The following is a 43,952-nucleotide window of genomic DNA, read 5'->3' on the forward strand; positions in this document are numbered from 1 at the left end:
GTCGAGGAGGCGCACGGCCGACGCTCCCGCGCCGTGCGCGGCCGGTTCGTCGGCGACGTGCCGGCCCCGGGGCGCAGGCGCGGACCCGGCGTCGTGCGCGGACCGCGGTTCCCGCGGCTCCGGCGGCGCGGTCGGCGCTGCTGTCGAGGGCGTGTCCACTCACCGAGCATCGCGTGGGACCCGCGCCCTGTCGCGCCGAGCGGCGCCGGGCCCCGGCGGGAGCGACGCCGAGCCCCGGCGAGAGCCGCCCTCGGTCACGATCGGGTCACGACCGTTGACACCGGTCGACGCACGGGCGCACGGTGTGCGCAATCGATGAGACCGGTCTCAGAACGCTACCGACCGCCGTGCGCGTGCGGATGGGACCGATCCCAGCCGACGCCTCCGCGCTCGTCCCGAGCGTGGCACGTACGGAGCGGCAGAGCAGCCGCTCATGACGACGAAGGAGTCACACGTGCGCACCACCAGGAAGCGGTCACTCACCCTCGGCGCCGGCGTGGCGGGGTTCGCCCTGCTCGCCAGCGCCTGCAGCACCGGCACCGGCACCGACGACGACGCCGGCGGCGACGAGGGCGAGGGCGGTGGTGACTCCGAGGAGATCACCCTCACCGTCGCGACGTTCAACGAGTTCGGGTACGAGGAGCTCGTCGAGGAGTACATGGACCTCAACCCCGGGATCACGGTCGAGCACCGCAAGGCCGCGACAGCCAACGAGGCGCGCGACAACCTCAACACCCGCCTCGCGGCCGGCTCCGGACTCGCGGACATCGAGGCCATCGAGGTCGACTGGCTGACCGAGCTCATGCAGTTCTCGGACAAGTTCGTGGACCTCAGCGACCCGGAGGTCGAGGACCGCTGGATCGACTGGAAGACCGAGGCCGCCACCACCGAGGACGGCATGCTCATGGGCTACGGCACGGACATCGGGCCGCAGGGCATCTGCTACCGCTCGGACCTGTTCGCGGCCGCCGGCCTGCCGACGGACCGCGAGGAGGTCGCGGCGCTGCTCGAGGGCGACTGGGAGAACTACTTCACGGTCGGCGAGCAGTTCGTCGCCAACTCCGACGCCGCCTGGTTCGACTCGGCCGGCGCGACCTACCAGGCGATGGTCAACCAGCTCGAGAACGCCTACGAGGAGGACGACGGCACGCCCATCCCGCTCGAGGGCTCGGAGGTCGAGGACCTCTACACCACCGTCCTGGAGGCGAGCGTCGACCGCGAGCTGTCCGCGCACCTCGCGCAGTGGAGCGACGACTGGAACGCCGCGTTCCAGAACGGCGCCTTCGCCACGATGGCCTGCCCCGGCTGGATGCTCGGCATCATCGAGGGCAACGCGGCGGGCGTGACCGGCTGGGACATCGCCGACGTCTTCCCCGGCGGCGGCGGCAACTGGGGCGGGTCCTACCTCACGGTGCCGACCCAGTCCGAGCACCCGGAGGAGGCCATGGCGCTCGCCAACTGGCTGACCGCTCCCGAGCAGCAGATCAAGGCGTTCAACTCCAAGGGCACGTTCCCGAGCCAGTCCGCGGCGCACGAGTCGGACGACCTCCTCACCTCCACGAACGACTTCTTCAACGACGCCCCGACCGGGCAGATCCTCGTGAACCGCGCCGAGGCGGTCACGGCCACCCCCTACAAGGGCACGAACTACTTCGCGATCCACACCACGGTCGCCGACGGCCTGACCCGCGTCGACGTGGACCAGACCGACGACGCCGCGTCCTCCTGGGAGAAGACGCTCCAGGCGTACGCCGAGCTCGGCCTCTGACCGAGCAGTCCGGACCGCACGGTCCGCGATGAGCGCGGGCCGGGCCGGGGAGCACGCCACCCCGGCCCGGCCCGGCGTTCGCACGGACGACGTCGTCTTCGCCACCTGGAGCTTCCCGTGTCAGTGACCGTCCCCGTCGGGACCGAGCCCGAGCGCCCCGAGCAGGACGAGCGCGCGACCTCGGCCGCCACCGCACCACCGGACGACGCCCGCCAGCGCCTGCGCAACCTGCGCGGCAGGCTCGACGTCCGGCTCTCGCCCTACCTGTACATCTCGCCGTTCTTCGTCGTCTTCGCGATCGTCGGGCTGTTCCCGCTGGTCTACACCGCGTACGTCTCGTTCCACGAGTGGCACCTCATCGGCGGCCAGGGCGAGTTCGTCGGGTGGCAGAACTACACCGACGTCCTGCAGCAGCCCCGGTTCATGACCGCGCTGCGGAACACGTTCAGCATCTTCCTGCTGTCGTCCGTGCCGCAGCTCATCGCGGCCATCGTCATCGCGGCGGTCCTCGACGCCAACCTGCGCGCCAAGACCTTCTGGCGCATGGGCGTCCTGCTGCCCTACGTCGTCGCCCCGGTCGCGGTGGCGCTCATCTTCTCGCGCCTCTTCGCCGACCAGGCGGGCATGGTCAACACGCTCCTGGGGACGGTCGGGATCGAGCCGATCCGCTGGCACGCCGACGCGCTCGCCAGCCACGTCGCGATCGCGACGATGGTCAACTTCCGGTGGATCGGCTACAACACGCTGATCTTCCTCGCGGCGATGCAGGCGATCCCGCGCGACATCTACGAGGCGTCAGTCATCGACGGCGCCAACCGCTTCCGGCAGTTCTTCTCGGTCACCGTCCCGATGCTCCGGCCGACGATGATCTTCGTCATCCTGACCTCGACCATCGGGGGCCTGCAGATCTTCGACGAGCCGCGCATGTACGACCAGCTCGGCACGGGCGGCGCGGACCGGCAGTGGATGACGGTGACGATGTTCCTCTACGAGCTCGGTTGGGGCGCGCAGAAGAGCTTCGGCCGCGCGGCCGCCGTCGCGTGGATCCTCTTCCTCATCATCGTCGTGATCGGCCTCGTCAACTTCGCGCTCACCCGGCGCATCGCGTCCACCGGCCAGGCCGACCCCGGCCGGCGTCAGCGCCGCGCCGCCGCGCGTGCCGCCGCCCGCACCACCGAGAAGGGCGGACGGCGATGAGCTCTGTTCCCATGATCGCCCAGACCGCGGGGGCCGGGGCCGCGCGTGCCGCGGCCCGCAAGCGCGGGCTCGGGGGCGCCGGCGTCAACCGCCGCCCCGGCTGGGTCACGTACGTGATCCTCGGCCTGGTGCTCGCGATCTCCGCGTACCCGATCTACTACGCGTTCCTCCTGGCGTCGTCGGACTCGGCGACGATCGCGCAGAACCCGGTGCCCTCGCTGATCCCGGGGCCGAACCTGCTCGAGAACCTGGGCCGCGTCGTCTCCTCGGACATCAAGTTCTGGCAGGCGGTCACCAACAGCGTGGTCGTCTCCGTCGTCACGTCGGTGTCCGTCGTCTTCTTCGCGACGCTGGCCGGCTTCGCCTTCGCGAAGCTGCGCTTCCGCGGCCGGCGCGGGCTGCTCGTCTTCATCGTCGCGACGATGGCGGTGCCCGTGCAGCTCGGCGTCGTCCCGCTGTTCATCGTGATGTCGAAGCTCGAGTGGACCGGCAAGCTCATCGCCGTCATCGTGCCGAGCATGGTCACGGCGTTCGGCGTCTTCTGGATGACCCAGTACCTCGAGGAGGCGCTGCCGTACGAGCTCATCGAGGCGGCGCGCGTGGACGGCTGCTCGATGATCCGGACGTTCTGGCACGTGGCGCTGCCCGCCGCGCGCCCGGCGGCGGCCATGCTGGCGCTGTTCACGTTCGTCGGCTCGTGGACGGCCTTCTTCTGGCCGTTCATCGTCCTCGGGTCCTCGAACCCGACGCTCCCGGTGGCGCTCCAGCTCCTCCAGGCCTCGTACTTCAAGGACTACGCTCTGATCATGGCAGGCGTCGTCGCAGCAACACTCCCCCTCATCCTCCTGTTCGTGCTCGCCGGCAAGCAGCTGGTGTCCGGCATCATGCAGGGCGCGGTGAAGGGATGAACCACGACCTGAAGCTCCCCCGCGGCTTCGTCTGGGGAGCGGCCACCGCCGCCTTCCAGATCGAGGGCGCCAGCACCGCCGACGGCCGCACCGACTCCATCTGGGACACGTTCTGCCGCGTCCCGGGCGCCGTCGCCAACGGCGACACCGGCGAGGTCGCGTGCGACCACTACCACCGCTGGCCGCAGGACATCGCCCTGATGACCGAGCTCGGCCTCGGGGCGTACCGCTTCTCGACCGCCTGGCCGCGGATCATGCCCGAGCCCGGCCGCGTCGAGCAGCGTGGGATCGACTTCTACTCGCGCCTGGTCGACGGCCTCCTCGAGGCGGGCGTCACGCCGTGGCTGACCCTCTACCACTGGGACATGCCGCAGTGGCTCGAGGACCGGGGCGGCTGGACCTCGCGCGAGGTCGTGGACCACTTCACCGAGTACGCGATGGTGCTCCACTCCGCGCTCGGCGACCGGGTCCGGCAGTGGACGACCCTGAACGAGCCGTGGTGCAGCGCGTTCCTCGGCTACGCCGGCGGGCAGCACGCGCCCGGGCGGCAGGAGCCGCAGGCCGCGGTCTCCACGGCCCACCACCTGCTGCTCGCTCACGGTCACGTGATCCGCGAGATCCGCGCGGTGGACCCGACGGCGTCGCTCGGCATCACGCTGAACTTCACGGTGACCGACCCGGTCGACCCGTCCGACGAGGCCGACGTCCGCGCGGCCGCGCTGGTCGAGACGATGCAGAACCGGCTGTTCGTGGAGCCTGTCGTGCTGGGCGCCTACCCCCAGGACGCGGTCGACGCGTTCGCGGCGGTCGGCACCGAGCTGCCGGTGCGCGACGGCGACCTGGAGGTCATCGCGACGCCGATCGACTTCCTGGGCGTCAACTACTACAACGGCATGGCCATCACGGGCCACCAGCCGGCTCCCGAGACGGTGGTGCCCGCGGGGGCGCCCCCCGAGCGCACGGTCAGCAACCCGTCGGTCGGCGTCGTCGGCGCCTACCCGGTCTCGCGCGGCCTGCCGCGCACGGCCATGGACTGGGAGGTCCAGCCGGACGGGCTCGAGCGCCTGCTCATCGGGCTCCACAAGGACTACACGGGGCCCGCCGGGATCCCGCTGTACGTCACGGAGAACGGCTCGGCGTTCGAGGACGAGGTCGGCCCGGACGGCACGGTGCACGACGTCGAGCGCACCGACTACCTGGTCGAGCACCTCGCGGCGCTCGGCCGCGCGGTGGAGGCGGGCGCGGACGTGCGCGGCTACTTCGCGTGGTCGCTGCTCGACAACTTCGAGTGGGCGTTCGGCTACGACAAGCGGTTCGGCATCGTCCACGTCGACTTCGAGACGCTCGAGCGCACGCCCAAGACCAGCGCCCGGGTCTACGCCTCAGCGATCGCGACCGGCACCGTGCCCCTGGGCGGTACGGTGCGCCCGTGACCCCCAGCCCGCTCGCCCGCCGGGGGGCACCGACGATCCGCCAGGTGGCGGCGGCTGCCGGTGTCTCCCGGGCGACGGCCTCGCGCGTGATCAACGGCGGCAACCTGGTGAGCCCGCAGGCGCGCGCCGCCGTGGAGCGGGCGATCGCGGAGCTGGCGTTCGTGCCGAACCCGGTGGCGCGCAACCTCGCGACCAGGCGCACGGGCTCGGTCGCCCTCGTGGTGCCCGAGCCGAACAACCGGCTGCTGACGGATCCCTTCTTCGGCGGCATCGTCAACGGGCTGAGCCTGGCGCTCGACGACTCGGACCTGCAGATGGTCCTCGTCATCGCGCGCCGGGGCGCGAGCACGGAGCGCGCCTCGCGGTACCTCACGCAGGGCCACGTCGACGGCGCCGTCGTCGCCTCGCACCACCGCGACGACGCGCTCAACCGCGAGCTGGTCGACTCCGGCCTCCCCTGCGTCTTCCTGGGGCGCCCGCTCGACGTGCGCCACCCGTACTACGTCGACGTCGACCACACGGCCGGTGCGCGCATGGCGACGGAGCACCTCATCGCGTCGGGCCGCACCCGCATCGCCACCATCGCCGGCCCGCCGGACATGACCGCGGGCGTCGACCGGCTGGCCGGCTGGCGCGAGGCGATGCGCACGGCGGGCCAGGCTGACGATGCCGTCGAGTTCGGCGACTTCACGGCGCGCGGCGGAGCGGCGGCCATGGCGCGCCTGCTCGAGGCGCACCCGGACCTCGACGCGGTGTTCGTCGCCAACGACCTCATGGCCTCGGCCGCGCTGACGCACCTCGCCCAGCGCGGGCGGCGCGTGCCCGAGGAGATCGCGGTGTTCGGGTTCGACGACATCGGGGTCGCCGAGACCACCGACCCGCCGCTCAGCACGGTCGCCCAGCCGCTCGACCAGATGGTGGCTCGGGCCGCGGTGATGCTGCTCGCGCTCCTCGCCGGCGAGGAGGTCCCGCCGCAGCCGATCCTGTACGAGGCGCGCCTGTCCCTGCGCGAGAGCGCGTAGGCGTCGCCTCCCCACCAGGGGCGGTGGTCAGGCGAGGACGGTCTGACCGAGCGCGTTGCCGATGGCGAAGGTGATCGCCATCGCGAGCACTCCCCCGACGATGAGCCGTACGACGGCGCGGAGCCGCCGCGCGCGGCCGAGCCGGGCGCTGATGGTCCCCGTCAGGGCGAGCGCCACGACGACGGCGGCGGCCGTCACCGCCACGCGCGTGCCGGGCGGCGCGAGCACCACCGCGAGCAGCGGGAGCAGCGCGCCCACGGTGAACGAGACGGCCGAGGCGAAGGCGGCCTGCCACGGGTTCGTCCGCTCGAGGGGGTCCAGGCCCAGCTCGGCCTCGACGTGCGCGCCGACGGCGTCGTGGGCGGTGAGCTCGAGCGCGACCTGACGCGCGGTCTCCGGCGCCAGGCCACGGGCCTCGTAGAGCCCGGTGAGCTCGGCGAGCTCGCCCTCGGGGTCGTCGGCCAGCTCCTGACGCTCGAGCGCGATGAGGGCGCGCTCGGTGTCGCGCTGGCTGCTGACGGACACGTACTCGCCCAGGGCCATCGAGACCGCCCCGGAGGCCAGGCTGGCGACGCCGGCGACGAGGATCGCCTTGCTGTCGTCGGTCGCGGCCGCGACGCCGATCACCAGGCCGGCGGTCGAGATGATCCCGTCGTTCGCGCCCAGCACGCCCGCGCGGAGCCAGTTGAGCCGCGCCTGCAGGCCGGCGGCGTGGGGCTCGGCGCGCGCCGGCAGCGCACCGGGCGACCCGGCCACGGCACCCGCCCCGGCCGCGGGCTCACCCGAGCGCATCCCCGACCCGGGCTCGGCGGCGCCGTCTGCCATACCTCGACGCTAGGCCTGCCCCCGGCCGAGCGCCACCACACCGGGACGGCAGCGCGGCGCCTGCGTCAGGCGGTGGACGCGCGGCCCGCCGCGCCACCCGCGCCACCCGGGCCGGGTGGCGCCTGCGGCTGCCCCGCCTCGCCCCGCACCGCGTCGAGGAGGATCCGCTCGAGCCGCGGGTCCGCGAGCGCGCGGAAGTGCCCGGGCGTCGCCAGCTCGACGTTCGCCGCACCGGGCAGCACGCTGCCGCCGGGGATGTGCGGGTCCCACGGCGCGTAGACCGAGGTGATGCGCGCGTTGACCTCGCGCTCCGTCCCCAGCTCGAGCAGGCCGACGTCGTCGGGCCGGAACACGCGCAGGGACGCGATCGGGAGCCACCGCGCGTACGCCGACCCCGCGAACGGCGTGTTGATGGCGACCATCGAGCGGATGCGCCCATCCGGGTCCTCGCGCAGCATCGCGCGCTTGCCGATGAGCCCGCCCTTGCTGTGCGCGACGACGACGACGTCGCGCAGGTCCTGCTCGCGCAGGTACCTCCCCAGCACCTGCGCGGCCGCCGGGATGGGCCCGACGTTGTAGCCGAGCGCGGGCAGCACGTGCACGCCGTGCCCGTTGCGGTGCAGCAGGTCCGCGACGGGCCGCATGAACGGCCAGCTCTCGTACACCCCCGGCACCAGGACGACGTCGGGCGCGACCCGCCCGTCCCGGTAGGCGTCCGCCCCGCCGCGCCGCAGCAGCCCCTCCGCCTGCCGGACGACGACGTACGCGTAGTCGGTCGTGCGCCACCACGCGTGGCGGGCGTGCCGGGCGACGAACCTCGCGGCGCGTCCGATCACGACGGGCCCGCGACGGGCACCGCTCCGCCGCCGGCCCGCTCCGCCCCGAGCCCAGCAGCAGCACCGGCCAGCCCTCGCACCTCGTCCGCCACCTCGCCGGGCCGGCGCATCATCAGGACGTGCCCGGCCCCCGCCGCCTCGGCGATCCGCGCGTCGAGCGCGCGCCGCGCCAGGCCCTCGAGGTACTGCGGCTGGGCGACGGGGTCCTTCCCACCGCGCATGAGCAGCACGGGCACGACGAGCTCGGCGAGCCGGTCCTCGAGCGGGTAGTCGATCATGTGCGGCAACGTGGCGAGGTACCGCCGCGGTCCCGCCCGGAAGTAGTCGGAGAACACCGTCCAGTTGGCACGCGGCGTCTCGTGCCGCGTGCCGCGCAGCAGCCGCAGGCCCTGGCGCACGGCGGACCGCGCCCCGGGCTCGGTGACCGGTCCGAACAGCGCGACCGCCGACGCCAGCCCCGGTGAGGCGGCCGCCGCCTCCGTGACCACCTGGGTCCCCATCGAGTGCCCCACCAGCACCACGCCGGACCAGCCCTCGCGCGCGACCAGCTCGGTCACCACGCGCGCGTGCTCGGCGATGCCGAGGGTCGCGCCCGTCCACCGGCTCGCGCCGAACCCCGGCAGGTCCGGGACGAGCACGGGCCCGGTTCGCGCCAGCTCGCGCGCGAGCGGCTCGAAGTACCGCCCCGACACGCCGATGCCGTGCACGAGGACCACGGGCGGCATCGCACCGGCACCCCCGCCCGCGGGGCCGAGGCGCACGACGGCGACGTCGTGCCCCGCGGCGCGGACGGTCTCGCGCACCACGGTCAGGCCCTGCGTCGCGTCAGTCATGACCGTCAACGTACGTGGCCGCGCCCGGTCCGGCGCGGCGACGTCGTCGTCCCGCGGCGCGGGACCGGCGCGTCAGGCGGTGCGCTGCACCGGGATGCGCTCGCGCACCAGGCCGGGCACGCGCGTCTCGATCGCGTCGAGCATCGCGGGGATCCGGTCGGCCGACGTCGGCCGCCCCAGCCCGAAGCCCTGGGCCGCGTAGCAACCCATGTCACGCAGGGCGAGGAGCGTCGCGTCGTCCTCGACGCCCTCCGCGACGACCGCCAGGCCCAGGTGGCGGGCGAGCTCGACCGTCGAGCGCACGATCGCCGCGCTCGCGTCGTCGTCGAGCAGGCCGGCGACGAAGGAGCGGTCGATCTTCAGCCGCCGCACCGGGAGCCGGGTGAGGTAGGCGAGCGAGGAGTAACCGGTGCCGTAGTCGTCGACCGAGAGCATGACGCCCAGCTCGTCGAGCGCGCCCAGCACCTCGAGCGAGCGCGCCGGGTCCAGCATCGCCATGGTCTCGGTGACCTCGAGCTCGAGCTGCGTCGCCGGGATCTGGTGCCGCTCCAGCGCGCGCCGGACGTCGTTCACGAAGTGCGGGTCCAGCAGGTTGCGGACCGAGAGGTTCACCGAGACGGGGATCGTCCGCCCGCCCGCGCGCCACAGCGCGGCCTGCGCGAGCGTGCGGTCCAGCACGTGCAGCGTGAGGGCGCGGATGAGACCGGTGCGCTCGGCGGCGGGCACGAACGCCAGCGGCCCGAGCATGCCGTGCTCGGGGTGCTGCCAGCGGACCAGGGCCTCGACGCCGACGACGCGCCCGGTGCTGATCTCGACCTGCGGCTGGAAGTGGACCACGACCTGGTTCTCCGCCATGGCCGACGTCAGCTCGCTCATGAGCTGGGGCGTCAGCGCGCCGCCCGTCTCCATCTGCTGGGCGTAGCGCGCCACGAGGTCGCGCCGCTCGCGCGCCGCGGACAGCGCGACGTCGGCACGCTGCAGCAGCGCCCCGGCGTCGGCGGCGTCGTCGGGCGCCAGGGCGACGCCGATGGCGATATCGACGCTGACGGTGACCTCGCCGAGCCGGAAGGGCTCCGCGAAGAGCTCGCGGATGTCGATGGCACGCTCGACCGCGCGCGTCCCCGACCTCACGCCGGGGAGCAGCACCCCGAATGCCTCGCCACCCAGGCGGGCGACGACGCCGTCGGCGTCTGCCGCGACCACCAGCCGCCCCGCCACGGCGCGCAGCAGCTCGTCACCCGTGCGCAGGCCGAGCGTCTCGTTGATCTCCGCGAAGCGTTCGACGCCGACCAGCAGCAGCGCGGCGCCGCGTGCGGGTGCCCCGGCGTCGGGACCGCCAAGCGCGTCCTCGATGCGCGCCGTGAGGCGACGACCGTTCTCGAGGCCGGTGAGGAAGTCGGTCTCGGCCAGGTGCGCCAGGTCGCGCGCCTGCTGCGACATCCGGTGCACCAGGCCGAGCATCCGCAGCAGCACGAAGCCGATGAGCGGGAGCGCGGCGACCATGACCTCGACGCTGTGCAGGGGGACGCCGAGCACGGCCTCGATGAGCACGAGCGCGGGGAGGACCAGGCTCACTCCGGCCAGGAAGGCCACGCGCCGGACCGTCAGCGGCAGCGCCGTGCCGGACGGCTCGTCGCCGGCTCGCGCCATCGACGGGTGCAGTGCGGCCGCGGCCCAGCAGGCGTACGGCGCGATCCACAGCGGGTCGATCAGGCCCATGTCGGCCGCGAGAACCGGGAGGTAGGCGCCGGCCTGGAACAGCAGGTCGGCGACGAGCACGAGGCCGAACCCGGCACCGAGCAGGACGAGGGCCGGCGTGCGGCGGCGGGCGTTCATGAGACGCACGAGCTGGGTCACGAGCACCACGTCGCCGACCGGGTACGCCACCCCCACGACGCGCTCCAGCAGGGTGCCCTCCGGGTCCGTCCAGGACGGGGCGATGAAGAACACCCACAGCACGAGCCCGAGCGTGGTGGCGACGATCAGCGCGTCGAGCAGCGCGTCGCGGCCGGCGGTCCTGCCCGCGGGTCGCGAGAGGAGCGCCAGTCCCCAGGCGAGCACCGGGTACGCGAGGACGTAGGCGTAGTCGGCGACCGAGGGGAACGCGTCGGACCCCAGCACGTGCTCGACGACCGCCCAGAGCACGTCGCCCAGCGCCCAGCAGCCGACGCCGGCGGCGAGCAGGTACCAGGGCGCGCGACGGACCGGTCGGTGCACGCGGACGCCGACGACGATCGCGACGACCGAGAGCACGCCGACGACGGCGATGAGGAACTCACGCAGAGCGGTCGACTGGAGCGGGACCACCGCGACGGCGGCGAGGAGGCCGACGGCGAGACACCGAGCCGAGGCGGGGCCCATGCGGTCGTCCTCCCTGCTGGACCGTCATGGCCCCGGTCGCGCGGGGCCGTCGCCGGTCAGTGCCGGCGGGCAACCCGCGTGGATCCAGCGGCGTCCTGCCGCCACACAGGTGATCGGCGGGAGGGGACCGGACTTGAGGAGGCGCGACGCGCGAATTCGGGCACGCCGGGTGAATCACACCCCCGCCGAGGGCTCAGGGACCGAGGAAGATCTGGGAGCAGAGCATCTCGTCGCCGTCCTCGACGCACCCGACGCCGAGGTGCGTGAGCTCGGGATCGAGGATGTTGGCCCGGTGCCCGGGCGACTCCATCCAGGCGTCGACGACGTCCTCGGGGGATGCCGCCGCCCGGCTGAGGTTCTCCGCGGCCACGGAGACGCCGCACTCGGCCATGACGTCGTCCAGGGGGGCGTGGTCGAGGTCCGCCGAGTCGCTCAGGCTCGCGAGGCGCTGCGTGGCCGCCGCCGCGGCACACGTCGACAGCTCCACCTCGCCGACGCCGTCCGCCTCGCGACGTTCGTTCGTCCTGTCGAAGAGATCTTCGGCGTAGGCCGCCGGGTCCAGGACGACGGTGGGCGTGGGCGCTCCACCGTTGGACCCACCCGCCGCGCACGCCGTGAGCAGCAGCGACGCGGCGACGAACTGCGCTGCGCGGCGACCGGGTCCTACCCGCGTCCTGCCGTCAGTGCCGCAGGGCATCACGGTTGTCGCGGAACCAGGCGACAGTCGAGCGGATGCCGTCCTCCAGCGAGACCCGCGGCTCCCAGCCGGCGTCCTTGAGCATGGACACGTCGAGGAGCTTGCGAGGTGTGCCGTCGGGCTTCGAGGTGTCCCACTCGATCGCCCCCTCGTAGCCGACGGCGTCGGCAACGACGTGGGCGAGCTCCTTGATGGTGACGTCGGTCCCGGTCCCCACGTTGACCTGACTCGAACCGTCGTAGTGGTCGAGGAGGTGCAGGCACGCCGACGCCATGTCATCGACGTGGAGGAACTCGCGCCTCGGGCTGCCAGAGCCCCAGTTGGTCACGCTGCTGACCCCGTCGAGCCGCGCCTGCTCATACCGACGGATCAGGGCGGGCAGGACGTGGGAGCCGGTCTCGGAGAAGTTGTCCCCCGGGCCGTACAGGTTGGTGGGCATGGCCGAGATCCACGGCAGTCCGTACTGGCGTCGCACCGACTGGACCTGCATGATCCCGGCGATCTTCGCGATCGCATAGGCATCGTTGGTGGGCTCCAGGTGGCCCGTGAGGAGGTACTCCTCCTTGATCGGCTGCGGTGCCAGCTTGGGGTAGATGCACGACGAGCCGAGGAACAGCAGCCGCTCGACGCCATGCTCGAGCGCCGCATCCATCACGTTGACCTGGATCCTCAGGTTCTCCGAGAGGAAGTCGACGGGATACGTGTTGTTCGCCATGATCCCGCCGACCTTGGCGGCCGCGATGACCGCGTACCGGGGCCGCGCGTCAGCGAAGAACGAGAACACCGCCTCCCGGTCCTTGAGGTCGAGCTCGGCCGACGTCCGCCCCACGAGATCGGTGAAGCCGGCGGTCTCCAGCGCACGCCAGACGGCAGAGCCCACGAGCCCGCGATGGCCTGCCACATAGGTCCGAGACGCGCGGTCCAGCGGGCCCGTCCAACCCTCCGCGGTCACCGTGCCGCCGCGAACGTCGGCCAGCCGTCGAGGGCCGGAGTGTCGATCCAAGGGCGCCCGGCGCACTCGAGCGCCGCGATGTCTGCATCGACCATGATCCGCGCAAGCTGCCCGGTGTCGACGACGGCCTTCCAGCCCAGGAGCCGCTCCGCCTTGCTCGCGTCACCGATGAGCGCGTCGACCTCCGTCGGACGCAGGTAGCGCTCATCGAAACGGACGTGCTTCTCCCAGTCCAGACCGGCGTGCTCGAACGCCGCGACGACGAAGTCGCGCACGGAGTAGTTGCCGCCCGTTGCCAGGACGAAGTCGTCGGGCTCATCCGCCTGCAGCATGCGCCACATGCCCTCGACGTACTCGGGCGCGTAACCCCAGTCGCGAATCGCGTCCAGGTTGCCGAGATACACGTGCTCGTCGAGACCGGCCTTGATCCTCGCCACGGCACGCGTGATCTTGCGGGTCACGAACGTCTCACCACGACGGGGCGACTCGTGGTTGAAGAGGATCCCGTTGACCGCGAACATGCCGTAGCCCTCGCGGTAGTTCTTCGTCACCCAGTAGGCGTAGACCTTGGCCGCGCCGTACGGGGACCGCGGGTAGAACGGCGTGTCCTCGTTCTGGGGCGGAGGCGTAGCGCCGAACATCTCGGAGCTCGACGCCTGGTAGTAGCGGCAGTCGAGACCGGTCATCCGCACGGCCTCGAGCAGGCGCATCGCACCGATACCCGTCGTGTCACCCGTGTGCTCCGGCTCATCGAAGCTCACTCGAACGTGCGACTGCGCCGCAAGATTGTAGACCTCATCAGGCTGGATCTCGTTGAGGAGGGTGACCAAACGGGCACCGTCCGAGAGGTCGCCATAGTGCAAGAACAAACGGGCAGAGGGATCGTGCGGGTCGACGTACAGATGGTCGATACGTGACGTATTGAACGTCGACGCACGCCGAATAAGGCCATGGACCTCGTAACCCTTCCCGAGCAGGAGCTCAGCAAGGTATGAACCATCCTGACCAGTGATGCCCGTGATCAGTGCTCGCTTCATCATGTGCCTCTCGACGGTCATCAATTTCGGACTTCGACTCGATCAAGTTTCCGGCAGAAACTCGTAGCGCCTCGCATCGAAGCCCAGCCTACCGTGGTCCGCCTCGGATTCGAAGCGCAGAAGCAGGACTGCCAATAGGTCGAGGCCGGCCCTGCGTGCCAGCGTCCGAGGCGCCCTCAAAGCCGGGACTACCGCGGCACCCAAGCGCCGCCAAGGCACCAAAAGCAAATCCTGCGGAAACCCTTCCACACAAGGCCCTTCTTGCAGCCCCCCCTTCGCTAAAGCCAGACCATTCCATTGCGCACGATCACCCGAGCAGGCAACGGCGCGAGAGAAGAACGGACCAACCCCGAAACCGCTAACCAGCGTCAAAATGACGACGGAGAGACCAGTGCACACCGCTCGCCTCGCTATGCCAGACTACTTCTTCGGAATGTACCACCGCAGACCGATAGAAGTCGTCACCGGCCAAAGCACCATGACAAGACCGGCGAACGCACCAACGTAAACTCCCGCGGCTCCAATCTCCTTCCCAAGGATATACATTGCAGGCACCGACAGGAGCCCGGCCGTGACGATAACGGCCGCCTGCAGCCAAAGACCACGCCGATCGGTCATTAGCATTCCGATGGGCTGGAACGCGCAAAAGGCAGTCAAATAGGCCCCAGCCGCGAGGGCAAGCCCTAGATCCACAACGAGCGCCCCGCCCGAAACGGAACCCGCCAGCCACGGAACGCCTACGACCACTGCGCAACCAGCCGATACACCGTATCCCGCGAAGACTCCGACGTGCCGCGCTAGCGTGCGGCCGCGTAGTTCGCCCGCGGCCAACGCAATTCGATACCCGGGCCAAAGGGACTGGGCGCCGAACGACGCAACGGATACCGCGGGCCCGACGATCTGGGCAACAAAAGCAAAGGCAGCTAGCGAACTAGCGTCGCCGACGTAGGACGCTACAATGCGGTGCGACTGCGAACCCAGGGCGGTACCAATCGTCAAAACAAAGAAGGGCGCCGCTGACCGCCATAGTTCCGGCGCCGGAGCAGAGCGCTCAGTCTCGCCGAACTCGGCGCGGAGAACGCGACGGGCACGCATGCTGGTCAGCAGAGCAACGAGCAGGGCTGCAAAGCCAGGAACGCAAGCTACCACCCACGACTTAACCCCGACGCCCGCCAGCGCGGCTGCGCAGCAGAGCGTCGTAATAGGGCTCGCTAACCCAATCCACGCCGCCTCGCGCGACCTTGACATCGCTTGAAGCAGGCGCATGCCAAGACCCAGCGGGAGCGCGAACCCGATGAAGCAGATAGTAACCAAGAGAGCGATCTCGGCGCCATTCACAATGGCCGCAGCGCCCAATACGGACGTGAAGAACCCCAATCGATACGCGCTCACGCCGAGGATGGAGATAGCCGCACCCGAAAAACTGAGCAGGATCACCGCGCGTCGAACGGACGCCATGGCAGCCGCGGGGCCGATCTTTCCCGCTCTCGCGTCACTCAGCACATTGACGACCCCGGCACCGAGCCCGAGGTCCGCGAAAGGCAGCGCCACGAGCCACGCAGCGCCGAACGCGTAGAGCGCATAAGAATCGACGCCCCACTGCCGCGTCACGACACCGATGACCACCATGTTGCACACGAACGACACAAGTAGAACCGATGCGCGAGCGACCGCTGCACGGACCCCGTCCGAACGTCGAATAGCGCGCAACCTACTTGCGCGCACTAGCAACGGCCCCTGTCCCCGTCCCAAAATCGTCACAGGCAGCTTTGCTCCTTCTGGCCGCCGTCGGCAGCCCTCCCCCGGCTACGCACCGAGCCGGGCAAGCACCCGCCGCTGAGCGCTGATGCCAAAGTTCGCTAACGTCATGAGCCCGTACGTGCCTCTAGACCCGCCCGGATAGGAGAGGACGCACTGCATGCGACGAAGATCGCGGCTATGCGCAAGCAAGCCGCGGGAGGAACCCGCTCCGTCGCGATCAAACTCGCACAGCACCGCAGGTACCAGCGCCACCGGCCCAGCGAGGGCGCACCGAGCCATAAACAACTGATCTGCCGCCAACCCGAAGTCGACCTCGTAACCGCCCAAGTCGTCAAACAGGCGGCGAGTAAATAGGGCCGCTTGATGGGGAAGCACGATCCTTCCAGTGAGCAGAGCCATAAGGGAAAAGGGGAGCGGGCTCCCTATCCCAACGACACTTCCGCCCCGCGTTATCGCCGAGAGTCCCACCGCCCACGCTGATCCGCTCGCGGCGAGCGCTTCCACGCCCGTACGCGCAGCCGAAACGGAGGCGAACGAGTCGCCCGAGTTCATGAACCAAACGAGATCGCCGGCGCCCATACCCACGCCCTTATTCATCCCGTCATAGCGGCCTCGGTCCGGTTCGGAAACCCAACGGACAGCGGCGGGAAGGCGCCGGAGGTACTCCGAAGTGCCGTCAGTGGATGCGGCATCCACGATCACATGCTCGATTTCAACGCCCTGCTGCACTTCAACACTCGCGCGAGTGCGTTTGAGGCCCGCCAGATCGTTGCGCGTGATCGTGACAACGGTCAGCATTCGTGCCCTCGCTCTATGCCGCGACCCGCGCCACGATCTGAATTCTCGACAAGGAAATCAACGAGACTAGAGTCAGCTATCTGCCCTTGCGCAAAAGCGCTGAGCGCGTCAGTGTACAACTTGCGTCGGTGCACCGCGTCTCGCATTTTCTCCAGCATCTCGGAAAGGCTGGTGTGCGAGTCCATCAGCAATAGGGGGCCGCGTTTCGCAAGTTCGACAAAGACCGGCAAGTTCGGCACGATCACGGCTCGGCCACGGCTCCACGCCTCCCAGACGAACATTGGGTTCAGTTCCCACCTACTGAGCAGGAGCGCGACGTGGCAACTGTCCAGCGCCTCAGCCACATCACCGATATGTCCAACAAGTTCAATGGCAACGTTACTGCTAGCCACCGCTTCGAACTGCCGCTGAAGGATGGCCCGATCCGGACCATCGCCAGCGATCTTGAACATCACTGGTAACGAAGGCGCTAGTTCTTCTGCCATGCGCGGCAGGAGATCATAGCCCTTCTGCGCGTCGAGGCGGCCAGCGCTAAAAACAACGAGCTGCTCGCCATCTTGAAGGCCCCCAGGCGCCACCGTCGGGCGGTCGCTCAACGGCAGGAGCACATTCGGATCGGTCACAATCCTCTGAGCGGCGAAAGGATACCTTGCCCGCAGTTGTGCTGCACCCAATTCCGACGGAGTAGTCACGATGGAGGCACCGCGCACCGCGCGGCGCACAAGAATATTCTCGAGCCATGCGTGGCGATCCGCGTCGTCGATTGATGGGAGTTGATGGAAAGACATAGCGAGCGCTGCGGCCGAAATTCGTGGCGGCGCAACGCCCATGACCACGTGCGAGCCGCGCATTAGCGAGAGCACTGTCGAATATCTTCCCTGCGCCCGCCGGACATGGCCTACTGCCCGAATCAACCCAAGGGGATTGCGAGGAAGGTTCGCGAGTATTAGTTTTCGCGCCGCCTGCTCGACCGGTTCATAATTTCGGCTTGGACCAAACAGCACAATCACGTCGACCGGCACTGGAGCTACCCGAGCGATCAGACCGACGAGGGCCCGCTGCCCTCCGCCTCCCTGAAGCCAGGGCGCGATCACACACACCGCGGCTTCACGCACGGAAGACGCAGGCCGACGCTGCAACCGCTTCAACACCTTACGCAGCCGACGGCCCGGGCTTACCAAAACGGCGGCAGCAGCATAGGCGAAGCCCTTGACGTGGCCGCCGTTGGCCCCGGCGTGCTGGGCCGCGATCGAAAGTGCGTCTGAGGCCATCGCGCGACGACCAAGCACCGTTATACGGGTGCCGTACGTCTTCGAATAGGTCTTTCGCAGAACCTCACGATCGCGCACGGCCGCAAATGCGTCGCGAGTAGACCTACCACCGTAGATTCGATACTCAAGTGCGAGCTTCGGGTGGTGCGCGATTCTCCCGATTGCGGCGAGGCGCACTACCAACTCGTAGTCCTCGGCAAATTTCGGTTCGACCAATGGCGGGTTGCTCTGCACCGCACGGACCACGGCAGCACGCCGCGTCACCTGCGCACCTGGCGGCCAGGGCGCAACGCCGGACGCGAGAAGTCCTTCGACCGTCGTAATGGAAGCGGGCGTTCGTCGTTCTGTAACCCGTCCGCCGGGATAACGCAGGGCGACGCCACCACCGGCGGCTATGTATTCAGCGCTTGTCCGGAGAATCTCTAGCGATGCCCCAACGCCTTCGGGAATGAGTGCGTCGTCCGCGTCCAGAAAGCAGACGTAATCGGCGGCGACTTCCTCGAGCCCACGCCGGCGGGCTGCGGCGGCACCGACGCCGCCAGTCTCCACGACCCTGGCACCCAAATTTCGTGCGATCTTCGCCGTGCTGTCGAGACAGCCATCGGCCACAACCACCACCTCGTCGGCGCTACTCGCCCACGCGGATTGAATGGCGCCCGCTATCGTCGATTCTCCGTCCTTAACGGGGATAATGACGGCGAGCATAGGGTTGTCACGCATGATGGGTGGCCCCTCGCGCGCTCGCGATCAACGTTTCCACCAGCTCACCGCGGCGTGACGAGAGGCGTCGCATCGACCCTTGGCACGCCCGGTCATATTGCCTGCGCACTTCGGCGGTACGTAGTGACTGAATCTGCCGAATGACGAGGTCGACGTCAAAACGTCCGACCGGGTGAACATAGTCACCGAGACCGAGGTCAGCGAAAGCCGCGAAACCCTTCCGCTCGTAGGCGAGGTGGATCACGTAGTGTCCCGCCTGGAGCGCCATAATCGCCGCATGCAGCCTGACCGCAATGACCACCCGCGCCGCGCCCGGCCGAAGCAGCTCCTCACGAGTCAACGTTGTCCGCGGCCCAGTTTTGGCCATCGCTGGGCGGTCGTCATTGCGCCCCGCCGTACTCTGGACGTAGCCATCGAATGTTCTGATGCGTTGGGCAAGCTCCTGCACGGGAGCGGGTACCTCACCCCGCACCGCTCTCACCGTGAGAACGGGGAGATCGGCGTCGTCGAACGGCAGCGTCGGGCGGGCGTCTCGTTGCATGAGCGCGCAGTCGGGCCAACGCTCGACGTTCCCAGTCGCGACCTCCGCCATCGACCGGTCATCCCGCACCAATACGCGGTCCAGCCGCCGCAACAGCATGCGCGCCGGCAAACGCAAGGCACCCAGCGGACCTATTGACTGGGGAAGATAGACGACCGGAGCCTGAGTGCGCGCCGCAGCAAAGAGCTGCGGCCCGTGTATGAGGGCGGTCACGATCGCCTCGCGGGGCCGGCCGAAGCGCATGTAACCGCCGCCAACGCCCAGAACAAGATCCGCGCTTGATAGGTCTCGCAGCAATGAGATGAACTCGCGCTTGTAGCCGGTCATTCTGAGACTGGAGTCGACTACGCGGATACCGAGGTGCTCGAATGTTTTCGGATGGTTCGCAACAAGCGTTATCGCGGTGTCGCTGCCGAATGCATCCCTGATCATCTCGAGGGCCTCATCTACAAGGAGGCCATCGCCGAGGTTGTCCGCGCTGTAGCCATGCAGCAGTACGACGTGAAACTGGCGTCTCATCTTGCACCGCCTATTCCGACAGCGGGCCTCACGGCGATTTCATAGATGCTCAAGAGTTGATCTCTCTGCTTGACGGGAGTTGCTGAATCCGCAAGATCGCGACTGATACGTTTGGCACTCGCGTACTCGTCTTCCTCATAAACCAAGCGGCGCAATACTTCGACGGCCTGCGCCGCGGAGCCAACACGCCTGAGTGTTGTACCGTCAAACGCGTCGATTGGTCGCACCACGATTGGGAGGCCTGCCGCGGCCGCATCCAGTACCGCTAACGGAAAACCCTCATAGGATGCCGTGTGCATGTAGACCCAAGATTCGCGGAGGCTGCCTGCGACGCGGGCCGGGTCAAGCCACCCGGTCACTTCCACCTCGGCATCGGAAAGGGCTCGCTCAAGTTCATCCTCTCCAGCTCCGACCCAGCGGAACCGGAGTTCGGGAAGCTCGACCCGAGCCAGCGCCGCTATATCGGCGAAGAACCTGGGATCCTTCTGCTCCGTCACCCTGCCGATCATCGTGACGACGCGCGGCCTAGGCGCCTCGGCCGGGACATCCGTGCCCAAATGGACGGTCGACGGCACGTTAGTAAGCCTGGCAACAACTGAGGCACCCAGCTCTGCCGCGGTCCTCTCCTCGTGCGGCGTCAATGCTACCGTCACACGCGTTCGCCTCGCGAAGCACATTTCCACGGCCCTGATCGCTAGCGCGCGCAGCCTCGATAACGAAGGGTCGGTAAACTTGAAGCAGTGCGGCTGGTAGACCACCGGGCACTGCGCGACGAGCCGCGCGTAAACGCCGGCCAGGCTGGAGTGGGCGTGCACCAGGTCGGGCTCGAGAGCCGCGAGGACCGCCTTCAGGGTTCGCAGTCGTGAGAGATGCCCGTCCGGCAGTGCGTGGAGCGAAGCGAACGTTCCCTCCGCGCGCGCGATCTTCAGTTCGCTCGACGGGGCCACCAACATGTGCGTCACGTCAGGCACGTTGGCTGCATACTGCCGAAGAGCCGCCGGCACACCGCCACCTTCGCACTCTGTCACGTGTAGAACACGGGGCGCGTTAGTAGGCACCACTACCGCCAGCAACAACCCTTACAGTCTTTGCCATAAGGATAAGATCACCAATCAAGGTCCAATTCTCGACGTAAAACACGTCCATCCGAATCGCTTCTTCCGGCTCAAGATCGGATCGTCCCGAAATCTGCCAGAGGCCCGTCAGCCCCGGCTTCACCAGAAGCCTACGTTGCGCGCGCCTGTCATATTGCGCGACTTCTTCCTCGACTTGTGGGCGAGGCCCGACGAGGCTCATCTCGCCGCGCAGCACATTGAGCAATTGTGGAAGTTCGTCCAACGAGTACTTCCGCAGGACGCGACCGACCGTGGTGACTCGAGGGTCATTCTTTGGCTTGTAGAAGAGTCCCACACCGCCGTGCCCTTCCGCTGCCAGAACTTCGCCGAGACGTTCGTGTGCGTTTACCTCCATGCTGCGGAATTTGAGCATTTGAAACCGGCGACCATTGATTCCTACGCGCTCTTGCCTGTACAGCACAGGACCCGCTGAGGTCGCCTTGACCAGGACAGCGATCACGATCAGTAGCGGGGAAAGTGCAACCAGCAGTACTAAGGCTGTTAGCCAGTCAAAGAGCGACTTCATGGCGTATTTGGGCCCGGTAAAGCGGGGTTCGTCCACGTACACTAGAGGTAGACCGCTCACGGGCTGGAGGACAATCCGCGGGCCAGCGATGTCAGTGAGCGCCACCGTCAGTGCGAGGTCAACACCTGTACCCTCAAGATCCCAGCCGAGTCGCCGTACGGCGTCTGCTGTCATGGTGTCGGCTCCCACGACCGCGACCATGTCGACACCGAGCCGCTTTGCGGCGTCACCGGCGCCGTCCATGCTGTGTACGCCGTCCCAACCGGTCACGTGCTCCCCCTCAGGCACGGCCACGCCGACGACCGCGAAGCCAGCCGGACTGTCCGCACGAAGCCGGTCGAGCATTTCTTCGACGCGCCGGGCGTGCCCGACAAGTAGCAGTCGAGATCTTGCCTCACCCTTGCGTCGCTGGCGGCGGAGCCACTGGCGGCAGGCGAATCGTCCTAGGAGGAGGAGAACGACGCCGAGCGGAAAAGCAACTCCGAGGAAGCTTCTGCCGATATCCATTCTGAGCATGTATGCAATCACAGCAACGCCAGCGAAGAGACGCCAACTCACGGCGATCACCCGTTGATATTCAGCGGCGCCAACACCGAGGAGCCTACGGTCCTGGGCCCGGCCGACGACAAGGGCGAATATCCACGCCCACATCAGTACGACCGATACGGCGAGGTAGCTTGGCGAGAAGTCGCCGCTGACCTGCGTCACTCCTTGGGAATTGATCCGAACGAGGTACGCAACCAAGATCGCGATATATACCGCAATGGCGTCGGTCAGCAGGATGCGGCTCGCGTACGCCGCCCACCAAGGTCGCTGAACGGGGGCCAGGTTGGTGTTGGCAGCGGTAACGGAAGCCGGATCCGCCTGGGCGGTCTCATCGCGGCGTAGCACGAGCCGTATACCCCCTTCGGCGCGGTCGGGGTGCCCGCACGTCGGGCACACTATAGTGAATCGCGCTGGCTTCCGTAGAAGTTCTCACCCCACGGAGGATGAGAGCCAGGGGAGCACCGAGGATGTATCCGAGGCACTTCGCGGGCCGAGCTGGGCGACGTCGCACCCACGGAGCACGAGGCCCTCTACGGCCGCGAGATGCCCCCGCCCGCATTGCTGGAGGCCAGAGAACGGCGCCTGCGCCGGCCCGGACGGTTAAATGCCCACGCCAATCCCCTGCGCCAGGCTTGCGCCGCCGCGGCGCAGGAGGGTGGAGGTCTACTCGTGGTGTGTCCGGGTCCGGGTCCGGCTGGTCAACCCAAGCCGGTCCGCCCGATCGGCGCGCTGGCGGCGGCACGTCGTCTGACACATTGGGGACCGCGCTGTGTCGCGACAACCGACCGAGTCCGCCCTGGGTGTCGCACCGGAGTGATGGCTCCAGTGCGCCTGAGGTAGCTTGCGCCGCGCTAGCGCGTGCCCGCGCGAAGCGGCGGCTAAGGCATCCGCGCATCGCATCTCGGCCTTCCAGGCGATGATCGTCCGCGCTGACACCACCTAGGCGCCCTCGCTCCCGTCCGCCTGCGGTGAACTAGCCCTACAGCGATGCGCCGGGGCCATTAGCGCTCACAAGGAGGAATTCTTCCGCGTGGCGCGGCGCGATCCTTTCGGCTCCGCTCACCCAGTCCGGGGGATGTCGCGGACGGCCAAACACAGGCACGCTTGTGGCGCTTGGGCGCGTGACGAACGACACGATCGCCTGTCCCCGCTGCTAGAGTCGGGCCGATCCGAGGGGGTGCCGGTGCCGAAGAGTGGTGCGCGCAACGTTCGTACCGACATCCAAGCGCTGCGCGCCCTCGCCGTGGCGCTGGTCATCTTCGACCATATGAGAGTGCTCCAGCGTTTGCCGGGCGATCCGCAGGGTGGCTTTATCGGCGTCGACGTGTTCTTCGTCATTAGTGGCTTCTTGATCACGGGACACCTCTTGACGGAGACCGCCTCGACCGGGCGCGTCTCCTTCAAGAGGTTCTACCAGCGCCGCGCGCGCCGAATCCTGCCTTTGGCGGTGCTCGTGGCCGGCACGACCATCCTTGCCGCGTTGATTGTGTTCTGGCCGGCCCGCGCGGTGTCTTCCCTAGCGGACGGAATCTGGTCGCTGCTCTTCGTCTCCAACATCGCCTTCGCGGCCCAGGGCGTGAACTATTTCGACGACGGAACGACGTCCATCTTTCAGCACTACTGGTCATTGTCCGTCGAAGAGCAGTTCTACATCTTCTGGCCGGTGATGATCGCCGGGGTCGCGTGGGGCGCTGTGAAGTTGAAGCGGCCACGGCCGCCCCTCATGATCGGGGCGATTGCCGCTCTCGGGGCACTGGCGTTCGCCTGGGCTTGCGTCGACACCGCTCAGAGCCCGACGACGGCGTACTTCTCGACCCTTGCACGCGCGTTCGAGTTCGCGCTTGGGGCGCTCGTGGCTGCGTTTGCAGGGCGGCTTTCCGGAATGCCGGACGGGATGCGCCGTACGCTGAGCGCCGCGGGGTTGGTCGGCGTGGTTGCGAGCGTGTGGGTCATCGAGGCATCTCCTGCATTCCCCGGGCCAGCGGCGCTCGTGCCGACCGCTGCCGCCGCGCTCTTCATTCTGGCTGGCACGGGAACCGATCGGAACGTGGCGGTCTGGCCGGCTCGCACCCGGGCCGTGCAGTACGTAGGGGACATCTCGTACTCGCTCTACCTTTGGCACTGGCCCGTCATCGTAATCGTGGCCGCCCTGATGCCCGCCGGCCCTACTTCAGCAGCACTCACCCTTGTCGTGACGCTCGCACTGTCCGTTGCCTCGTACCGATGGGTGGAGCAGGCGGTCCTGCGGTCCGGGTGGCTATCCGGAACACGATCGGCTCCTCGAGCTCGCCCGTCGTTGGCTCCCCTGGCACGCATGGCCGTCACGATCGCAGGCGCAGCGCTCGTCATCGGGGGAGGCACCGCAGCGGCGCAACCCGATGCCCACAGAACGGGTGCGGTTGCGACTCGGCCGAGCGAAGCGACCGCCCAGTCGGCAGCGTTCCAACAGCTGGCGTCTGACATGCGAGCGGCGGCGGCGACGAACAGCTGGGTTGGGCTTACCCCAGACATCAGCCAAGTCGCTGAAGTGACCGAGGGAGTGCTGACGCCCGACTGCTGGAATGACCGCGACACCACCCGCGACCACTGCTATATCGGCCCGGCCGACGCCACCACGACCGTTGCCGTACTCGGCGACTCAATGGCCATGAACTGGGTGCCGGGCTTGTGGGCTGCGATCGAGGACCGCGGATGGCGTTTGAGCGTCTACACAAAGGTCGGCTGCCCGTACGCAGACGCGCCCGTCTTCGACACGGACGGCTCCTTGTACGAGGGCTGCGAGGACTTCCGAGACTGGGCTGTGGACGCCATCCTTGAGGAGCGCCCCGACAGTGTCGTCCTCGCATCTGCGCTTAAGAAGGAGTTGCCCGGCGCCTCGGGTACTGCTGAACTCGCCTCCGCCTGGTCCGCCGGCGTGGAAGCCACGACGGCAAAGCTGGGTGGCATTTCGGGAGCGATCTTGATTGCACCGCCCGAAGGTCAAGCGCTCAGCGCCTGTGCGAACCGGTTCACGGCTCCCGACCAGTGTGGCTCAGCGACGACCGACCTGTGGGGGGCCGTCCGCGACAGCACCTTTGTAGCCGCCGCCCCGGCGTATCGGGTCGTCGACACGGGACCTTGGTTTTGCCGCGAGGACGGCAACTGTCCCGCCGTGATCGGGACAATCCCGGTTCGCCGCGACGCAGTCCATATGACCGACGCGTTGAGCATCAGGCTCGCCCCGCTCCTGTGGGAGTTCGCGCTTCGTCCATGAGTCCGTCCCCCTCCGCGTCACCCACATCCCGGTGTGATACGTCCTCGGCGTGATCGGGCACGGGTTGCAATTGGCCGTCGCCCCTCCGCGGCGCCCGAGACACCGAGGACAGGTCACACGTACACGTGGAACGAGAACTCCTCCCGTACGGCAGGTCCGCTGACGGCCCCTGACCACAGGTTCCCGATAACGCCACCGCGGGAATGGTGACAAACGAGCCGCCAACTCTCGCGCCTGGTCGCGATACCGCATCCGCTAGAGCCGGACTAGCCGAACGAAGTGCCCGGGCGCGTTGAGCCTTGCTCCATGAAGAGGCGCTTGAGCACGGAAAACCACATAGCACCAAGGATTGGTAGCAGCGCACGCGAACATTCGGAGCGACCCACACCTGTCACTGGACCGACAATGCCGAGATTCCTCGCGGAGTTTTGCGAGGCCACCCCTCAGAGCCGCGCCCGTGCAGTAAAATGTCCCGGTCCGCCATCGGCCGTAAAGCCCACAATGCAAGCAGCATTCCCGAGAAGACAGCCGTCCCAGCCTGCCAGGGTGAGAAGAGGAGATCCCAGACCACCTGCAGCGCCATGACAATCGCGATTGGAAGCATCGCATCAGAGGCCGGCCACCGCAATAGAATATTGCCGGCCGCAAAGAAGACGAAGACTGGAACTGCAACGCCAAGGATTCCCTGGCTCGCCCAACTCTCAAAGACCATCGAGTGAAGCGATATACCTCCGGCGGGCGTAAACCAATACTGCATGTACGCCTCTGGACTGGCATATCCTAGTGAGTCTGCAAGGGTCGAAGCGCGACCAATGATGCTTCCAGGAACCGAGCCGAGGTCGCCCCAGCCAAGTAGAGGCTTCGCCGAAATCACAGCGATCGACAACGGGAATTCCGTCCTGCCGCCTAGCAGTGCCGAAGGGCCAAGAGCGGCCTGAGCGGCATGGCGCCGAGCAAGCACGTCACCGAAAATGCCTCGCTCAATCATCTGGGTCAGCAGTGTGTAGCACACTAATGCGAGAACTACGGACCCCGCGAAACGGGCAAAACTGTGCCGGCCAACCCTGCCGCGGGCCACAAGCACAAGCACCGAGCCAACGGCCACTAGCGCCAATGACCGAAAGTTCAGGAACAACGCTGCGAGTGCGACCGTGAAGAGTAGCCCGTGAATCCATACTTGCTTCACGCCGCGTCGAACCAGAAGCGCGAGGACGAGAAAAAGGACTGGTACCCCCGCCCCGTACTTGACCGCATCTTGCAGATTCCAACGCAACGTGCCGTAAGAAGAAAGAAGTGCTAGGCAGGCCGAGCCAACAGAGACGCCCACCAGGAGGGATATGAAACGCGAACGGTCGTCACGCAAGAGAACGAGAGACGCTCCGTAGATCATGACAACGGCGCTCATCTGGAGGAAGTAGTAGCCGCCAAGCGGAGCGCCCGCGGCAATCCGGAGAAGGAGCAGAACCGCCAATGAGAACGCGAGGGCCCAAAAAGGCGTGCGTGTTGCTCTTCTAGTCTCCGCAAGCGGCAATGCTAACAACACCGCAGCACAAAGCAGCACGAAAATCGATATCGAAACGGTAGGGGGCCTCAAGGCCGTGGTCCCGCCGAGCAGAACCAGGCCAGGAAGCAGTCGTCCAATGCCCGTCTGAGCGGACGTCGGCGCAATCGGCACACTGTACGATCCGCGCACAATTTACCCTTCGGAACACACCACCGTAACCGAGCGGCAACGCCACTGGCCAGAGGACTATCGCGAGACCGACACACGCGCCCAGATAGATACCTCCCGGTCCGAAGGCGGCCCCAAGGATGAACATTGCGAGCAGAGACAGCAAACCAGCCGCTACGAACGTGATCGCGATCGCCACGAAGCGATAGCCCGGCGCTGGCCGCCTTCAGCATACCTGGCCGCCTCGGCGGTGTTCCTATGCCAGACGTAACGGGCCTGCGGCTGGACTGATTGAGAGTCCCAACTGACTCGGTCCTGTTCTGGACGCCACGGTGACCTGCGAGCAGAACCAACTCGTCCAGCCGTGCCGGGAGAGGGCCGCCTGAAGGCGAAGAGCGAGTTCGCGGGCATCGACCGCGACTTCGCGGTGAGCTGGGTCAGAAGTTGGTTTCGGTGTCGAGCGAACATGCCGCCTGCGGACCCGCGCCGGTCAGCCCCCTCCCCCCGCGGTGCCCGCCCACCGTCAGCGCCCTGGACCGGTACGCGGAGCGATCCGAGGTGCTTGCGCCGAGCGTTCCGGCTGCCACGACATCTACGGGCGGAAGGTGTGGAAACCCCGCACACCCTCTCAAGCGGCCGGTCGAAGCCTGCCGCGTCGACCGTTCGATGCAGGCCGCTCGGGCTGCCGGCGCGGTCCGCGGTTCGGGTCCACCTGGGTGCAGCGCGACCGCTACGAACCAACTACGCCGTCGCGCTGCGCGACGACCGGCGGCGGCCAGCGGTTGGCCGGGCTGGAGCGGGAGAACAGAGCGTCGCCGGCGCACGCGACCCTCGGGCGGCATCCACGCCTCGATCTCCGCGCTCAGAACGGCCTACAGCAGCTGCAACACAACCCCCAGCGAGTCATGGGCGTCTCGCCTCGGGAGCCCGAGTGCATACCACTTGCGGGGATCCCTTGACGAGGCCCCCGTAGGGTGGTTGACACTTCCGGAGCCCGCCGGGCTTGGGGAGGATGGCCGCTCTTGATGCCCACAGGAGGGCTGAATGGGCGAGAAGAGGAAGTACCGGCAGTTCACCGTCGAGCAGAAGACCGAGGTCGTGCTGGCCGGCCCGCGCGGGGACCGGTCCGTGCGCGAGGTGTGCCGCGAGGACCAGATCTCCGAGACGTTGTACTACTCGTGGCGAGACAAGCTGCTCGAGGCGGCAAGGCTGCTCTAGCGAACCCGCAGACCCGCACCCCGGAGCACGCCGAGATCACCGAGTTGAGGAAGAAGGTCGCCTCGCTGGAGCGATCACTGGGCCGCAAGACGCACGAGCTGGACGCGCGGGGGAACTCTCGCGGGACTGGACGTGAACACCCGGGTGTCCAGAGCTCGCGCCGTGGTCGCCACCGTACGCAAGCGGGCCGTCGTCGCCCGCATCGCGCGCGCCTCACGACAGTCCCTCTACCGCCCGGTCAGCCGACGCCCGCCCGGCGCCGGGCCTGGCCGCGGACGGCCTGAGATGCGGCGCTCGTCGAGGTCGCCCGCGCCAACCCGGTCGACGGGACCCGGATGGTCGCGGCCCTGGCGTCCCGGCAACTCGGCGAGCCGGTCAGCCGCAAGCGCGTCCAGCGGGTGATGCGCGCCCACGGGCTGCTGCAACGCTCACGCAACACCGACTGGCGCCCCCGCCCGGGCTACTTCCGGGTGACCCGCCCGAAGGAGCTGTAGCACCCCGACGCGACCAAGGTCTGGACCGCCGCCCAGGGGTGGGTCTACCCGCACGTCGCGGTCGACTGCTGCACCTGCGAGGCCGCCGTCCTGGCCCGCTCGGTCCCGCCCGGGCCAGCGGACCCTGGGCACGGACAACGGGTCGCAGTTCACCTCGCGGGACTTCCGCAAGCACCTGTCCGCCCGGGATCACCCACCGCCGCGGCGGCTACCGCGACCCCGAATCCCAGGCGTTCGTTGAGTCCTGGTTCGGCCAGTTCAAGAAGCGCCGCGCCTGGCGCACCGAATGGGAGACGATCGAAGACGCCCGCACCGAGATCGCCGCCCACATCCAGACGTACTAGCACCGACCCACTCCGGGATCGGCTACCGCACTCCCACCGAGGTCGCCCGCGCCTGGGCCGACCCCGACCTACAAACCGCAACGACCTGACCCGTCAACGACCACGGGTCCACGTCATCCCTCCGATGCCGAAGAGCGCTAACTCGGCGCAGCGTAACGGCCCTAAGGCGATCCGTCCGCCGCGCGGATAGCCGTCTCCTACGAGTCCGGGAACCCGTTTCACTCGCCGCGAAGGTGGCTACGTGCATCGTGCCGCAGCCTGGTTCTCGAGCATGAGACGATGACCTGTCATCCCACCGCACAGCAAGGAGTTCACGGGTGGAGCTGCAGGACTACATCGGGATCGTGCGGAAGCGGTGGCTCTCGATAGCGCTGATCACCTTGCTCTTCGTCTCAGGCGCCCTCGCCGCCACACTCCTGGCGACGCCCACCTTCCAAGCGCACGCGCAGGTCTATGTCTCCGTGCGTTCGGGCGGCTCCACAGCCGACCTGCTCCAGGGAAGCAACTTCACGCAGCGCCAGGTGAAGTCCTACGTCGAGCTGGCCAGCACCCCGCGGGTCTTAACCCCTGTCATCGAGCACCTCGACATCGCGACAACACCCGACGCGCTCGCCGAGCAAGTCAGTGCGGACGCGCCGCTCGACAGCACACTGATCAACATCCGCGTTACCGACACCGACCCGCAGGCGGCGAGCGACATAGCGAACGCCGTCGCTGACAGCCTCGCCACCGAGGTTAGTGCCATCGAGAAGCCTTCAGGCGAGCCGTCACCCGTAGTTATCAGCACCGTTCGCACCGCCGCAACGCCCCAGGAATCGACATCGCCTAACGGCAAACTGAATGTCTCCCTCGGTCTGGTGGTAGGACTCGCACTCGGTCTGGGCTTTGCCGTTCTTCGGGAGATACTTGACACGCGCGTGCGGAGCGAAGCCGATGCCCGTAAGGTCACAGATTCTTCGGTAGTCGCTACGATCTTGCATGACGAAGAGGCACTCAAAACTCCGCTGCTCTCTGCCGCGAGTACCCACAGTCCGCGATCAGAGTCCTTCCGACGCCTACGGACTAACCTTCAATTCCTCGACGTGACAGACGACCTCCAGACCATGGTCGTCACGTCCTCTCTCCCAGGCGAAGGCAAGTCGACCACCGCGATCAATCTCGCCATCACTCTGGCGGATGCTGGCACGCGCGTCCTCCTCATCGACGCCGACCTCCGGCGACCGTCGGTCGCAAGATATATGGGCATTGAGGGAAATGCAGGGCTCACGACCGTGCTGATCGGCCGCGCGACGGTCGACGATGTCGTGCAGCCATGGGCGAGCGGGCAGCTCCATGTGCTTCCCTCTGGCCAAATTCCGCCCAACCCTAGCGAGCTCCTGGGCTCCCGCACGATGGCGGACCTACTCGCAATGCTGAGCACCCGATACGACGTTGTGATCATCGACACGCCACCACTTCTGCCCGTGACCGACGCGGCGATCCTCGCGCGGTTGACGGGTGGGGCAATCGTCGTTGCGGGAGCGCACTTGATTCACCAGGGCGAACTGAAGCAATCTTTGGGCGCACTGGAGGCTGTAGGCGCCCGCGTGCTAGGCCTAGTTCTCAATCGAGTGCCATTCAGAACGCCCGGTAACTATGCGTATTACGACTACGCGCCTCTTGAGCCGACGAGCGAGAAGAGACGTAGCAGGCGCATGTCGGCTAAGACGGCCGACGCGGCGCGGACAATCGATGCGAACCGGCCGCCGAGGGAAGTCGTCCGGGTGTCCAGCCGACGCCAGGCACCCGAAGGGCGCGTAGAGGACTTCTTTGGTGAACCCCCCACGACCACGGGGAGCAACCGGTGGCCAGGCGGACCCCTTGGCGGGGACGAGGTTCGGTAGCTCGCTCTACGGCCGCCCAGCCGTGAGAGGTCCCGCACGCGAACCGGTACCCGCCGCATGAAAACGGCCCGCGCCAGTTCGGGCCGCCGGGTGCGTCTCCTCACACGGTCCCGCCATCGCCGCCCAGGTCGCCGTCCGGCACGAGCTGCCCCCGCACCGTTCGACCGCAGGGGCCGAGGCGGCAGCGCGCCAGCGCGGCATCCTCGGTCGTGAAGCGGCCGGGGCCCTCCCCGACCTCGAGCACGCGCGCGCCCGGTCGCACGAACCGGGCGAGGAAGCGCTTGTACACCTCCAGGGACACGCGCCCCGCCACGTCGCCGACGAGGCGGTTCCACTCGGCGTCACCGAACTCGTCGTAGTTGGCGCGGGTCGCTTCCCGGTCCTCAACTGTCATGCCCGCAGTGTGCCCGACCACGAGCCAGCGGCAGTCATGCTGGCACGACGCTACGCTCGATCGTCAAACCCAAATCAAACGGGGGCGCGTGCCGGCGCCGTCTTGCTCCCATCATTGGGCTTCTTGCCGAGCTGCCACCACCAGCCGCTGCGGGATGAGTCCCCGCTCCCGCCGGTCTAGAGGCCGGCGGGTGAGCGCGTGCGTCCTCGTCCGCTAGGGCCGGGTAAGCCGTAATTCGGGTTATCGCGGTGGGCGTCGAAGAGCGCGTCGCTAACAGCGCATTGTGGACACGTTGGTCAGCATCGCGCGCCGGGGCAACGCGATGCCGCCAGGTGAGTACTCCCTCGTGGCCGAGGCGGCTCGTTCCAAAGCCGCGACGTGGCCCGCCTCCTGGGGCGCCAGAAACTGGGTTGGCTCGGCGGGCCAGATCGCCCTTGTGGGGGCAAGGCCGCCCTGGAGAGAGTCGCCTCGCGGGCAGGAGAAAGGCCCTAAGCGGCCGCCGGCGCGCGACACGCCACGACCTGCGGATCGTATCCGCGTGCATCGAGAGGACCTACCGCCGCCGGCGACGCCCACACACACGCACCCTCTTACCCGGCGCACCCACCTCCTGGCACCGGCGTTTGAACCGGAGAAAGGACGAAGGCCGGGTCCGAGGACCCGGCCTTCGTTTTGCGTTGCTTTTCGTATCAGCGAGCCTGGGCCGTCTGGCGGCGGCGCGCGACGAGAACCGCACCTGCGCCCGCGAGCACGAGGGCACCGGCACCAGCGGCCAGCTCGACCCCGTCGAAGCCCGTTGCGGGGAGGGCGCCGGCAGCAGCACCAGCAGCCGTGACCGTGAGGACCTCGTCGCCGACCAGGTTGCCGGCTGCGTCGAAGACCTGCGCCGTGTACGTTCCAGCGGCCGTCAGCGTGACGCTGAAGCTGACCGACGTGCCCGTGGCCGTCTTCGTGAGCGACTTGGTGCCCGCGATCGTGATGGCGTCGTTGGAGATCGAGGCGGGGTTCGACGTGATGGTGAGGGTGTAGGCCTCGCCGGCCGTCGTGCCATTCGTCGTGATGGTGAAGGTCTCGCCGACGGTGGGCGTGGCGTCCGTGGTGCTGGTGTTGAAGCTCGGCGCGTCGTACGCCATCGCAGCGGTCGGGGCGACTGCGAGCGTCGCGGCGGCGAGAACGGTGAGGGCGATACGGCGACGGTTCATGTGAGATTCCCTGGGGCTGCAGCGTGTGGGGGTACCGTGAGCATGATCACTCGGTGGCTGCCGGAACTCTAGCGGGCCTCACGTGCACATGGGAAGGGCGGGCGCAGAAGTCACCCGGCGCGGAACCGGGGTTGTCCGCATTTCAGGATGATTCCCGGGCTCAGGTCCCGACAGGACCGAATAGGTGATGGTCTCGGTGGCGCCGGGCGCGAGGGTGACCGTGCGCCCGACGACCGCCAGCCCGTCGTGCCGCTGTGACGTGATTCCCGGCTCGCCCGCCGTGGACTCGACCTCGTCGATCAGGCCGCCGTGCGGGGCGTAGACCAGCACGTTCATCTGGATATGCCCCTTGGGGAAGTCTGGATCGGTCCCCGTGACGTACGTCGGCAGCTGCGCCGGATCGCCCGGGACCTCGTTCCGCAGGGTCACCGTGACGACCAGTTCCCGCGTTCCGTCGGCGAAGCACGTGCCGCCGCCCAGGGTCGTCTCGAAGCCGAGGTAGTACCCCATCTTGTCGGCGTTGCCATCGTTGAGAAACACCCCGATAACAGGATTTTTACCTGCGGATCCGCGCAGCTCACCGCTCAGAACCGTTCCCGAAAGTGCATTCTGCTCCTCCTCGCGAGCCGACCACACCATGAGCCGGCCCTGTCGTGCGGCCTCCGCCAAGGCGTCGACCGCGGCGGCCGGAGACCCCTGGCCGCCGACGACTGCCGAGAACACGCCCTGCGACGTCTCGGCGAAGAACGCGTCCTGCTCCGCCGGCGGGAGCAGCAGGTAGACCGTGTTGAGCAGCACCTCGACCGCGTTCTCGCTCGTGAGCGAGCCGCCGACCGCGTCGGACACCGCGCCGGGCGGAAGCGGCACCGGGCCGGTGGCGCCGAGCACGAGCGCCAGCGTCCCCGGGTCCACCGACAGCACGCCGTCGACTGTCCCTCCGAGCTCCTGCTCCCAGATCGCCTTCGTCAGCTCCCCGGTGCGCGGGAAGTCGGGCGTGAACGTGACGTCGCGGATGTCCGAGGCCAGGTCCTCGCCGAAGAGCGCCTGCTCGGCGGCGGTCAGCGGAAGCACGGGCTCCGGTAGCTCGACCAACGGACCGCCGGACCGCTGCTCCACCACCCGCACGGCCCCACCCTCGGCCTCCAGCAGGATCACGGCGCCCGGGATGCCGCCGGTGGCCCGCGGCTCGGCGGTGTTCTGCACCAGCAGGACGTACGACCGCGGGCCGTCCGCGCCGAGCATCGGGGGCAAGAGCTGGACGGCCTTGGCGGCGGTCGCCGTGGTCATCGCCACCGCGTTCACCTGGCCGGTGAGGTCGGCGACTGGGCCGGCCAGCGGCGCCCAGAGCGCCGCGGGGTCCAGGGACGCCACACGCTCCGCCGCGCTCTGGACCTCGGCGTCGGCGGCCACGACCGCCGGCGCGGCCTCCTGGAGCGGCGCCAGGGGGACGCGCCCGTCCACCGGGGCCAGGGCCGACGGGTCCACGATGGCGGTGGCGTCCATGAGCCCGGGGAGCGCACGGTCCGCGAGCCCGTCGACCACCTCGCTGACCACCTGGACCGCGCGCACGTTCGGCCCCACCCACGGGAGCACGCTCGCGGCCGACCAGTGCGGGCCGTGCGCTGCCGCCATGGCGCGGTCCGAGTGGTCCTGGAGGTCGGCGAGGGTCGTCTCGGCGGCAGCACGGTCACCGGCGAGCACCTGGTCCTGGAGCTGCGTCACCAGGCCCGCCGCGGTGAGCAGCTCCTCCCGGGCGCGCAGCGCGTCGAGGGCGAGCCACCCGGCCCACGCGACGAGCAGCACCAGCAGGCACTGCACGGCGGTCAGGACGGGGCGGCGTCGGCGACGTCGGGCGGCGGACGCGTGCCGCGGCGCCTCCGCGGCCCGGCGCGAACGGCGGGTGGGCGCGGCCTCCACGCCCCCGGCGTTCGTCACCACTGGCTCCTCTGGTTGACCCCGTGCAGCGGCCGAGCCTACTCATCGCGGCGGCGCGCGTGACCACGGCCACGACGCCGACTGACGCGCGGCGCCCCGACCCGCCACACTGGTGCGCGTGACGACCGACTCCTCCGCACCGACGTCTCGCGCCACGTTCTCGATCCTCACCGTGTGCACGGGCAACATCTGCCGCTCCCCCGCGGTCGAGCGCCTCCTCGCGGCCGGGCTCGGCCCCGACTCCGGCGTGAGCGTGACCAGCGCCGGGACCCACGCGATGGTCGGCTACCCCGTCTCCGAGCCGATGGTCCCGCTGCTGACCACCGCGGGCGGCACCGCGGACGGCTTCGCCGCGCGCCAGCTCACCGAGCGCCTCGCGCGCGACGCCGACCTGGTGCTCGCCCTGACGCGCGCCCACCGCAGCGCCGTCGTCGAGGCCGCACCGGCGACCGTGCGGCGCGCCTTCACGCTGCTCGAGTTCGCCCGGCTCGCGGCGGCCGTCGACCCGGCCCAGCTGCCGGCCGGGACCCCGGCCGAGCGCCTCGCCGCCCTGGTGCCGCTCGCGACGGCGCAGCGCGGGCGCTCCCCCGTCGCGCCCGACGCCGACGACGTCATCGACCCGTACCGGCGCGGGGACGCGGTCTACGCGCAGGTCTTCGACGTCATGGCACCCGCCGTCGGGACGATCGTGGCGATCGCCCGCGGCTGACCCGCCCCGGTGGGCCGAGCGGGTGAACCCGCGGCGGCAACCGCAACTCTCGCGTCATCGCGCGCCCGCGCCGCGCTCACACTCAGTGACAGTCCCTCACCGGGACGACGACAAGGGCACACCCGTCGCGAGGCGGGGCCGCAACGCCACGGGACCGCACGCCGGTCGGCCGGGCTACCGAAGGGACACGCATGGCCACGCTCGACCGCGCCGCCAACACCGACACCGCGCTGGACGCAGACCAGGGCGCCGCGCAGCTCGCGCTCGGCCTGTTCAACCGTCGTCCCGACGCCCTCGAGGTCGAGCTGCAGCGCGAGCTCGGCGGCGGCCAGCTGCGCATGCACTACCAGCCGCAGCTGGACCTGGGCGACGGCCGCGTGGTCGCCATGGAGGCGCTGATCCGCTGGGCCCACCCCGACCACGGCCTCATGACGCCGGGGCAGTTCCTGCCCCTGGCGGAGAGCAACGGTCTCATGGGCATGATCGACACGTGGGCCCTGCGCACCGCGTGCCGCGACGGCGCCTGGCTGGCCTCGCGCGGCCGCACCATCGAGGTCGCCGTCAACGTCACGGCCTCCCAGCTCACCGACCCCACCTTCCTCACCGAGGTCGAGCAGGCCACGCGGGCGGCCGGCCTGCCCATCGAGCTGCTCACGGTCGAGATGGGCCTGCGCGACGTGCTCGCCCAGATCTACGCGGCGCGCGACGTCGCGCTCGGGCTCCACCGTCGCGGCGTGCGCGTCTCGGTGAGCGACGTCGGCACCGGCGCCTCCTCCCCGGGCCGCCTCGCGCAGCTGCGGGTCGGGGAGGTCAAGGTCGACCGCGCGCTGACCGCCGCGATGGACGACGCGAGCATCGGCACGGTCGACGTCGTCCGCGAGATCGTCGCCGCCGCGAAGGCCGACGGTGCCCGGGTGGTCGCCGAGGGCATCGAGACGCCCGCGCAGTACGAGGCCGCACGCCTGGCGGGCTGCGACCGGGCGCAGGGCTACCTGCTCGGCCGGCCGGCCCCGCTCGAGGACCTCGCCGGGCTGCTCGCTCGCTCGCGCTGAGCCCTCGCCCGGCGGGGCCGGTCGACGCACCCCGGCCCCGCGGCCTCACAGGGACCGGACGAGCTCGACGGCCTGCAGGAGCGTGAGGTCCGGCTGCTGCCTGCGCACAGCGACGACGGCGCTCACCTCGCCCTGCTGGTCGCGGCACCGCCGCACCGCGTCGACGTCGAGCCCGGCGGCGACGGCGGCGACGGACCCGTGCCGGGCGGCGAACCACGCGGCGCGCCGGCGCTCGTCCGCACGCTCGGCGACGAACCCGACGGCCGCCACCACGACGACGCCCGTGAAGAGCGCCGTGCCCGCGCCCGGCAGGTCGAGCAGGAGGAAGCAGACGGCGGACGAGAAGGACAGCACGACGCCCAGGACCAGCAGCGTCGTCGACAGGCGGCGGGACGGCCTCGTGCTCGTGGGCATGGAATCTCCTCGGGTCCGTGGTGCGGCGGGTGTGCCGCGCCGGCGCTCCGGACGCTAGGCGGGGAGCCCCGGCGGGCACGTCGCCCGAGCGACCGACGCCACGCGCGCGACGTCCGACCCACGGCCCACCTCCGCACGGCCCGCATCGCCCGGGGTGACGACGCGTGACCCGTCCCTGCCGCAGGTGATCGTGAGGGAGGACACGCCCCGCGACCCACCTCCACGATACCCCCGGGGGTATCGTGGAGGCATGTCCACGACCCCTCCAACCGCCCCGGCGCGGATCGTCGTCGTCGGAGGTGTCGCGGGCGGCATGAGCGCCGCCGCGCGCGCCCGGCGGCTGGACGAGCACGCCGAGATCGTCGTCCTCGAGCAGTCCGACTACGTCTCGTTCGCCAACTGCGGCCTGCCCTACCACCTGTCCGGCGAGATCGCGGAGCGCGAGGCCCTCCTCCTGCACACGCCCGCATCCCTGGCCGCTGCCCTCGCGCTGGACGTGCGCACCGGGACACGCGTCACCGCCGTCGACCCGGCCGCTCGCACCGTCACGGTGCTCACCGCGGACGGGCCGGACACCCTCTCCTACGACGCGCTCCTGCTGGCGCCGGGCGCCGTCGCCGTCCGGCCGCCGATCGACGGGCTCGACCACCCGTCCGTGCACGCCCTGCGCACCGTCCCCGACCTCGACGCGCTCGACGCCCGGGTGGCAGCCCTGACCCGCGACGCGGGCTCGACGCCGTCCACGGCGGTCGTCGTCGGCGCCGGGTTCATCGGGCTGGAGGCCGTCGAGGCGCTGGTCGCACGCGGCCTGCAGGTCCACCTCGTCGAGCTCGCGGACCACGTGCTGCCCCCGCTGGACGCCGAGCTCGCGCCGCTCGTCGCCGACGAGCTCGCGGCCCACGGCGCCCACCTGCACGTGGGCACCTCCGCGCGGAGCATCACCGCGCGGGACGACGACGGCGGGGTCACCGTGACGCTCTCCGACGGCAGCGACGTCCCGGCCGACGTCGTCGTCGTCAACGTCGGCGTGCGACCGGCGAGCGACCTCGCCCGCGACGCGGGCCTGGACCTCGGCCCCACGGGCGCGATCCGGGTCGACGCCGACCAGCGCACCTCCGACCCCCACATCTGGGCCGTCGGCGACGCCGTCGAGGTGACCCGCGCCGTGACCGGTGCGCTCGGTCCGGTGCCGCTCGCCGGACCGGCCAACCGGCAGGGCCGACGCGCCGCGGACTCCATGCTGGGACGCCGCACCACCCCGCAGGCCGCGGTGCTCGGGACCGCGATCGTGCGCGTCTTCGGGCTCACGGCCGCCATGACCGGCCCCGGCCAGGCGGACCTGCGGCGCGCCGGGATGGCGCACGAGGTCGTCCGGATCCACCCCGGTCACCACGCGGGCTACTTCCCCGGCGCCGAGCAGGTCCACCTCGTGGCGACGTTCGCCCCCGACGGGCGCCTCCTCGGTGCGCAGGGGGTCGGGCGCGACGGCGTCGACAAGCGCATCGACGTCCTCGCGACCGCGCTGCGTGCCGGCATGACCGCCGACGACCTCGCCGAGCTCGAGCTCGCGTACGCGCCGCCGTACGGGTCCGCCAAGGACCCGGTCAACATGCTCGGCTTCGTCGCGCAGAACGTCCTGGACGGCACCATGCCGCAGTGGCACCCGGACGAGCTCGACGCCGTCCTGGCGCAGACCCTCGTGCTCGACGTCCGCTCCCGCGCCGAGTACGACCGGGGCCACCTCGAGGGCGCGCTGAACATCCCGCACACCGAGCTGCGCGCGCGCCTGGACGAGGTGCGCGACGCCGCCGGCGGCCGCCCCGTCAGCGTGCACTGCGCCAGCGGCGTGCGGTCGCACATCGCCACGCGCGTCCTGCTCGCCGCGGGGCTGGACGCCCGCAACCTCTCGGGCGGCTGGCTGACGCTGACCGCCGTCCACCCGCGGCTCACCCGGGCCTGAGCGCCCGCGCCACCCCGCCGAGTTCGAAGGAGACCACCATGTGCTACCCCGTCCGCTGCGCGACCTGCCGCAAGACCACGTGGGAGGGATGCGGCATGCACGTCGACGACGTCATGGCCACGTGCCCCGCGCCGAGCAGTGCACCTGCCCCCGCTGACCGCCTGACGCACGAGGAGACCCCGCATGGAGCTCGACAAGGACGAGATGGTCAAGGTCACGAACCGCCTGCGGCGCGCGCAGGGGCAGCTCGCGGCCGTCGTGCGGATGCTCGACGAGGGCCGCGACTGCGAGGACGTGGTCATGCAGCTCTCGGCAGTCTCGCGCGCGCTGGACCGCGCGGGGTTCGCGATCATCGCGTCGGGCATGCGGCAGTGCCTCACGGCGCCCGCGGCCGGCGACGAGGACGCCGCGCCGACGCTCGACGTGGCCAAGCTCGAGAAGCTGTTCCTCTCCCTCGCCTGACCGCGTCCCCCGGCGGCCGGCCCCCGCCGGGCGCCACCGGACTCGTGCCCGTGCCCGATTCACGAGATGCGTCCCAGATCACGGCGTTTACAGTGGTAAGTGGCCTCCAGGTGCGGGGCCACGTTCACTAGGGGGGCACCATGGTCACGAACACGCGTCGAGTCGCGCGCCGGCAGGACGAGCCGGACGTCGTCGAGCTCAACCCGGTCTTCGCGCGTCCAGGCGAGGCGACCGAGCTACCGAAGTTCCGGATGCCGGACGACGAGTCGATGCCGTCGACGGCGTACCAGGTCGTCCACGACGAGGCGATGCTCGACGGGAACGCGCGACTGAACCTCGCGACGTTCGTCGGCACGTGGATGGACGAGTACGCGTCGCGCCTCTACCTCGAGGCCGCCGACAAGAACATGATCGACAAGGATGAGTACCCGCAGACCGCCGCGGTGGAGACCCGGTGCTGGACCATGCTGGGCGACCTGTGGCACGCGCCCGACCCGGAGCACACGATCGGCACCTCGACCATCGGCTCCTCGGAGGCGGCGATGCTCGGTGGGCTCGCGCTCAAGCGCCGCTGGCAGCACGCGCGCCGTGCGGCGGGCAAGGCGACGGACCGGCCCAACCTCGTGATGTCGAGCGCCGTGCAGGTCTGCTGGGAGAAGTTCTGCAACTACTTCGAGGTCGAGGCGCGATACGTCCCGATCACCGAGGAGCACAAGGTCCTCGACGGCTTCGAGCTCGAGAAGTACGTCGACGAGAACACGATCGGCGTCGTCGCGATCATGGGCGTCACCTACACGGGCATGTACGAGCCGGTGACGGAGATCGCCGCGGCGCTCGACCGGATCCAGGAGTCGACCGGCCTCGACGTCCCGATCCACGTCGACGGCGCCTCGGGCGGCATGATCGCGCCCTTCGTGCAGCCGGACCTCGAGTGGGACTTCCGGGTCGCCCGCGTCGCCTCCATCAACACCTCCGGCCACAAGTACGGCCTGGTCTACCCCGGACTCGGCTGGGTCGTGTGGCGGGACGTCGAGTCCCTGCCCGAGGACCTCGTGTTCCGCGTGTCCTACCTCGGCGGCGACATGCCGACGTTCGCGCTGAACTTCTCGCGCCCCGGCGCCCAGGTGCTGCTCCAGTACTACCTGTTCATCCGGCTGGGCCGCGCGGGCTACACCGCCGTGCAGCGCACGGCCCACGACGTGGCGCTGTACCTCTCCGGGGAGATCGCCAAGATGCCCGCGTTCGAGCTCTGGAACGACGGCTCGGACATCCCGGTCTTCGCCTGGCGGTTGCGCCACGGGCACACGGAGAACTGGAACCTGTACCACCTGTCCGAGCGGCTCCGGATGAAGGGCTGGCTCGTCCCGGCCTACCCGATGCCGGACGACCTGCCGGACGTCACCGTGCAGCGCGTCGTCGTGCGCAACGGGTTCAGCCACGACCTCGCGTCGGCCTTCCTGGCCGACCTCGCCGCCGAGGTGGAGTACCTCGACGCGCTCACCGGTCCGATGCCGACCGAGGGCCAGCGGTCCGGCTTCCACCACTGATCCAGGGCACGGCGGAGCATGCTCGAGCAGGGGGAGAACCATGTCCACGCACAGCACCACACCAGGATCGAGCGGGGCCGAGGCGAGTCCTTCGGGCTCCCACGCCCGGTGGCCCCACGTCAGGGCGGACGGCACCCACGCGCCGTCGGCCGAGCACGTCAAGGCGCACCCGTATGGCACGCCCGGCGCACGCATCCCGCCGGAGCACACCGGCCCGGCGATCGGGGCGCCGGCCGCGAGCGCGACCGTCGCCATGTCGGTCGGGCAGCTGGCGATGCTCACCGTCGTCGTCGTGGCCTCGTTGCGGTCGCTGCCCGCGATGTCGCTGTACGGGCTCGGCTCGGTGACGCTGTTCATCATCCCGGCGATCGTGTTCCTCGTGCCGACGGCGCTCGTCGCGGCCGAGCTCGCGACGGGCTGGAAGGGCGGCGTCTTCACCTGGGTCCGCGAGGCCTTCGGTGACCGCACCGGGTTCGTGGCGATCTGGCTGCAGTGGATCCAGAACGTCGTGTGGTACCCGACGCAGATCGCGTTCATCGCGGCGAGCCTGTCGTTCGTCATCGGCGACCAGGGGCTGTCGAACAACGGCCTCTACACCGCGGCCGTCATCCTCATCCTGTACTGGGGCTCCACGCTGATCACCCTGGCGGGCGGCAACCTGTTCGCCAAAGTCGGCTCCTGGAGCGGCATCCTCGGCACGCTGTTCCCCGCGGTGCTCCTCATCGCGTTCGGCGCGATCTGGCTGGCGACCGGGGAGAAGTCGGACACGTCGCTCGAGGCATCGGCCGTCATCCCGCCGTGGACGGGCATCGCGTCGATCGTGCTGATCGTCTCGAACGTCCTGGCCTACGCGGGCATGGAGGTCAACGCCGTGCACGCCAACGACCTGAAGAACCCCGGCAAGGGGTTCCCGCGGTCGATCGCGTTCGCGACGCTCCTCATCCTGCTGGTGTTCATCCTGCCCACCATCGCGATCAGCCTCGCGGTGCCGAAGAGCGAGCTGGGCCTGACCAACGGGATCAACCTGGCGTTCAAGGAGTTCTTCGACCACTGGGGCATCGCGTGGGGGACGCCGGCGATCTCGCTGCTCATCGCGCTCGGCGCCTTCGCCTCCGTGGTGACGTGGATCGCCGGGCCGTCGCGCGGTCTGCTCGCCGCCGCCCGGACCGGCCTGCTGCCGCCTGCGCTGCAGCGCCGCAACAAGGCCGGGGTCCAGGTCGGCATCCTGGGCGTGCAGGGCGCGATCGTGACGCTGCTCGCGCTGCTCTTCGTGCTGGTGCCGAGCGGCAACACGGCGTTCATCGCCCTGGTGGACATGGCCGCCGCGCTCTACCTGATCATGTACATCCTCATGTTCGCGGCGGCGATCCGGCTGCGCAAGACCAAGCCGGACGTGGTCAGGACGTACCGGACGCCGGCGATGACGTTCGTCGCCGGGGTCGGGCTGGTCGCGTGCGTGACGGCCTTCGTGCTCGCGTTCGTCCGGCCGTCCGGGTTCACGGGCCTGTCCGAGAGCGCCTACCCGCTGGTCGTGGCCGGGGTCGTCGTCGTCCTCGGCGGGCCACCCCTGCTGTTCTACGCGCTCCGGCGCCCGTCGTGGGACCGCCGGACGCCCGAGGAGCGGGCGAGCGCGGACATCGTGCTGGTCAACCCGCTGCCGTCCTCGGGCACCGGGACCAGCGGCACAGCAGGGACCGCCGGCACAGCCGGGACCGCCGGCACGGCCGGGACGGCCGGGACCGCCGGCACTCCTCCCCCGCAGCCGGGGACGGCGTCCGGCTGACGGGCTCGCCAGGCGGCGTCCGCGCGGGCCGTCCGCGCGGGCGCCGTCTGGCGGGGTCACGTAGCGTCGAGGAGACCGCGTCGTCGGCGGTTGTCACGCCGCGACCCCGGGAGCAGCAAGGAGTCCGATGCCCAACCGCCTCGCCGCCAGCACGAGCCCGTACCTGCAGCAGCACCGCGACAACCCGGTCGACTGGTACGAGTGGGGTCCCGAGGCGTTCGCCGCGGCCCGCGAGCGCGACGTCCCGCTGCTGATCTCCGTCGGCTACGCGGCGTGCCACTGGTGCCACGTCATGGCGCACGAGTCCTTCGAGGACGCGACCACCGCGGCGTTCATGAACCAGCACTTCGTCTGCATCAAGGTCGACCGCGAGGAGCGGCCCGACGTCGACGCCATCTACATGGAGGCGACGCAGGCCATGACCGGCCACGGCGGCTGGCCGATGACGGTCTTCGCGACGCCCGACGGCGACCCCTTCTTCTGCGGCACCTACTTCCCGCCGCGCCCGGTCAGCGGCATGCCCTCGTTCCCCCAGGTGCTGGCGAGCCTGGCGGCCGCGTGGACCACGCGCCGCGGCGAGGTCGACCAGAGCGCGTCCGGCATCCGGGAGGCGCTCGGCGCGCAGGTCCGCGGCGAGCTGCCGGCGGCCTGCGTGCTCGACGAGGCGCTCCTGGCCGACGTCGCGTCCACGCTGCGCCGCTCGTACGACGCCGCCCGGGGCGGGTTCGGCGGGGCGCCCAAGTTCCCGCCGTCGATGCTGCTCGAGTGGCTGCTGCGCCGGGCCGCCCGCACGGGCGAGCCGGACGCGCTCGCCATGGCGAGCAGCACCCTCGAGGCGATGGCCCGCGGAGGCATGTACGACCAGCTCGGCGGCGGCTCCGCGCGGTACTCGGTCGACGCCGGCTGGGTGGTCCCCCACTTCGAGAAGATGCTCTACGACAACGCGCTCCTCCTGCGGGTCTACGCCCACTGGTGGCGGCTGGCGCGCTCGCCGCTGGCCCACCGCGTGGTCACCGAGACCGCGGACTGGCTGCTGCGCGAGCTGCGCACGCCCGAGGGCGGCTTCGCCTCGGCGCTGGACGCCGACTCCCTGCCCGCCGGCGACCCCGACGGCCACCCGCACGAAGGCGCCTTCTACGTCTGGACCCCCGAGCAGCTCGTCGAGGTGCTCGGCGATGACGACGCCGCCTGGGCGGCGGGGACCTTCGACGTCACCGCGGCGGGCACCTTCGAGGAGGGCGCCTCGGTGCTCCAGCTGCTGCGTGACCCGACGGATGCGGACGGAGCACCCGACCGCGAGCGGTGGGCCGACGTGCGGCGCCGGCTCGCCGAGGCCCGCGAGGCGCGACCGCGGCCGGCACGCGACGACAAGGTCATCGCCGCCTGGAACGGGCTCGCGATCGCGGCCCTGGCCGACGCCGGTGCGCTCCTCGAGCGGGCCGACTGGGTCGACGCCGCGGTCGGTGCCGCGGCGCTGCTGGAACGCCACGTGACGCGCGACGGCGACGTCGTGCGCCTGGCGCGGGCGAGCCGCGACGGCGTCGTCGGCGCCGCGGCGGGCGTGCTCGAGGACTACGCCGACGTCGCGGAGGGCCTGCTGGCGCTGTACTCGGCGACGGGCGACGAGGCCTACGTCGTGCGCGCGGGCGAGCTGCTGGACGAGGTGCTCGCGCGGTTCTCGGAGGCGGGTGCGGCCGCCGGTGGCGGCACCGGCTTCTACGACACCGCGGTCGACGAGACCGACGCGGTCCTCGCCCGCATCCGCCGGCCGCGCGACGTCGCCGACGGCCCGACGCCGTCCGGCCAGGCGGCCGCCGCGGGCGCGCTCGTGACCTATGCCGCCCTGACCGGCTCGTTGCGCCACCGCGAGGCCGCCGAGGGCGCGCTGACCGAGCCGCTGCTGGTCGCGCGCCGCTACCCGCGTGCGGCCGGATGGGCGCTCGCGACCGCTGAGGCGCTGCTCG

At 69.7% G+C, this 43,952-nt stretch carries 33 protein-coding genes, 1 pseudogene and 1 riboswitch; of the genes and pseudogenes, 16 read left to right on the top strand and 18 right to left on the bottom strand.

Annotated features, from left to right (window positions below):
• The first annotated feature begins 433 nt into the window (after positions 1-433).
• From IDM29_RS01165 to IDM29_RS01185, 5 genes are all read left to right on the top strand, one after another.
• Positions 434-1,768: an ABC transporter substrate-binding protein gene (locus tag IDM29_RS01165; protein ID WP_188037045.1), complete on the top strand. Its 1,335-nt coding sequence runs from the start codon at positions 434-436 to the stop codon at positions 1,766-1,768.
• Between the two features lie 117 nt (positions 1,769-1,885).
• The gene (locus IDM29_RS01170) at positions 1,886-2,965 is read left to right on the top strand and encodes a carbohydrate ABC transporter permease (RefSeq protein WP_375372389.1); all 1,080 of its coding nucleotides are present in this window, start codon (positions 1,886-1,888) and stop codon (positions 2,963-2,965) included.
• Positions 2,962-3,873 carry a carbohydrate ABC transporter permease gene (locus tag IDM29_RS01175; RefSeq protein ID WP_182111820.1) on the top strand — a complete coding sequence of 304 codons (912 nt, stop codon included), beginning with the start codon at positions 2,962-2,964 and terminating at the stop codon, positions 3,871-3,873. The genes IDM29_RS01170 and IDM29_RS01175 overlap by 4 nt, the downstream gene beginning before the upstream one ends.
• Entirely contained in the window at positions 3,870-5,306 is a 1,437-nt protein-coding gene (locus IDM29_RS01180) for a GH1 family beta-glucosidase (RefSeq protein WP_188037046.1), read from the top strand. Before IDM29_RS01175 ends, IDM29_RS01180 begins: the two co-directional genes overlap by 4 nt.
• Positions 5,303-6,328, top strand: a complete 1,026-nt coding sequence (locus IDM29_RS01185; RefSeq protein WP_188037047.1) for a LacI family DNA-binding transcriptional regulator — start codon at positions 5,303-5,305, stop codon at positions 6,326-6,328. The genes IDM29_RS01180 and IDM29_RS01185 overlap by 4 nt, the downstream gene beginning before the upstream one ends.
• A 27-nt stretch (positions 6,329-6,355) precedes the next feature.
• Here the strand turns inward: IDM29_RS01185 and IDM29_RS01190 are convergent, their stop codons facing one another.
• The 13 genes from IDM29_RS01190 to IDM29_RS01250 all read right to left on the bottom strand — a co-directional run bounded on the left by IDM29_RS01190 (position 6,356) and on the right by IDM29_RS01250 (position 22,011).
• Positions 6,356-7,153, bottom strand: coding sequence for a VIT family protein (locus IDM29_RS01190; protein WP_255499766.1), 798 nt, complete (start codon positions 7,151-7,153; stop codon positions 6,356-6,358).
• Positions 7,154-7,218: 65 nt separating this feature from the next.
• Complete coding sequence (locus IDM29_RS01195; protein ID WP_188037048.1) at positions 7,219-7,989, bottom strand: triacylglycerol lipase; 771 nt, start codon at positions 7,987-7,989, stop codon at positions 7,219-7,221.
• Positions 7,986-8,822, bottom strand: coding sequence for an alpha/beta fold hydrolase (locus IDM29_RS01200; RefSeq protein WP_188037049.1), 837 nt, complete (start codon positions 8,820-8,822; stop codon positions 7,986-7,988). The genes IDM29_RS01195 and IDM29_RS01200 overlap by 4 nt, the downstream gene beginning before the upstream one ends.
• A gap of 72 nt (positions 8,823-8,894) precedes the next feature.
• The gene (locus IDM29_RS01205; RefSeq protein WP_188037050.1) at positions 8,895-11,183 is read right to left on the bottom strand and encodes a bifunctional diguanylate cyclase/phosphodiesterase; all 2,289 of its coding nucleotides are present in this window, start codon (positions 11,181-11,183) and stop codon (positions 8,895-8,897) included.
• Positions 11,184-11,376: 193 nt separating this feature from the next.
• Positions 11,377-11,880 (bottom strand): CAP domain-containing protein, encoded by a 504-nt coding sequence (locus IDM29_RS01210; RefSeq protein ID WP_188037051.1) that lies wholly within the window; start codon positions 11,878-11,880, stop codon positions 11,377-11,379.
• Positions 11,864-12,832 carry a GDP-L-fucose synthase gene (locus IDM29_RS01215; protein WP_188037052.1) on the bottom strand — a complete coding sequence of 323 codons (969 nt, stop codon included), beginning with the start codon at positions 12,830-12,832 and terminating at the stop codon, positions 11,864-11,866. Before IDM29_RS01215 ends, IDM29_RS01210 begins: the two co-directional genes overlap by 17 nt.
• Positions 12,829-13,872 carry a GDP-mannose 4,6-dehydratase gene (gene gmd, locus IDM29_RS01220; protein WP_223147834.1) on the bottom strand — a complete coding sequence of 348 codons (1,044 nt, stop codon included), beginning with the start codon at positions 13,870-13,872 and terminating at the stop codon, positions 12,829-12,831. The genes IDM29_RS01215 and gmd overlap by 4 nt, the downstream gene beginning before the upstream one ends.
• Positions 13,873-14,289: 417 nt before the next feature.
• Positions 14,290-15,507: a hypothetical protein gene (locus IDM29_RS01225; RefSeq protein ID WP_188037054.1), complete on the bottom strand. Its 1,218-nt coding sequence runs from the start codon at positions 15,505-15,507 to the stop codon at positions 14,290-14,292.
• Positions 15,508-15,675: 168 nt separating this feature from the next.
• On the bottom strand, positions 15,676-16,428 hold the full coding sequence (locus tag IDM29_RS01230; RefSeq protein ID WP_188037055.1) for a glycosyltransferase family 2 protein: 753 nt from the start codon (positions 16,426-16,428) through the stop codon (positions 15,676-15,678).
• On the bottom strand, positions 16,422-18,404 hold the full coding sequence (locus IDM29_RS01235) for a glycosyltransferase (RefSeq protein WP_223147830.1): 1,983 nt from the start codon (positions 18,402-18,404) through the stop codon (positions 16,422-16,424). Before IDM29_RS01235 ends, IDM29_RS01230 begins: the two co-directional genes overlap by 7 nt.
• 7 nt (positions 18,405-18,411) lie before the next feature.
• Complete coding sequence (locus tag IDM29_RS01240; protein WP_188037057.1) at positions 18,412-19,479, bottom strand: polysaccharide pyruvyl transferase family protein; 1,068 nt, start codon at positions 19,477-19,479, stop codon at positions 18,412-18,414.
• Positions 19,476-20,450, bottom strand: a complete 975-nt coding sequence (locus IDM29_RS01245) for a glycosyltransferase (protein WP_188037058.1) — start codon at positions 20,448-20,450, stop codon at positions 19,476-19,478. The genes IDM29_RS01240 and IDM29_RS01245 overlap by 4 nt, the downstream gene beginning before the upstream one ends.
• A gap of 76 nt (positions 20,451-20,526) precedes the next feature.
• Positions 20,527-22,011 carry a sugar transferase gene (locus tag IDM29_RS01250; RefSeq protein ID WP_375372390.1) on the bottom strand — a complete coding sequence of 495 codons (1,485 nt, stop codon included), beginning with the start codon at positions 22,009-22,011 and terminating at the stop codon, positions 20,527-20,529.
• 832 nt (positions 22,012-22,843) lie between these two features.
• On the opposite strand from IDM29_RS01250, the gene IDM29_RS01255 reads away from it, so the two are divergent.
• Entirely contained in the window at positions 22,844-24,919 is a 2,076-nt protein-coding gene (locus tag IDM29_RS01255; protein ID WP_188037059.1) for an acyltransferase family protein, read from the top strand.
• Between the two features lie 391 nt (positions 24,920-25,310).
• On the opposite strand, the gene IDM29_RS01260 is transcribed toward IDM29_RS01255, so the two are convergent.
• Entirely contained in the window at positions 25,311-26,612 is a 1,302-nt protein-coding gene (locus IDM29_RS01260; RefSeq protein WP_223147831.1) for a hypothetical protein, read from the bottom strand.
• Positions 26,613-27,635: 1,023 nt separating this feature from the next.
• Between IDM29_RS01260 and IDM29_RS01265 the strand changes: the two genes are divergently transcribed.
• The 3 genes and pseudogenes from IDM29_RS01265 to IDM29_RS01275 all read left to right on the top strand — a co-directional run bounded on the left by IDM29_RS01265 (position 27,636) and on the right by IDM29_RS01275 (position 30,530).
• Complete coding sequence (locus IDM29_RS01265; protein ID WP_188037061.1) at positions 27,636-27,809, top strand: transposase; 174 nt, start codon at positions 27,636-27,638, stop codon at positions 27,807-27,809.
• A gap of 320 nt (positions 27,810-28,129) precedes the next feature.
• Positions 28,130-28,303 (top strand): annotated as a pseudogene (locus tag IDM29_RS17760) (IS3 family transposase); the annotation flags it as partial.
• Between the two features lie 661 nt (positions 28,304-28,964).
• Entirely contained in the window at positions 28,965-30,530 is a 1,566-nt protein-coding gene (locus IDM29_RS01275; RefSeq protein ID WP_188037063.1) for a polysaccharide biosynthesis tyrosine autokinase, read from the top strand.
• 100 nt (positions 30,531-30,630) lie between these two features.
• Here the strand turns inward: IDM29_RS01275 and IDM29_RS01280 are convergent, their stop codons facing one another.
• The 3 genes from IDM29_RS01280 to IDM29_RS17565 all read right to left on the bottom strand — a co-directional run bounded on the left by IDM29_RS01280 (position 30,631) and on the right by IDM29_RS17565 (position 34,061).
• Positions 30,631-30,924, bottom strand: a complete 294-nt coding sequence (locus IDM29_RS01280) for a hypothetical protein (RefSeq protein WP_188037064.1) — start codon at positions 30,922-30,924, stop codon at positions 30,631-30,633.
• A gap of 689 nt (positions 30,925-31,613) precedes the next feature.
• The gene (locus IDM29_RS01285; protein ID WP_188037065.1) at positions 31,614-32,126 is read right to left on the bottom strand and encodes an LPXTG cell wall anchor domain-containing protein; all 513 of its coding nucleotides are present in this window, start codon (positions 32,124-32,126) and stop codon (positions 31,614-31,616) included.
• A 78-nt stretch (positions 32,127-32,204) separates the two neighbouring features.
• Positions 32,205-34,061 carry a DUF4012 domain-containing protein gene (locus tag IDM29_RS17565; RefSeq protein WP_188037066.1) on the bottom strand — a complete coding sequence of 619 codons (1,857 nt, stop codon included), beginning with the start codon at positions 34,059-34,061 and terminating at the stop codon, positions 32,205-32,207.
• A 118-nt stretch (positions 34,062-34,179) separates the two neighbouring features.
• On the opposite strand from IDM29_RS17565, the gene IDM29_RS01295 reads away from it, so the two are divergent.
• Positions 34,180-34,770 (top strand): low molecular weight phosphatase family protein, encoded by a 591-nt coding sequence (locus tag IDM29_RS01295; RefSeq protein ID WP_188037067.1) that lies wholly within the window; start codon positions 34,180-34,182, stop codon positions 34,768-34,770.
• 105 nt (positions 34,771-34,875) lie between these two features.
• Positions 34,876-34,952: riboswitch (cyclic di-GMP riboswitch) on the top strand.
• A gap of 9 nt (positions 34,953-34,961) precedes the next feature.
• Positions 34,962-35,822 (top strand): EAL domain-containing protein, encoded by an 861-nt coding sequence (locus tag IDM29_RS01300; RefSeq protein ID WP_182111838.1) that lies wholly within the window; start codon positions 34,962-34,964, stop codon positions 35,820-35,822.
• A gap of 45 nt (positions 35,823-35,867) precedes the next feature.
• Here IDM29_RS01300 and IDM29_RS01305 read toward each other — a convergent pair whose 3' ends face one another.
• On the bottom strand, positions 35,868-36,236 hold the full coding sequence (locus IDM29_RS01305; RefSeq protein WP_182111839.1) for a hypothetical protein: 369 nt from the start codon (positions 36,234-36,236) through the stop codon (positions 35,868-35,870).
• 250 nt (positions 36,237-36,486) lie between these two features.
• Here IDM29_RS01305 and IDM29_RS01310 point away from each other — a divergent pair, with 250 nt between their 5' ends.
• The 5 genes from IDM29_RS01310 to IDM29_RS01330 all read left to right on the top strand — a co-directional run.
• Entirely contained in the window at positions 36,487-38,196 is a 1,710-nt protein-coding gene (locus IDM29_RS01310; protein ID WP_188037068.1) for an FAD-dependent oxidoreductase, read from the top strand.
• Between the two features lie 183 nt (positions 38,197-38,379).
• A complete protein-coding gene (locus IDM29_RS01315) occupies positions 38,380-38,658 on the top strand; it encodes a metal-sensitive transcriptional regulator (protein ID WP_182111841.1) in 279 nt (92 codons plus the stop codon).
• A 140-nt stretch (positions 38,659-38,798) separates the two neighbouring features.
• Positions 38,799-40,205 carry a glutamate decarboxylase gene (locus IDM29_RS01320; protein ID WP_182111842.1) on the top strand — a complete coding sequence of 469 codons (1,407 nt, stop codon included), beginning with the start codon at positions 38,799-38,801 and terminating at the stop codon, positions 40,203-40,205.
• A 40-nt stretch (positions 40,206-40,245) separates the two neighbouring features.
• Positions 40,246-41,988 (top strand): APC family permease, encoded by a 1,743-nt coding sequence (locus IDM29_RS01325; protein WP_223147832.1) that lies wholly within the window; start codon positions 40,246-40,248, stop codon positions 41,986-41,988.
• A 127-nt stretch (positions 41,989-42,115) separates the two neighbouring features.
• Positions 42,116-43,952 (top strand): thioredoxin domain-containing protein (locus IDM29_RS01330; protein ID WP_188037069.1); only part of this gene is annotated, 1,837 nt, incomplete at its 3' end.

Origin of the sequence: Actinotalea sp. JY-7885, assembly GCF_014525465.1 — a bacterium.
Classification (GTDB): domain Bacteria; phylum Actinomycetota; class Actinomycetes; order Actinomycetales; family Cellulomonadaceae; genus Actinotalea.

Excerpts from the sequence above, each read along its gene's own strand:
- IDM29_RS01200 (WP_188037049.1), bottom strand. The coding sequence starts at position 8,822 with ATGACTGACGCGACGCAGGGCCTGACCGTGGTGCGCGAGACCGTCCGC.
- IDM29_RS01210 (WP_188037051.1), bottom strand. The coding sequence starts at position 11,880 with ATGCCCTGCGGCACTGACGGCAGGACGCGGGTAGGACCCGGTCGCCGC.
- IDM29_RS01315 (WP_182111841.1), top strand. The coding sequence starts at position 38,380 with ATGGAGCTCGACAAGGACGAGATGGTCAAGGTCACGAACCGCCTGCGG.
- IDM29_RS01175 (WP_182111820.1), top strand. The coding sequence starts at position 2,962 with ATGAGCTCTGTTCCCATGATCGCCCAGACCGCGGGGGCCGGGGCCGCG.
- IDM29_RS01305 (WP_182111839.1), bottom strand. The coding sequence starts at position 36,236 with ATGCCCACGAGCACGAGGCCGTCCCGCCGCCTGTCGACGACGCTGCTG.
- IDM29_RS01300 (WP_182111838.1), top strand. The coding sequence starts at position 34,962 with ATGGCCACGCTCGACCGCGCCGCCAACACCGACACCGCGCTGGACGCA.
- IDM29_RS01320 (WP_182111842.1), top strand. The coding sequence starts at position 38,799 with ATGGTCACGAACACGCGTCGAGTCGCGCGCCGGCAGGACGAGCCGGAC.
- IDM29_RS01265 (WP_188037061.1), top strand. The coding sequence starts at position 27,636 with ATGGGCGAGAAGAGGAAGTACCGGCAGTTCACCGTCGAGCAGAAGACC.
- IDM29_RS01165 (WP_188037045.1), top strand. The coding sequence starts at position 434 with ATGACGACGAAGGAGTCACACGTGCGCACCACCAGGAAGCGGTCACTC.
- IDM29_RS01310 (WP_188037068.1), top strand. The coding sequence starts at position 36,487 with ATGTCCACGACCCCTCCAACCGCCCCGGCGCGGATCGTCGTCGTCGGA.
- IDM29_RS01280 (WP_188037064.1), bottom strand. The coding sequence starts at position 30,924 with ATGACAGTTGAGGACCGGGAAGCGACCCGCGCCAACTACGACGAGTTC.
- IDM29_RS01235 (WP_223147830.1), bottom strand. The coding sequence starts at position 18,404 with ATGCTCGCCGTCATTATCCCCGTTAAGGACGGAGAATCGACGATAGCG.
- IDM29_RS01285 (WP_188037065.1), bottom strand. The coding sequence starts at position 32,126 with ATGAACCGTCGCCGTATCGCCCTCACCGTTCTCGCCGCCGCGACGCTC.
- IDM29_RS01240 (WP_188037057.1), bottom strand. The coding sequence starts at position 19,479 with ATGAGACGCCAGTTTCACGTCGTACTGCTGCATGGCTACAGCGCGGAC.
- gmd (WP_223147834.1), bottom strand. The coding sequence starts at position 13,872 with ATGATGAAGCGAGCACTGATCACGGGCATCACTGGTCAGGATGGTTCA.
- IDM29_RS01180 (WP_188037046.1), top strand. The coding sequence starts at position 3,870 with ATGAACCACGACCTGAAGCTCCCCCGCGGCTTCGTCTGGGGAGCGGCC.
- IDM29_RS01205 (WP_188037050.1), bottom strand. The coding sequence starts at position 11,183 with ATGGGCCCCGCCTCGGCTCGGTGTCTCGCCGTCGGCCTCCTCGCCGCC.
- IDM29_RS01325 (WP_223147832.1), top strand. The coding sequence starts at position 40,246 with ATGTCCACGCACAGCACCACACCAGGATCGAGCGGGGCCGAGGCGAGT.
- IDM29_RS01190 (WP_255499766.1), bottom strand. The coding sequence starts at position 7,153 with ATGGCAGACGGCGCCGCCGAGCCCGGGTCGGGGATGCGCTCGGGTGAG.
- IDM29_RS01230 (WP_188037055.1), bottom strand. The coding sequence starts at position 16,428 with ATGCTGACCGTTGTCACGATCACGCGCAACGATCTGGCGGGCCTCAAA.